The sequence below is a fragment of the Amycolatopsis sp. NPDC024027 genome, assembly GCF_040638975.1.
Classification (GTDB): Bacteria; Actinomycetota; Actinomycetes; order Mycobacteriales; family Pseudonocardiaceae; genus Amycolatopsis.
The window spans coordinates 1-56995 of record NZ_JBEZYY010000013.1 but is presented as its reverse complement, the minus strand read 5'-3'; the positions used below and the strand labels follow the sequence as shown (position 1 = coordinate 56995).

General features: G+C 69.9%; 53 protein-coding genes and 4 tRNA genes (1 of these 57 cut by a window edge). 39 read left to right on the top strand and 18 right to left on the bottom strand.

Annotated features, from left to right (window positions below; all coding sequences use genetic code 11):
* Positions 1-590: the 5' portion of a glucose-1-phosphate thymidylyltransferase RfbA gene (gene rfbA, locus AB0F52_RS28890; RefSeq protein ID WP_103337371.1), read on the bottom strand. The gene continues 292 nt to the left of window position 1, outside the view; only the first 590 of its 882 coding nucleotides appear in the window; its start codon is at positions 588-590; its stop codon lies off the left edge, out of view.
* A gap of 51 nt (positions 591-641) precedes the next feature.
* Positions 642-1778 carry a sialidase family protein gene (locus AB0F52_RS28885; RefSeq protein WP_360177672.1) on the bottom strand — a complete coding sequence of 379 codons (1137 nt, stop codon included), beginning with the start codon at positions 1776-1778 and terminating at the stop codon, positions 642-644.
* 139 nt (positions 1779-1917) lie between these two features.
* Between AB0F52_RS28885 and AB0F52_RS28880 the strand changes: the two genes are divergently transcribed.
* A complete protein-coding gene (locus AB0F52_RS28880; protein ID WP_360177669.1) occupies positions 1918-2586 on the top strand; it encodes a hypothetical protein in 669 nt (222 codons plus the stop codon).
* A 34-nt stretch (positions 2587-2620) separates the two neighbouring features.
* On the opposite strand, the gene AB0F52_RS28875 is transcribed toward AB0F52_RS28880, so the two are convergent.
* Entirely contained in the window at positions 2621-3112 is a 492-nt protein-coding gene (locus tag AB0F52_RS28875; RefSeq protein WP_103337374.1) for a YajQ family cyclic di-GMP-binding protein, read from the bottom strand.
* A 129-nt stretch (positions 3113-3241) separates the two neighbouring features.
* On the opposite strand from AB0F52_RS28875, the gene AB0F52_RS28870 reads away from it, so the two are divergent.
* Positions 3242-3323, top strand: a tRNA-Tyr gene (locus AB0F52_RS28870).
* Positions 3324-3379: 56 nt separating this feature from the next.
* Here the strand turns inward: AB0F52_RS28870 and AB0F52_RS28865 are convergent.
* From AB0F52_RS28865 to AB0F52_RS28850, 4 genes are all read right to left on the bottom strand, one after another.
* Positions 3380-3640, bottom strand: coding sequence for a hypothetical protein (locus AB0F52_RS28865; RefSeq protein WP_360177666.1), 261 nt, complete (start codon positions 3638-3640; stop codon positions 3380-3382).
* Positions 3641-3714: 74 nt separating this feature from the next.
* Positions 3715-6117 carry an endopeptidase La gene (gene lon / locus AB0F52_RS28860; protein WP_360177663.1) on the bottom strand — a complete coding sequence of 801 codons (2403 nt, stop codon included), beginning with the start codon at positions 6115-6117 and terminating at the stop codon, positions 3715-3717.
* Between the two features lie 100 nt (positions 6118-6217).
* Positions 6218-7069 (bottom strand): SAM-dependent methyltransferase, encoded by an 852-nt coding sequence (locus AB0F52_RS28855; RefSeq protein WP_360177660.1) that lies wholly within the window; start codon positions 7067-7069, stop codon positions 6218-6220.
* A 71-nt stretch (positions 7070-7140) separates the two neighbouring features.
* Complete coding sequence (locus tag AB0F52_RS28850) at positions 7141-8079, bottom strand: GNAT family N-acetyltransferase (RefSeq protein WP_360177657.1); 939 nt, start codon at positions 8077-8079, stop codon at positions 7141-7143.
* Between the two features lie 236 nt (positions 8080-8315).
* Between AB0F52_RS28850 and AB0F52_RS28845 the strand changes: the two genes are divergently transcribed.
* The 6 genes from AB0F52_RS28845 to AB0F52_RS28820 all read left to right on the top strand — a co-directional run bounded on the left by AB0F52_RS28845 (position 8316) and on the right by AB0F52_RS28820 (position 12378).
* Entirely contained in the window at positions 8316-10961 is a 2646-nt protein-coding gene (locus AB0F52_RS28845) for an EAL domain-containing protein (protein ID WP_360177654.1), read from the top strand.
* 80 nt (positions 10962-11041) lie between these two features.
* A tRNA-Thr gene (locus AB0F52_RS28840) sits at positions 11042-11114 on the top strand.
* Between the two features lie 50 nt (positions 11115-11164).
* Positions 11165-11237: transfer RNA gene (locus AB0F52_RS28835), tRNA-Met, on the top strand.
* Positions 11238-11287: 50 nt separating this feature from the next.
* Complete coding sequence (gene rpmG / locus AB0F52_RS28830; protein WP_005152047.1) at positions 11288-11452, top strand: 50S ribosomal protein L33; 165 nt, start codon at positions 11288-11290, stop codon at positions 11450-11452.
* 81 nt (positions 11453-11533) lie between these two features.
* Positions 11534-11983, top strand: coding sequence for a MaoC family dehydratase N-terminal domain-containing protein (locus tag AB0F52_RS28825; RefSeq protein ID WP_360177651.1), 450 nt, complete (start codon positions 11534-11536; stop codon positions 11981-11983).
* Positions 11980-12378: a MaoC family dehydratase gene (locus AB0F52_RS28820; RefSeq protein ID WP_360177648.1), complete on the top strand. Its 399-nt coding sequence runs from the start codon at positions 11980-11982 to the stop codon at positions 12376-12378. The genes AB0F52_RS28825 and AB0F52_RS28820 overlap by 4 nt, the downstream gene beginning before the upstream one ends.
* A 12-nt stretch (positions 12379-12390) precedes the next feature.
* On the opposite strand, the gene AB0F52_RS28815 is transcribed toward AB0F52_RS28820, so the two are convergent.
* Genes AB0F52_RS28815 through AB0F52_RS28800 form a run of 4 tightly spaced genes read right to left on the bottom strand, consistent with a single transcriptional unit; the run spans position 12391 to position 15621 of the window.
* The gene (locus AB0F52_RS28815) at positions 12391-13296 is read right to left on the bottom strand and encodes an SGNH/GDSL hydrolase family protein (protein WP_360177646.1); all 906 of its coding nucleotides are present in this window, start codon (positions 13294-13296) and stop codon (positions 12391-12393) included.
* Positions 13297-13331: 35 nt separating this feature from the next.
* Positions 13332-14288: a hypothetical protein gene (locus AB0F52_RS28810; RefSeq protein WP_360177643.1), complete on the bottom strand. Its 957-nt coding sequence runs from the start codon at positions 14286-14288 to the stop codon at positions 13332-13334.
* Positions 14285-14635, bottom strand: coding sequence for a GntR family transcriptional regulator (locus tag AB0F52_RS28805; RefSeq protein WP_285988034.1), 351 nt, complete (start codon positions 14633-14635; stop codon positions 14285-14287). Before AB0F52_RS28805 ends, AB0F52_RS28810 begins: the two co-directional genes overlap by 4 nt.
* A gap of 59 nt (positions 14636-14694) precedes the next feature.
* Positions 14695-15621, bottom strand: a complete 927-nt coding sequence (locus tag AB0F52_RS28800) for a TIGR03619 family F420-dependent LLM class oxidoreductase (RefSeq protein WP_360177639.1) — start codon at positions 15619-15621, stop codon at positions 14695-14697.
* Positions 15622-15827: 206 nt separating this feature from the next.
* Here AB0F52_RS28800 and AB0F52_RS28795 point away from each other — a divergent pair.
* The 6 genes from AB0F52_RS28795 (at position 15828) to AB0F52_RS28770 (ending at position 19444) form a co-directional block, all read left to right on the top strand.
* Positions 15828-15900 (top strand) — tRNA-Trp (locus AB0F52_RS28795).
* 26 nt (positions 15901-15926) lie between these two features.
* Positions 15927-16367, top strand: coding sequence for a preprotein translocase subunit SecE (secE, locus tag AB0F52_RS28790; protein WP_360177636.1), 441 nt, complete (start codon positions 15927-15929; stop codon positions 16365-16367).
* A gap of 73 nt (positions 16368-16440) precedes the next feature.
* Positions 16441-17289, top strand: a complete 849-nt coding sequence (nusG, locus tag AB0F52_RS28785) for a transcription termination/antitermination protein NusG (protein ID WP_103342380.1) — start codon at positions 16441-16443, stop codon at positions 17287-17289.
* A 74-nt stretch (positions 17290-17363) separates the two neighbouring features.
* Entirely contained in the window at positions 17364-17801 is a 438-nt protein-coding gene (gene rplK / locus AB0F52_RS28780) for a 50S ribosomal protein L11 (RefSeq protein WP_003079266.1), read from the top strand.
* A 79-nt stretch (positions 17802-17880) separates the two neighbouring features.
* Entirely contained in the window at positions 17881-18600 is a 720-nt protein-coding gene (rplA, locus tag AB0F52_RS28775; RefSeq protein WP_086842353.1) for a 50S ribosomal protein L1, read from the top strand.
* Between the two features lie 70 nt (positions 18601-18670).
* On the top strand, positions 18671-19444 hold the full coding sequence (locus AB0F52_RS28770) for an alpha/beta hydrolase (RefSeq protein WP_360177631.1): 774 nt from the start codon (positions 18671-18673) through the stop codon (positions 19442-19444).
* On the opposite strand, the gene AB0F52_RS28765 is transcribed toward AB0F52_RS28770, so the two are convergent.
* Complete coding sequence (locus tag AB0F52_RS28765) at positions 19441-20301, bottom strand: hypothetical protein (RefSeq protein WP_360177628.1); 861 nt, start codon at positions 20299-20301, stop codon at positions 19441-19443. The genes AB0F52_RS28770 and AB0F52_RS28765 overlap by 4 nt on opposite strands.
* Positions 20302-20612: 311 nt before the next feature.
* Between AB0F52_RS28765 and rplJ the strand changes: the two genes are divergently transcribed.
* The 16 genes from rplJ (at position 20613) to AB0F52_RS28685 (ending at position 43646) form a co-directional block, all read left to right on the top strand.
* The gene (gene rplJ / locus AB0F52_RS28760) at positions 20613-21167 is read left to right on the top strand and encodes a 50S ribosomal protein L10 (RefSeq protein WP_103342383.1); all 555 of its coding nucleotides are present in this window, start codon (positions 20613-20615) and stop codon (positions 21165-21167) included.
* 49 nt (positions 21168-21216) lie between these two features.
* Positions 21217-21600, top strand: a complete 384-nt coding sequence (gene rplL, locus AB0F52_RS28755) for a 50S ribosomal protein L7/L12 (protein WP_103342384.1) — start codon at positions 21217-21219, stop codon at positions 21598-21600.
* 405 nt (positions 21601-22005) lie between these two features.
* On the top strand, positions 22006-23181 hold the full coding sequence (locus AB0F52_RS28750; RefSeq protein WP_360177623.1) for an ABC transporter ATP-binding protein: 1176 nt from the start codon (positions 22006-22008) through the stop codon (positions 23179-23181).
* Between the two features lie 38 nt (positions 23182-23219).
* Positions 23220-23972, top strand: coding sequence for an ABC transporter permease (locus AB0F52_RS28745; RefSeq protein WP_013222532.1), 753 nt, complete (start codon positions 23220-23222; stop codon positions 23970-23972).
* 4 nt (positions 23973-23976) lie between these two features.
* Positions 23977-24813 (top strand): ABC transporter permease, encoded by an 837-nt coding sequence (locus AB0F52_RS28740; RefSeq protein WP_013222533.1) that lies wholly within the window; start codon positions 23977-23979, stop codon positions 24811-24813.
* Positions 24810-26135, top strand: coding sequence for an MCE family protein (locus tag AB0F52_RS28735; RefSeq protein ID WP_360177620.1), 1326 nt, complete (start codon positions 24810-24812; stop codon positions 26133-26135). Before AB0F52_RS28740 ends, AB0F52_RS28735 begins: the two co-directional genes overlap by 4 nt.
* Positions 26132-27160, top strand: coding sequence for an MCE family protein (locus tag AB0F52_RS28730; protein WP_103342387.1), 1029 nt, complete (start codon positions 26132-26134; stop codon positions 27158-27160). The genes AB0F52_RS28735 and AB0F52_RS28730 overlap by 4 nt, the downstream gene beginning before the upstream one ends.
* On the top strand, positions 27157-28143 hold the full coding sequence (locus tag AB0F52_RS28725) for an MCE family protein (RefSeq protein WP_360177617.1): 987 nt from the start codon (positions 27157-27159) through the stop codon (positions 28141-28143). Before AB0F52_RS28730 ends, AB0F52_RS28725 begins: the two co-directional genes overlap by 4 nt.
* Complete coding sequence (locus AB0F52_RS28720; protein WP_360177614.1) at positions 28140-29324, top strand: MCE family protein; 1185 nt, start codon at positions 28140-28142, stop codon at positions 29322-29324. Before AB0F52_RS28725 ends, AB0F52_RS28720 begins: the two co-directional genes overlap by 4 nt.
* Positions 29321-30493: an MCE family protein gene (locus AB0F52_RS28715; protein ID WP_360177611.1), complete on the top strand. Its 1173-nt coding sequence runs from the start codon at positions 29321-29323 to the stop codon at positions 30491-30493. Before AB0F52_RS28720 ends, AB0F52_RS28715 begins: the two co-directional genes overlap by 4 nt.
* Positions 30493-31758, top strand: a complete 1266-nt coding sequence (locus AB0F52_RS28710) for an MlaD family protein (protein ID WP_360177608.1) — start codon at positions 30493-30495, stop codon at positions 31756-31758. The genes AB0F52_RS28715 and AB0F52_RS28710 overlap by 1 nt, the downstream gene beginning before the upstream one ends.
* Positions 31759-31795: 37 nt before the next feature.
* Entirely contained in the window at positions 31796-32371 is a 576-nt protein-coding gene (locus AB0F52_RS28705; protein WP_360177605.1) for a hypothetical protein, read from the top strand.
* Positions 32372-32453: 82 nt separating this feature from the next.
* Positions 32454-33431, top strand: a complete 978-nt coding sequence (locus tag AB0F52_RS28700) for a hypothetical protein (RefSeq protein WP_360178245.1) — start codon at positions 32454-32456, stop codon at positions 33429-33431.
* An 816-nt stretch (positions 33432-34247) separates the two neighbouring features.
* Positions 34248-37751, top strand: coding sequence for a DNA-directed RNA polymerase subunit beta (locus AB0F52_RS28695; RefSeq protein ID WP_360177603.1), 3504 nt, complete (start codon positions 34248-34250; stop codon positions 37749-37751).
* Positions 37752-37839: 88 nt separating this feature from the next.
* Complete coding sequence (locus AB0F52_RS28690) at positions 37840-41751, top strand: DNA-directed RNA polymerase subunit beta' (protein WP_360177600.1); 3912 nt, start codon at positions 37840-37842, stop codon at positions 41749-41751.
* A 152-nt stretch (positions 41752-41903) separates the two neighbouring features.
* Positions 41904-43646, top strand: a complete 1743-nt coding sequence (locus tag AB0F52_RS28685) for a hypothetical protein (RefSeq protein WP_360177597.1) — start codon at positions 41904-41906, stop codon at positions 43644-43646.
* Positions 43647-43713: 67 nt separating this feature from the next.
* Here the strand turns inward: AB0F52_RS28685 and AB0F52_RS28680 are convergent, their stop codons facing one another.
* Both AB0F52_RS28680 and AB0F52_RS28675 read right to left on the bottom strand, forming a co-directional pair.
* Positions 43714-44499 (bottom strand): M15 family metallopeptidase, encoded by a 786-nt coding sequence (locus AB0F52_RS28680; RefSeq protein WP_360177594.1) that lies wholly within the window; start codon positions 44497-44499, stop codon positions 43714-43716.
* Positions 44500-44546: 47 nt separating this feature from the next.
* On the bottom strand, positions 44547-45047 hold the full coding sequence (locus tag AB0F52_RS28675; protein ID WP_013222590.1) for an Lrp/AsnC family transcriptional regulator: 501 nt from the start codon (positions 45045-45047) through the stop codon (positions 44547-44549).
* Positions 45048-45142: 95 nt separating this feature from the next.
* On the opposite strand from AB0F52_RS28675, the gene AB0F52_RS28670 reads away from it, so the two are divergent.
* From AB0F52_RS28670 to AB0F52_RS28635, 8 genes are all read left to right on the top strand, one after another.
* The gene (locus AB0F52_RS28670) at positions 45143-46372 is read left to right on the top strand and encodes an MFS transporter (RefSeq protein WP_360177591.1); all 1230 of its coding nucleotides are present in this window, start codon (positions 45143-45145) and stop codon (positions 46370-46372) included.
* Positions 46373-46433: 61 nt separating this feature from the next.
* The gene (locus tag AB0F52_RS28665; RefSeq protein WP_233226161.1) at positions 46434-47075 is read left to right on the top strand and encodes a zinc ribbon domain-containing protein; all 642 of its coding nucleotides are present in this window, start codon (positions 46434-46436) and stop codon (positions 47073-47075) included.
* A 209-nt stretch (positions 47076-47284) separates the two neighbouring features.
* On the top strand, positions 47285-48007 hold the full coding sequence (locus tag AB0F52_RS28660; protein WP_360177588.1) for a Crp/Fnr family transcriptional regulator: 723 nt from the start codon (positions 47285-47287) through the stop codon (positions 48005-48007).
* Positions 48008-48105: 98 nt separating this feature from the next.
* Complete coding sequence (locus AB0F52_RS28655; protein ID WP_360177585.1) at positions 48106-48849, top strand: hypothetical protein; 744 nt, start codon at positions 48106-48108, stop codon at positions 48847-48849.
* On the top strand, positions 48846-50867 hold the full coding sequence (locus tag AB0F52_RS28650) for a hypothetical protein (protein WP_360177582.1): 2022 nt from the start codon (positions 48846-48848) through the stop codon (positions 50865-50867). Before AB0F52_RS28655 ends, AB0F52_RS28650 begins: the two co-directional genes overlap by 4 nt.
* Positions 50864-52255 carry a hypothetical protein gene (locus AB0F52_RS28645; protein ID WP_360177579.1) on the top strand — a complete coding sequence of 464 codons (1392 nt, stop codon included), beginning with the start codon at positions 50864-50866 and terminating at the stop codon, positions 52253-52255. The genes AB0F52_RS28650 and AB0F52_RS28645 overlap by 4 nt, the downstream gene beginning before the upstream one ends.
* Positions 52245-53585 carry a DUF4407 domain-containing protein gene (locus tag AB0F52_RS28640; protein ID WP_360177576.1) on the top strand — a complete coding sequence of 447 codons (1341 nt, stop codon included), beginning with the start codon at positions 52245-52247 and terminating at the stop codon, positions 53583-53585. Before AB0F52_RS28645 ends, AB0F52_RS28640 begins: the two co-directional genes overlap by 11 nt.
* A gap of 66 nt (positions 53586-53651) precedes the next feature.
* Positions 53652-53876 carry a hypothetical protein gene (locus AB0F52_RS28635; RefSeq protein ID WP_360177573.1) on the top strand — a complete coding sequence of 75 codons (225 nt, stop codon included), beginning with the start codon at positions 53652-53654 and terminating at the stop codon, positions 53874-53876.
* On the opposite strand, the gene AB0F52_RS28630 is transcribed toward AB0F52_RS28635, so the two are convergent.
* From AB0F52_RS28630 to AB0F52_RS28615, 4 genes are read right to left on the bottom strand one after another with little or no spacing between them, the layout of a single operon-like run.
* Positions 53857-54462 carry a hypothetical protein gene (locus tag AB0F52_RS28630; RefSeq protein WP_360177570.1) on the bottom strand — a complete coding sequence of 202 codons (606 nt, stop codon included), beginning with the start codon at positions 54460-54462 and terminating at the stop codon, positions 53857-53859. The two genes, AB0F52_RS28635 and AB0F52_RS28630, sit on opposite strands and share 20 nt — an antisense overlap.
* A gap of 2 nt (positions 54463-54464) precedes the next feature.
* Positions 54465-55691: a hypothetical protein gene (locus tag AB0F52_RS28625; protein WP_360177567.1), complete on the bottom strand. Its 1227-nt coding sequence runs from the start codon at positions 55689-55691 to the stop codon at positions 54465-54467.
* A 25-nt stretch (positions 55692-55716) separates the two neighbouring features.
* Positions 55717-56058: a hypothetical protein gene (locus tag AB0F52_RS28620; RefSeq protein ID WP_360177564.1), complete on the bottom strand. Its 342-nt coding sequence runs from the start codon at positions 56056-56058 to the stop codon at positions 55717-55719.
* Entirely contained in the window at positions 56058-56594 is a 537-nt protein-coding gene (locus AB0F52_RS28615; protein ID WP_360177561.1) for a YbaB/EbfC family nucleoid-associated protein, read from the bottom strand. Before AB0F52_RS28615 ends, AB0F52_RS28620 begins: the two co-directional genes overlap by 1 nt.
* Positions 56595-56751: 157 nt before the next feature.
* Here AB0F52_RS28615 and AB0F52_RS28610 point away from each other — a divergent pair, with 157 nt between their 5' ends.
* Complete coding sequence (locus AB0F52_RS28610) at positions 56752-56907, top strand: hypothetical protein (RefSeq protein WP_103342407.1); 156 nt, start codon at positions 56752-56754, stop codon at positions 56905-56907.
* The last annotated feature ends 88 nt before the right edge of the window (positions 56908-56995 follow it).

Sequence of the window (56995 nt, the reverse complement as noted above, 5' to 3'; positions counted from 1 at the left end):
ATCTCGAGCTCACCGCGTCTCGACGGCTTCAGCGCGCGGGCGATGTCGACGACGTGGTTGTCGTAGAAGTACAGGCCGGTGATCGCCTTGTTGGAGCGCGGCTTCAGCGGCTTTTCTTCGATGGTGCGCAGTTTGCCTGTCTCGTCGACCTCACCGACGCCGTAGCGCTCCGGGTCCTTGACCGGGTAGCCGAACAGCACGCAGCCGTCGAGCTCGCGCACGGCCTGCTGCAGGCGGCTGGAGAAGCCCTGGCCGTAGAAGATGTTGTCGCCGAGGACCAGCGCCACGTCGTCGTCGCCGATGAAGTCCGCGCCGATCACGAAGGCCTCGGCCAGCCCGTTCGGGCTCGCCTGCTCGGCGTAGGAGAACGAGAGGCCGAACTGGTCGCCGTTGCCCAGCAGCCTGCGGAACATCGGCAGGTCGGTGGGGGTGGAGATGACGAGGATCTCGCGGATCCCGGCGAGCATCAGCACCGAGATCGGGTAGTAGACCATCGGTTTGTCGTAGACCGGCAGCAGCTGCTTGGACACCGCCTGGGTGATCGGGTGCAGACGTGTCCCGCTGCCTCCGGCCAGCACGATGCCCTTCATGGACGGCCTCCCTTTCCCGTGGCTGAGACTTCCCCACCCTACGGGCTGCCGCTAGAAGGCGGATCCTTTCCCGAAGTAGGCCTTGCAGCCGGCGTTGTTCTCGGTGGCGATTTCCAGCACGTTCCGGCCGTCGTCGACCGGCAGCAGCGTCGAGGAGTAGTTGGGGCAGAAGTTGTTGGAGATGCCGGTGATGTGCACGGGAGCGGGCAGTTCGTACCAAGGTCCGCTGCCGAAGTCGTCGTTCGCGAGCAGCACCTGGCCGTTCTGCGGCTGCGGCACGCCCTTCGCGTCGGTGTAGATCTGCCCGACCATGACGATCCGGACCCCGTTCGGACCGCCGGGGAACAGGGCGATCGTCTGCGCGTGCTGGAAGTAGTTGCCGACGGCGGTGTCGACGCGGGTGCCGGGGTCGGCGGGGTCGCCCCAGTTGGCGCCGTCGGCGGAGATCTTGAAGTGCGGGTCGCAGTAGCGGTCGCGGAAGTTGCAGATTTCGTAGGCGAAGTAGTAGCGGCCGTCGGGCAGCCGCCGGATGATCGGCATGCCCGGCCGGACGCGGTCGGGCGGGATCGCCATGGTGAGCTGCTTGGTGCCCCAGTGCACCCCGTCGGTCGAGGCGACCCGGTTGAGCACCTGCGCGTACTTCGGCGCCTGCGTCTCGTCGGCGAAGTGGAGCCAGAGCGTGCCGCCGGCGTCGACGGTGAACTCGGGCTCCCAGATGCCGTCGATGTTGTGCGACCGCGCGGCCTCGGACAGGAAGCTCCAGGAGCGGCCGCCGTCCTTGCTGGCCCAGACGCGGATCCCGATGCGGCGCTGCGGCCCGGCGTCCTGCCGGTAGGACGCGGCCCACAGCAGCGTGCCCGCGCGGAGCTTGCCGACGCGTTCCGGCAGTTCGTAGACGGTGCCGCAGCACATGCCGGCCCGGCCGTCGGGGTCGTGGATGGCGCCGATCTCGTGGAACGACTCGCCTTCGTCGGTGCTCTCCAGCACGGGCGTGAACTTGCCGGCGGCGTCTTCGCTGGTCAGCGTGGCGACGATGTGCCCGCGGCCGACGGCGGAGTGTTCGAGGCGGATCAGTCGCGCGTAGGCGCCGAAGCCGGGGAGGAGCAGTTTGCGCTCGGCCGCGCCGGCCGGCGTCAGCAGCGAGGCGACGGCGGCGAGCGTCAGCACGAAGACCAGCGAACGGCGCACTCGCCCCCCTTCACACGGTGATGGCGCGATTACAACACGCGCGAGCGGCGGCCACGGGACGCATTCACGCGTTCGGGTAACGCTCGTGCTCTGGGTGTCGAAAGATCACGGGAGGGCCGCGTGGCCCCGAGGGGGAAAGATGAAGCTCCGGCTGGGCGGCGTGCTGCTGCTCTTGGTGATGGCATCGGCGTGCGCGCCGGCGACCGGCTACGGCGAGATCGTGACGAAATCGGCGCCCGCTTTGCCTCCTCGTACGCCGGCTTCGTCAGCACCGCCGGTACCGCGCGAGGTGCCGACGGAGACGCACACGGGCACGGAGAGCGGCGAGTTCCAGACGTCGTGGCCGGCGGACCAGCTGGGCTTCTTGACGTTCGAGTGCCCGAAGTGCACGTCCAACGTGATCGTCGACACCGACGGCGGCGAGCACGGCCTGGTCAACGCGATCGGCGCGTACAAGGGCACGAAGTGGATGAACACGGAGCCGGACCGCCCGGTGAAGCGGGTGACGGTCCACGCGAACGCCCCCTGGACGGCAACGATCTCGGACTACCGAAGCATCCCGACGGCGGAGAGCGGCAAGGAAGCGGCGGGCAAGAGCGACGCGGTCCTGAGGCTTCCGGCGGGAGTGGCCCGCATCCGCTTCACGGCGAAGACCCGCGGGGCGATCGGCCTGTGGCTGATGTCCCCGAAGGACCGCGACCTCCTCCTCAACCAGATCGGCGACCTGCAGGTGGAGCGCGACGTCCACGGGCCGGCGTACCTGCAGGTGGAGGGCTACGAGGCAAGCTGGACGCTGACGCCGTCCTGAGCGGGCACCCGGAGTGCGGGTGCCCGCGGCGGCGTCACCGGTAGTTGGTGAACTGCAGCGCGATCTCGAAGTCCTTGCCCTTCAGCAGGGCGATGACATCCTGCAGCTGGTCCTTCTTCTTGCCCGACACCCGCAGCTGGTCGCCCTGGATCTGGGCCTGGACGCCCTTGGGGCCTTCGTCGCGGATGAACTTGGCGATCTGCTTCGCCTTGTCCGAGGCGATGCCCTGCAGGATCTTGCCGGAGATCTTGTAGATCTTGCCCGACAGGGCCGGCTCGCCGGCTTCGAAGGCCTTCAGGGAGATGCTGCGCTTGATCAGCTTCTCCTTGAACACCTCGACCGCGGCCAGCGCGCGCTCCTCGGTCTCGGACTCGATCGTGAGAGCCTCCTCGCCGGCCCAGTTGATCGTCGTGCCGGTGCCGCGGAAGTCGAACCGCGTGCCCAGCTCCTTGCTCGCCTGGTTGAGCGCGTTGTCCACCTCCTGGCGGTCGACCTTGCTCACGACGTCGAAAGAGGGATCCGCCACGTGTCCTCACACCTCGTACTCGCTTGTCAGGGACCACCCAGCCTAGCCCCCACGGGGGGAGGGGTATCCCGGTTGACCCCTGCTCGGACCCCTTGGGTAAGCTTTCCCCCGGCCGGTGAGACCGGCCTGGGCGGGTTACCCGAGTGGCCAAAGGGGACTGGCTGTAAACCAGTTGGCATTGCCTACGGGGGTTCGAATCCCTCACCCGCCACCCTCACGAAGAGGCCCCGTGACCGTCTCGGTCGCGGGGCCTCTTCGCATGGACGGCTAGCTCTCCGTCAGCCGTTCGGCGTCCTCGGTGGTGATCCACAGCAGGTAGCCGCGTTCGTGCCGGCCTCGCACGTCCCAGTAGGTCCCGGTCCTATTCCAGCCCTCGGGCGTGTGGCCTTCCGACACCGTGAAGCCGTTGGAATTCGTCCACGTCCGGATGATCTCCTTCGCGCGGTCCGGGGAGGAGTCGACTTCGTCGAGCCAAGCCCAGTAGCGGTACCCGGGATCCATCAGTACCTCGATTCGCCGAATCGGCACCGGGCACCAGCATAGGCGAACGGCCGGTTTCCCTTGGGGGAGAGGGAAACCGGCCGTCGTGGCGGCGCTCGGGGTTACGCCGCCTGGGAAACCGGCGTCGAAGCCGGGGTCAGGGCGAGGTCGAGGACCTCGCGGACGTTCGCCACCGCGTGGACGTCCAGCTGGGCCAGCACCTCGGCCGGGACGTCGTCCAGGTCCGGCTCGTTGCGCTGGGGGATGATCACCGTCTTCATCCCCGCCCGGTGGGCCGCCAGCAGCTTCTGCTTGACGCCGCCGATCGGGAGCACGCGGCCGGTGAGGGACACCTCGCCCGTCATCGCCACGTCCGCGCGGACCACCCGGCCCGAGAGCAGCGATGCCAGCGCCGTCGTCATGGTGACACCGGCGGAAGGGCCGTCCTTCGGGACCGCGCCCGCCGGGACGTGGACGTGGATGCCGCGGTTCTTCAGGTCACCCACCGGCAGCTCCAGCTCCGCGCCGTGCGACCTGAGGTAGGACAGCGCGATCTGCACCGACTCCTTCATCACGTCGCCGAGCTGGCCGGTCAGCTGCAGCCCGGACGCGCCGGACTCCTGGTCCGCCAGCGACGCCTCGATGTACAGGACGTCGCCGCCCGCGCCGGTCACCGCCAGGCCCGTCGCCACGCCCGGGGTCGCCGTGCGCTGCGTCGACGCCGGGAGCGACGACTCCGGGATGTGCCGCGGACGGCCCAGGTAGGTCTCCAGGGAAGGAGCGTCCACGGTCAGCGGCAGCGAGACCTCGTCCAGCGCGACCTTCGTCGCGATCTTCCGAAGCACCTTCGCGATCGTCCGGTTCGCGTCGCGCACGCCCGCCTCGCGGGTGTACTCGGCGGCGATCCGGCTGAACGCGGCGTCCGTGAGAACGACGTCCGAAGCACCCAGCCCCGCGCGCTCCAGCTCGCGGGGGAGCAGGTGGTCGCGGGCGATGGTGACCTTCTCGTGCTCGGTGTAGCCGTCCAGCGTGACGAGCTCCATGCGGTCCAGCAGCGGGCCGGGGATGGTCTCGAGCGCGTTGGCCGTCGCCAGGAACACGACGTCGGACAGGTCCAGCTCGACCTCGAGGTAGTGGTCGCGGAACGTGTGGTTCTGCTCCGGGTCCAGCACTTCGAGCAGTGCCGCGGTCGGGTCGCCGCGGTAGTCGGCGCCCACCTTGTCGATCTCGTCGAGCAGCACGACCGGGTTCATCGAGCCGGCTTCCTTGATGGCGCGGACGATCCGGCCGGGCAGCGCGCCGACGTAGGTGCGGCGGTGCCCGCGGATCTCCGCCTCGTCGCGGATGCCGCCCAGCGCGACGCGGACGAACTTGCGGCCCATGGCCTTCGCGACGGACTCACCCAGCGACGTCTTGCCGACCCCGGGAGGGCCCGCGAGGGCGAGCACGGCGCCGGACCGGCGGCCGCCGACCGGGGCGAGACCCGATTCCGCGCGGCGCTTGCGCACGGCCAGGTACTCGATGATGCGTTCCTTCACGTCGTCGAGGCCGGCGTGGTCGGCGTCCAGCACCGCCCGCGCGGCCGCGATGTCGTAGACGTCCTCGGTGCGCTCGTTCCAGGGCAGCTCCAGGACGGTGTCCAGCCAGGTGCGGATCCAGCCGCCTTCGGGGGACTGCTCGGACGCGCGGTCCAGCTTGTCCACTTCGGCCAGTGCCGCCTTCTTGACGGCGTCGGGCAGTTCGGCGGCCTCGACGCGGGCGCGGTAGTCGTCGTCCTGCGCGGTGCCGTCGAGCTCGCCGAGCTCCTTGCGGATCGCCTCGAGCTGGCGGCGCAGCAGGAACTCCTTCTGCTGCTTCTCCATGCCGTCGGCGACGTCCTTGCGGATCGTGTCGGTCACCTCGAGCTCGGCCAGGTACTCCTTGCTCCACTCGAGGGCCTTCTCCAGGCGCGCGGCGACTTCGAGCGCGCCGAGCAGCTCGAGCTTCTGCTCGGTGGACAGGTACGGCGCGTTGCCGGACAGGTCGGCGATCGCGGAGGCGTCCTCGACCTGCTGGACGGCGTCGATCAGCTGCCAGCCGCCGCGCTGCTGGAGGATCGAGATGACGACGGCCTTGTACTCGGCCGCGAGCTGCGCGGCCCGGTCGTCGGTGGTCTCGGGGGCGTCCTCGGCGTGCACCCAGCGGGCGGCGCCGGGGCCGTCGGCGATCCGGCCGACGACCGCGCGGGCCGTGCCGCGCAGCAGGACGGCGGCCTTGCCGCCGGGCACGCGGCCGATGCGCTCGACCGTGGCGACGGTGCCGAACTCGGCGTACTCGCCGTGGACGCGCGGGACGATCAGGACCTCCGCCTTGGTGGCGGCGGACGAGCGGATGCCGGGGAAGGACGCCTGGCTCGGCGTCTTGGCCTGGGCGGACTCCACCGCGGCCCGCGTCTCGGTGTCGGTGAGGTCGAGCGGGACCACCATGCCCGGCAGCACGACGTCGTCATCGAGCGGGAGCACGGGCAGGAGGCGGGTGTCGGACATGTGCACTCCTCGGGTAGTTGAGTCTGCTTAGCTCAACTCTCCGATGGGTGTGTTTGTTTCCGATGGTGCGTTCGCCCACAGCGATCGAGGAAACCGCAGGTCAGGCGGGTTTCTCCGCCACCGCGCACCACGCGAAGGGGCGGGCCTCCGCCTCGAGCGCGTTGATTTTCCGGTCCGGCCGCCAGTCCGGCAGGTGCACGATGCCCGGCTCCAGGAGCGGCCAGTCCCCGAAGAGCGGCTCGATCTCTTCGCGGTTGCGCAGCCAGACCGGGTTGCTCGTCTTCCGGTACTGCTCGACGAACCAGCGCAGCCCGTCCAGGTACGGGCCTTCGCCGTCGCCTTCGCTCATCTGCGAAATCGCCAGCCAGCTGCCGGGCGCGAGGGCGTCCCGGTACGCCGCCAGCAGCTCGTCGGGATCGTCGTCGGGTCCGACGAAGTGCAGGACCGCCGCCATGATCAGGCAGACGGGCTGGGAAAAGTCGATGAGGCGCTGCGTTTCCGAGGCGCGCAGCACGGACTTCGCGTCCCGCATGTCGGCCTGGACGATGCCGGCCCAGTCGGTCGCGATTCCCTCCTCGAGGATCAGCGTCGCGTGGGCGACGGCGACCGGCTCGTAGTCGACGTAGACGACCTTCGCGTCATGGTCCTCGGGCAGCTCCGCCTCCACGACCTCGTGCACGTTCCCGGCCGTCGGCACCCCCGACCCGAGGTCGATGAACTGCCGGATCCCGGCCCGCAGCGCCGCCCGCACCGCGCGGTTCATGAACTCGCGGTTCTGCTTCGACCCCGGGCGCACCAGTGGCCACTGCTGCTCCATGCGCCGGCCGAACTCGCGGTCCACGGCCCAGTTCTGGGTACCGCCCAGGTACCAGTCGTAGATCCGGGCCGCGGACGGCTTCTCGGTGTCGACACCTTCGGGCGCTCTCGGCGCGGAATCCCGCTGGTCGGTCACTTCAGGCTCCCCTCGCTGGCGGCGAGGGCCAGCCTATAAGGCCTGCAGAGCCCGGGTAATCCACCAGTAGTTCACCGAACAGCCGGTCGACGCTGCCAGTACGTCCACAGCGGGCGGTACCCCTGCGCGTACCAGAACGGCGTCGACAACGGGTTCGCCGCGGCGTGGTGCAGCAGGACGACGTCGGCGCCTTCCTCGTCGAGGACGTGGTGGGCGTGCGTCGCCAGCGCGGTGCCGACGCCGGACGACCGCGCGGCCTCCGCCACCGCCAGTGAGGACAGGTAACCCACGCGGGAAGCGGCGACGCGGCCGCTGATCCAGCCGGTGTCGCCCGGGTGCTGGACGCTGACCATGCCGAGCGGGCGGCCGTACAGCTCGGCGATCCACAACGGCGGCTCCGGCCGCTTCAGCTGCTCGGCGAGATCCTTGGCCAGGATCTCCTCGACGCCGGTGCGCCAGTTCACCGTGCCGTACTGGGCGTCGTAGGAGTGCAGCTCCATGCCGAGCTCCACCGCCGTCTCGAGGTCGCCGGGCTCGGCGCGGCGGATCTTGACCCCGGGCGTCGCCAGCGGGGTCGCCGGCACCAGCCGCTGCGCCGGGCGGACCGCGACCACCCGCAGCGGCGCGAAGCCGTGGTGCAGCATTTCGCGCGCGCCGGCGGCGTCCCGGCTCGCGCGCGGGACGATCGCCGCCGTCTCGGTGTCGCCCGGCTCGGCGACGGCGCGCAGATGTTCATCCCATCGGGTGAGGAGGGCGTCCAGCGCGGCCGCCGGCTGCGGGCCGGCCAGCTGGAGGTCGAGCCGGTGCTCGGTCAGCGCGCGCCACGGCGCGTTCGGGGCGTCGCGGTCGACCTGGACCCGGGAGGCCAGCGCGGACGCCGCGGAGTCGCCCGTCGCCACCTCCAGGACCACCGCGTTTTCCGTTGCCTCGAAGGGAGTCGATCCGGGGAGCAGGGAGTCCACCGCCGCGAGCCGTGCCGCGTGCTCGGTGGCAATCACATCGCTGTGCATGGGCCCATTGAAGCGCGACCCGGCCCCCGGTGGGCACGGAACCGGCCGAGTTCAGTCATCCGGCCCGTCACCCCTTGGTCCACGCAGGTCAGCGCGTTCGAGGCATTGTTAACCCTGGGGTGATCTCCTACTGTCTCGAAAGGGACGCGGATACGCCCTACGGGGTACGGTATGGCCCCTGTCCACACCCGAAGTCACGGATCAGCACCGGTGGACAAGCCGGGAGGGAAGGTCGGATGCCGGACACCAACGCCCACGGTGACGCCGTCGCGCAGGCGCAGCCCGGGCCGGGAGCCGCTTCCGGGACACCACCCGTCTCCGCCGAAGCCCGCACGGACGAACGCCGCTTCCGCGTCTACACCTTCGCCGTCCTGAGCCTCGGGCTCGTCGCCGCGTTCGCGGTCGGCTCGTGGCTGCCGTTCGAGTGGAACGACCGGCTGCTGTGGATCGGGCCCGTGCTCGCGGTCGCCTTCCTGCTCGCCGAACAGCTCGGCATCAACGTCGACGTCCGCAGCGGCATCTCGTGGACGATCTCCTTCACCGAGATCCCGCTCGTCATCGGGTTCTTCATCGCGCCGTTCGAGGTCGTGCTGGCCGCGCACCTGATCGCCGGCATCGGCACGCTGCTCGCCCGCAAGGTCGCCGGGCGCGTCCTCTACAACGCGGGCGCGTTCCTGCTCGAGATCACCGGCGCCTTCGCGGTCGCCGGGCTGGTGAAGTACCTCGTCGGCGCCGGGACCGGCGACAAGATCCCGTGGCTCGCGGCGCTGGCCGGCACCCTGACCGCGCCGCTGGTGAGCACGCTGCTCGCCCTGGCCGCGGTCCGCGTGCTGCGGCGCCGCATGCGGGTCAGCACCGCCGTCCGGCTCACCGGGCGGATCCTGGTCGTCGGCTTCGTCAACGCGTCCGTCGGCCTCTCCGGCTACCTCGTCATCTCCAGCACGCCCCAGGCGTGGCCGCTGGTGCTCGCCGTCTTCCTCGGCCTCACCGCGCTGTACTGGGCGTACTCCGACCTGCTGCGTGAGCAGCGGGACATGGAGGCACTCTCGGACGTCAGCCTGATGGTCGCCCGCTCGGGCCAGCAGGCCGCGGCGCGCCCGGCCAGCCGCGCCGACGAGCTCGTCGGCGGCGTCGACGTCCGCGAATGGGCGACGATCGCCGAGCGCATCAAGGACCAGCTCGCCGCCGGCCGCGTCGTGCTGCGGCTCCGGCTCGAGCCGAAGGACACCATGCGGGTGGTGGTCGCGGGCGACGACCTGCCGGCCGCCGACCCCGCCGCCGACGACCCGCTGCTGCGGCTGCCCGGCGCGCACGTCCGGCACTTCCGGATCACCGAGGCCAACCCCGACGTCCGCGCGGCGCTGCTCGACCGCGGCGCGCAGGAGGCGCTCGTCGTCCCGCTGCGCAGCGCGAACCGGCTGCTCGGCGTCGTCGAGGCGCACGACCGGCTGTCCCGCTGGCGCGGGTTCGGCAAGTACGACGTCCAGCTGCTCGGCACGATGGCCAGCCACCTCGCGACGTCGCTGGACAACCGGCGCCTGCTGGCGACGCTGCGCCACGACGCCTACCACGACCCGCTCACCGGGCACCTCAACCGGCCGGGCTTCCGGCAGGTGGCGAAGGAGCCGCTGCGGGACTTCGCCAACGCCGTGGTGCTGCGGATCGACCTCGACGTCTTCTCGACGGTCAGCGACGCGCTCGGCTACGCCTGGGCCGACCGGATGGTCGTCGCGGCCGGCCGCCGCATCCGCGACGCGCTCGGCCCCGACGTCCCGCTCGCCCGGCTCGAAGGCGCGTCCTTCGCGGCGCTGCTCGTCGGCCTCCCGCCGGAGGACGCCCACCGGGCGGCGGAACGGCTGCGCGAAGAGCTGTCGGCGCCGTACCCGGTCGACCGGCTGTCGGTCGAGGCGAACGCGATGATCGGCTACGCGACGACCTCCGCCGAAGAGCCCGGTGACGTCGTCGACATCGAAGGCCTGCTGCAGCGCGCCGACGTCGCCGTCCGCGCGACCAAGGGCGGCGAAGAGGTCCGCGGCTACGTGCCGAGCATGGGCCAGATCTTCCTGCGCCGCTTCCAGATGGTGACGCAGTTCCGGCAGTCCCTCGAGGACGGCCAGGTCAGCGTCCACTACCAGCCGAAGATCACCCTGCCGAACCGGCAGGTCCAGGGCGTCGAGGCGCTGGTCCGCTGGGTGCACCCCGAGTTCGGCCGGCTCGGTCCGGACGAGTTCGTCCCGGCCATCGAAGCGGCCGGCCTGATCGGCGTGCTGACGGGTTTCGTGCTCGGCGAGGCCCTCAAGCGCTGCCGCAAGTGGCTCGACGAGGGCCTGCGGATTTCGGTCGCGGTCAACCTGTCGGTGCGCAACCTCGCCGACGAGGACTTCCCGAACAAGGTGGCCCGCGAGCTGGAGCACTACGGCATCCCGCCGGAGCTGCTCACGTTCGAGCTGACCGAGTCCGGCGTGATGTCCGACCCGCAGAAGGCGCTGCCGATCCTGCGCGAGCTGCACTCGCTGGGCATCACCCTCGCCGTGGACGACTTCGGGACGGGCTACTCGTCGCTGGCGTACCTGCGGCAGCTGCCGGTCGACCAGGTCAAGATCGACAAGAGCTTCGTCCTCGGGATGGGCACCGACCTCGGCGACCTCGCGGTCGTGCGGTCGATCGTCGAGCTCGGGCACTCGCTCGGGCTGACGGTGGTGGCCGAGGGCGTCGAGGAGGACGTGGCCCGCGACCAGCTCGAGGCGATGGGGTGTGACGTCGCCCAGGGCTACCTGATCTCGCGGCCGCTGCCGGAGGACCGGCTGGAGGCGTGGCTGCAGGCCCGGACCGCGCGCTCACCCGGACGCCACTCCGAGACCGTGTTGACCCTTCTGACCTGAGGTTTTGTGCTAAGGGGACCCCGGTTGCACGGGCGGGTGAAGCCCCTTGCTAATCTTTTCAAGTCCTCGCGAGAGGCGAGGCCCCTTTAGCTCAGTCGGCAGAGCGTCTCCATGGTAAGGAGAAGGTCTACGGTTCGATTCCGTAAAGGGGCTCACGACCTCAGCCGCGTCACGCCTGCGTGTCGCGGCTTGGGTCATGTAAGGGCGGTGTAGCTCAGTTGGCAGAGCAAGCGGCTCATAATCGCTGTGTCGCCGGTTCAAGTCCGGCCACCGCTACGCGGTAACGACGGGGCTGGCCCCCGGGACCTGAGAGAGAAGGAAACGCTGTGGCTGCCACCGACGTGCGACCCAAGATCACGCTGGCGTGCGAAGAGTGCAAGCACCGCAACTACATCACCAAGAAGAACCGGCGCAACAACCCGGATCGCCTGGAGATGAAGAAGTTCTGCCCGAACTGCGGTACGCACCGGACGCACAAGGAAACCCGCTGACGCGTAGCGCGTTCACACCAGCTCGAAGAAGCCGCCCGGAGTTGCTCCGGGCGGCTTCTCGCTGTTGGTAGCCTCGTCGCCGTGCCCTTGGACCAGTCGTTCACCGGGCGGAGCTATCCGCCGCAGACCAGTTACGAAGTGAGCCGGGAGAAGATCCGGGAGTTCGCCGACGCGATCGGCGACGCGAACCCGATCTACCGCGACCCGGAGGCGGCCCGCGAAGCCGGTCACCCGGACGTGATCGCCCCGCCGACCTTCCTCACGATCATCAACCTCGCCTCGATCAACGCGATCGTCGCCGACCCCGAGCTCGGCCTCGACTACTCGCGGATGGTGCACGGCGACCAGGGCTTCACCTACACGCGCCCGGTGTTCGCCGGTGACGTGCTCGAGGTGACCACCCACATCGACGCCATCATGACCCGTGCGGGCAACGACTTCATCAACCTGCGCGCCGACATCACCGACGCCGCCGGCCAGAAGGTCTGTTCCACCCGCGCGCAGCTGGTGGTCCGAGGGGAGAACGCGTGAACCCCGGCGACGAACTGCCCGCCCTCGAGGTCCGCATCACCCGCGAGCAGCTGGTCCGGTACGCCGGGGCGGCGCTGGACTTCAACCCGATCCACTGGAACGAGGCGTTCGCGAAGGGCGTCGGCCTGCCGGACGTGATCGCGCACGGGATGCTGACCATGGCGGTGGCGGGCCGGGTGGTCACGGACTGGCTCGGCGACCCCGCCCGGCTGATCGACTTCAGCGCCCGGTTCACCCGCCCGGTGGTGGTGCCGAACACGCCCGAGGGCGCGCTGGTGGAGATCACCGGCAAGGTCGCGGACGTCAAGGACGACGGCATCGCGCGGATCGACCTCGTGGTGAAGTTCGACGGCAAGACGGTGCTGGGGAAGCCGCAGGCCCTGGTCCGCCGCTGAGCCGCACGGCCGCTACGGCAGCTTGAGCACCGCCAGCACCGCGTCGGCCATGCCCTGCTCCCCCCGCGCGTTCGGGTGGAGGGGGATGGCCGGCGAGGCGGGCAGCAGGCCTTCCACCCAGCGCTTGTCCGACGCCGAGCACACGTCGTGGCCCTTGCCGGGGGTGGCCGTGTCCGCGTAGCCCGCCCGGTGCGCGTCCGCCTGGTCCTCCAGCATCTTGTCCAGCTTGCCCAGCGCGCCGCGGAAGTACTCGATGTCGCCCGCGCCGAACGGCAGCGACGGCCAGCAGCCGTTGCCGTCCGGGAGCACCGTCGGGTAGCCGACCACCACCACCTTCGCCTTCGGGGCCTTCTGGTGGATCCGGTCGAGGAGCCCGCCGACCTTCGGGGCCGTGGCGTCGATGCGCTCGGCCAGCTGGTCGTGGCCGCCGGCCGTCAGGCGGTCCCGGCAGGGTGCGGCGTCCTGGTGCGTCGTCGCGCAGCTCGACGCGTACCCGATGAAGCCGATGTCGTTGCCGCCGATGCCCAGCGTCACCAGCGTCGTCTCCGCCGTGACCGCGTCCAGCTGCGGCGGGTTCGTCCCGTTCCCCGTCTTCTGCGCCTGGCTGAGGTGATCCGTCGTCGCGCCGCTGCAGCTGACGTCGGCGAACTGGGCCGGCTTCAGCTTCGCCGAGACGAGGTGCGGGTAGTTGTCGTCCGAGCGGTCGCAGCCGGCCGGGGTCCCCGCCTGGCGCCCGGTCCGCGGCGAGGACGTGTACGAATCCCCGAGGGCGACGTAGCGGCCGGAGCCACCCCCGGTGTCGACGCCCTCCGGGGGCGCCGACGACGAGCCGTGGTGCCACTTGTAGTACCCGAAGGCCAGGAGCCCGACCACGAGCACGACCACCAGGCAGCCGCCGCCACCGCTCTTTTTCGCCACTTCTTCGTTTCTACCGAACCCGCCGCGCCGCCGACCTAGTCAATCCGGGTGATCCGCTGCGCGAGCAGGTCGTTGACCAGACCGGCGCCCGTCTCCGGGTCGTCCACGCTGACCAGCACGGTCCGGCCGTTCTCGAGCGCGAGGACCAGCGCCGGGCCACCGCGGACCTTGTACGCCGTGGTGCCGGTGACCGGGTTGAACCGGAGACCGAGCCCGCCGTCGCCGAACGTCGTGAGCTCGCGCGTGGTCGCTTCGCGGATGGCGGCCAGTGCCAGGTGCCGCCACGGGACGCCCAGGAGGCCGAAGCGGATCGTGACGCCCTTGGCGTCCACGGTCGCCGACAGCCGGTAGGTCAGCGCCGTCACCACCAAGCCGACCAGGGCGATCCACACGCCGGTCTGCCACGGGAGCCCGGCGGGCAGGAGGGCGATCGCCACCGGGATCAGCGCCAGCGCCCAGAGCATCGCCGGGTTCACCGCGCGACCCGACCAGAACGCGCGCTCCCCGGGCCGGAGACCGATGGTCGGCCGCTGCCCCGAGGTCTCCCGGGCCGGTGCCGGCAGGCCGCCGACGAGGGCCGCCACCACCCCGATGACGACCGCGCCCAGCATGAAGGGCACGACGACGACGCCGCTGCGGGCCGCGTGCCAGTCCGGGACGTCGAGGTTCGCCACGAGCACCGAGAGCAGGACCGCGGCCGGCAGGGCCGCGAACCCGGCGCCCACCCCGACGGTCGGACGCGGCAGCGGCCGTCCGCGGCGCAGCGCGTTGACCGCCGTCGTGGCCAGGAGCAGGACGGCGACGGCGCCGACCCCCAGGGTCAGGCCGGTGAACGCCGCGAGTGCGTTGTGACCGTCCGGCGCGCTGCGCCAGTGCGTCGCGACGGGGTCGGGCAGCCGGTGCGCCCACCCGTTCTCGAGCGCGCCCGCGACCGCGAGCGCGGCGCCAGGCAGCACGGCGGTGGCGAACAGGACCCGGATCAGCTTGGTCATGAGTACTTCTCCTTCAACACCCCGGTGAGTTCGTCCAGGCCGACGCCCGTGCGTTTCGCCTCGCGGACCAGGTCCTCGGCCAGTTCGGCCAGCCGCGCCCGGGAGGACGCGCCGCCGATGACGACGGCGCCCCGGCGGCGCCGCAGGTCGATGAGGCCTTCGTCGCGAAGCAGCGCGTACGCCCGCAGCACGGTGTGGACGTTGATCTCGAGGGCCGCAGCCAGTTCCCGGGCCGGTGGCAGCTGCTGCCCGGGCGCCGGGCGGCCGTCGGCGAGGGACCGGCGCAGCGAGGCGGCCACCTGTTCGAAGAGCGGGACAGTGGAGCTCGGATCGATTTGAACGAGCATAGTTCTAACTATAATAGAACAATGAGGCGCTGCGCGAGACCTGCGTCACGCGGATGGGGTCAGTTCGCGTTCGTGATCAGGTCGCCGGCGAGGTCCAGGGCGTGGTCGACGTCCTTCGCGACGTAGTGCAGGTCGACGAGCACCTCGGTGATGCCCAGCTCGCGGGCCACGTCGAGGCAGGGGAGGACGTCGGCGGCCGTCTCGACGGCGGTGCCCGCCCTCGGGTTGATCCGCAGCACGCGGCGCAGGGCGTCCGGGTCGCGTCCGGCCTTCCGGGCCGCGTCGAGCGCGACCGACCAGAGTCCGGTCAGGTACTGCTCCGGCATCCAGCCGGCGAGCCAGCCGTCCGCGCGGCGCCCCACCCGGGCCAGCGCCGGCGGTGAGAAGCCGCCGAGCAGCACCGGCGGGCGCGGGTTCTGTGCCGGGCGCAGGCCGACCGTCGACGGCGCGATCCGCCACTGCGGGCCTTCGTGCTCCGCGGGGTCGCCGGTCCAGAGCGCCTCGAGCGCGTCGAGCAGGTCTTCGAGCCGCCGGCCCCGGCCTGCCCACGGCACTCCGGTGGCGAAGTACTCCTCGCGCAGCCAGCCGAGCCCGAAGCCGACGTCGAGCCGTCCCGAGCTGGCCAGGTCGAGCGAGGTCAGGGCCCGGGCGAGGAGCACCGGGGAATAGACCGGGCCGGTCAGCGCGCTCATCCCCAGGCGGGCCGTGCGCGTCACCGCGGCCGCGGCCGCCAGCGTCGTGAACGGGTCGGCGAAGGTCTCGAACTCCCGGGGGTACGGGTGCTCCGGCGTCCCGCCGCCCGGGTAGAGGTCCGACGGCTCGAGCGGCGTCAGGATCCGGTCGCCCACCCAGAGCGAGGTGAACCCGAGGTCCTCCGCGGCCGTCGCGAAGCGCGTCACGGCGGCGGGGTCGGCGAGGGCGCCGTACTGGGGGAGTGCGAGGCCGAGCCGCATCGGAGCCCCCGCCGGACGGGGGGTGGTCGTCATGGCGGACATCCTGGCATGATCAGGTGGCCGGCGGGGAGTTTCCCGCAGGCCGGCCGGGGTGCGGTGGTCGATCGGGGGGCGCGGTTGCGGCCTCTCGCGAGGCTTGCCGTAGACTTCGGGACTTGGAACGCACTACGGTCATCCCCGCCTGGATGGTGGGGACGATGGAATGCGTCCTCCGGGGCTCCGAGCGATCGGGACTCCACAGGGGTGTAGCTCAATTGGCAGAGCAGCGGTCTCCAAAACCGCAGGTTGCAGGTTCAAGTCCTGTCACCCCTGCGTAACGGAACTGGTGGAGCGGAGGAGTGGTCGTGAGCGACAGCGACGCCAGCGGCGGCGAGCAGGATCAGGACGGCACCGGGCGGAAGCCCGAGAGCCCGTCCCGTCCCGTCACAGCCGCTGCCCGGCGTGAGCGCCGTGCGACCGCTCGCCCGGCGGGGAAGTCCGCGGCACGTGCGGACGACAAGACCCGTCCGGCCGGGAAGTCGGGGGAGAAGACCGCCCCGGACGCGAAGGGTGCTCCGACTCCGAAGCGGGACCAGAAGCCGAAGAAGGCCTCCGTGTTCGCGCGGCTGGTGCGCTTCATCCGCGAGGTCTGGGCGGAGCTGCGCAAGGTCATCTGGCCCAACCGCAAGCAGATGGTCACCTACACCGTGGTCGTGCTCGCGTTCGTGGTGTTCATGGTGGGCCTGGTGAGCGTGCTCGACCTGGCATTCAAGTGGGGCATCGGCAAGATCTTCGGCTGACGCGCTCCGGCGCGCGCCGAATGGGGCCCAGGTCCCGGCCTTGGCCCGCAATGATCAACTGAGAGGACGGAACGTGACCTCCGACAACGGCACAGCAGCCGGTCACGACCTGACCGAGCTTTCCGACGAGCAGGTGCACGCGGCACTCGGTGACGAGGAGTCCGCACACCTCGAGCCCGTCGACGTGTCGGACTCCGAGGTCGACGACGCCGAATCCGGTGCCGACGACGCCGCTTCCGCCGACGAAGGCGCTGACGAGGCCTCGGCCGACGAGGCCGAAGCCGAGCCCGCCGCGGATGACGAGGACCCGGTCGCCAAGCTGCGCTCCGAGCTGCTCGCCGCGCCCGGCGAGTGGTACGTCGTGCACTCCTACGCCGGGTACGAGAACAAGGTGAAGACCAACCTCGAGACCCGGACCCAGACCCTGGACGTCGAGGACTACATCTTCCAGATCGAGGTCCCGACCGAAGAGGTCACCGAGATCAAGAACGGCCAGCGCAAGCAGGTGCAGCGCAAGGTGCTGCCCGGCTACATCCTGGTCCGGATGGACCTGAACGACGCCTCGTGGAGCGCGGTGCGCAACACGCCCGGTGTCACCGGGTTCGTCGGCGCCACCTCGCGGCCGTCGCCGCTGACCGTGGACGAGGTGCTGAAGTTCCTCGCCCCGAAGGTCGAGAGCGAAGCCCCCGCGAAGGCGGGCAAGGGCGAGTCCACCGCGACCGCGGCCCCGCTCGGTGGCCCGGCCGTCGAGGTCGACTTCGAGATCGGCGAGTCGGTCACGGTCATGGACGGCCCGTTCGCGACGCTGCCGGCGACGATCTCCGAGGTCAACATCGACGGGCAGAAGCTGAAGGTCCTGGTGTCGATCTTCGGCCGGGAGACCCCGGTCGAGCTGTCGTTCAACCAGGTCTCCAAGATCTGACGGCCGCCCGTTCGGCCGCAGTCCCCGTGTCCACGGCAGGTACGCGGGGAACGTAGTACAGGACAGGAAAAGAAATGCCACCCAAGAAGAAGAAGCTTGCGGCGATCATCAAGCTGCAGATCAAGGCGGGTGCGGCCAACCCCGCGCCGCCGGTCGGCCCCGCGCTGGGTCAGCACGGCGTCAACATCATGGAGTTCTGCAAGGCCTACAACGCCGCGACCGAGTCGCAGCGCGGGGACGTCGTCCCGGTCGAGATCTCCGTGTACGAGGACCGGTCGTTCGACTTCAAGCTGAAGACGCCGCCGGCCGCGCGCCTGCTGCTCAAGGCCGCTGGTGTCGAGAAGGGCTCCGGCGAGCCGCACAAGACCAAGGTCGCCAAGGTCACTTGGGACCAGGTCCGCGAGATCGCCAAGACCAAGGAGACCGACCTCAACGCGCACGACATCGACCAGGCCGCGAAGATCATCGCCGGCACTGCTCGGTCGATGGGCATCACGGTCGTCGACGCCTGACGTTTGCAGCAATACCCGTGGGAGAGCCAAGTGCTGGCTCTGACACCACACTGATCCACGATTACTTAAGGACAGAAGCATGACCAAGCACAGCAAGGCTTACCGCCAGGCTGCGGAGCTCATCGACAAGGCGCGGCTGTACGCGCCGCTCGAGGCTGCGAAGCTGGCGAAGGAGACCTCCAAGACCAAGATGGACGCGACCGTCGAGGTCGCGATGCGTCTCGGGGTGGACCCCCGCAAGGCCGACCAGATGGTCCGCGGCACCGTGAACCTGCCGCACGGCACCGGTAAGACCGCCCGTGTCATCGTCTTCGCCGTCGGCGACAAGGCCGCCGAGGCCGAAGCCGCCGGTGCGGACGCGGTCGGCACCGACGAACTGATCGAGCGCATCCAGGGTGGCTGGCTCGACTTCGACGCCGCGATCGCGACGCCGGACCAGATGGCCAAGGTGGGCCGCATCGCCCGCATCCTCGGCCCGCGTGGCCTGATGCCGAACCCGAAGACCGGCACGGTGACCCCCGCGGTCGAGAAGGCCGTGAAGGACATCAAGGGCGGTAAGATCAACTTCCGCGTCGACAAGCAGGCCAACCTGCACCTGGTGATCGGCAAGGCTTCCTTCGACACCGAGAAGCTGGTCGAGAACTACGCCGCCGCGCTGGACGAGATCCTCCGCGCCAAGCCGTCGTCGGCGAAGGGCCGCTACCTGAAGAAGGTCACCTTCACCACCACGATGGGCCCGGGCATCCCGGTCGACCCGCTGCGGACCCGCAACCTCCTTTCCGAGGAAGCTGCGGTCTGAGTCTGAGATCACCAGAAAGGGCGTCCCCGCTAGCTGCGGGGGCGCCCTTTCTTCGTGTCTTATTGACAGCATGCCGACTTTCGCGTCGTTCGACGGGCTCCGGTTGCACTACACGGTGTGGGAGGGCGACGGCGCCCACCGCCCGGTGCTGCTGCAGCACGGTTTCGCCGCGGACACGAACGCGAACTGGATCTCCACGGGGGTCGTCGCGGCCCTGCGCTCGGCCGGCTTCACGGTGATTTCCCTGGACGCCCGCGGCCACGGCCGCTCCGAAAAGCCGCACGACGAGTCCCGCTACACCGAGGACGCGATGGCGCGGGACGTCTCGGCGCTGCTCGACGAGCTGGTCCTCGACGAGGTCTCGATGGTCGGCTACTCGATGGGCGCGATCATCGCGCTGACGGTGACGGCGTCCGACAAGCGCATCCGCTGCCTGGCCACGGGCGGCGTGGGCTCGGGCATCGTCGACTTCGGCGGCGTGGACCTGCGCGTGCTGAAGCCGGCGGACATCGCTTCGGCCCTGCTGGCGGAGGACCCGTCCTCGGTACCGCCGTCGGGGGTGCCGTTCCGCCTGCTGGCCGACGCGGTGGGCGGCGATCGCCGAGCGCTGGCGGCGGTGGCTTCGGCTTCCCGTCAGGGGCGCCTGGACCTCTCGGCGATCGGGGTGCCGACCTTGGTCCTGGCGGGCGAGCAGGACCAGCTGGCCGCCGAGCCGGAGCGCCTGGCGGCGGCGATCGCGGGAGCAAGGCTGGTCCGCATCCCGGGCGACCACATGACGGCGGTGATGTCACCGGCGTTCGCGGAGGCCCTGGTGTCTTTCCTGTCGGCTCCGCACCCGCGCTAGCGGCTGGTCGGCGTCGGCAGCGGGCAGGGCGTGGGTTCGTTGGTGTGCTCGACGATCAGCCATTGCCCCTTCGGCACCTTCGCCACGGTGAACGCGCCGAGCGCGGGACCGCCTTCGATGCCGAACTGGCACGAGCTGATCGTGAACCGATCGCCGGGGATCGGCTCCGAGACGTACGACGGCATCGATTCCGCGTACTTGTTCTTGTTGGTGACCTTGCGGTTCAGCTCGTGCACCGCGACCTGGCAGTCCGCGTAGCCCAGGTCCTGGGCGAACTTCTGCTGGATCGGCTCGTCCATCCGCCCGCACGCCTGCGGGACGAGGTTCTGCGCGATGGCGTCGTAGACCTCGCGGACGGCTTCGTACGGGCTCGTCGAAAGGATGTGGTTGGTCTGGTACTTCCCGCCGCCCTCCTGGGCGAGCTGCGCGGAGGTCTTGCCCGAGTCGTTGGGGAAGAAGTGGTTGTACAGCCACGTGCCCGCGACGCCGAGGATCACGATCGCCAAGACCCATGCGATCACCTTCTTGCCCAGCCAGCTCAGCCATCGCGGCGCTCGGCGGCGCTCGGTCGGGACGAGCTGGTAGCCGGGGGGAATGACCGGAGGCTGCCCGCCCGGCTGGGTGGCAGGCTGGGAAGAAGGCGCCTGGACCATCCCGGCATCCGGGGTGGGTGCCGGCTGGTTGCCCTGCTGGGCCTGCGTGAACCGCAGGTAGTCCTGGAACTGCTGGAACTGGCGGAACTGTTCGAGCTGCGCCGGGTCCACCGGCGGCTGGGGAGGAGCGCCCGCGGTGGGCGCGTTGGAGCCCGCCGGTTCGATCTCCGAGCCCGGCTTTCCGTCATCGCGCTGCTCCGCCACGTCACCATGATGCCCCCCGAGGGACCACAGGGAACCCCCAGGCGTCCTAAACGCAGGTCAGCGCGGGGGGTGCGAACACCCCTCCGAACCCATCACGTACACTTGACCACGGTTCTACCGAAGACCGCTGGTTTTCCCCGCCCAACACGGGGAACGAAGGTCCCGCACTCGCCGGGCGGCCCGCGCAGGAGGAACGAGGCGGGCACCCCAAAGTGCCCAACAACGCCCCGCGCCTGTCTGCGCGAGGGCGTTTCGTCGTTTCGGGGCTCCTCGAACGCCAGTGGAAACACTAGCCAAGAGAGGAGGCGACCATGGCGAAGCCCGACAAGGTGGCGGCCGTCGCCGAGATCGCGGAGAGCTTCCGCACCAGCTCGGCCACCGTCGTTACCCAGTACACCGGCCTCTCCGTGTCCCAGCTGTCCCAGCTGCGCCGCGCTCTCGGCACCAGTGCCAAGTACCGGGTCGCGAAGAACACCCTCGTCAAGCGTGCCGCCGAGGACGCTGGCGTCCAGGGGCTCGAGGACCTGTTCGTCGGCGCGACCGCCATCGCCTTCGTCGAGGGTGAAGCGGTCGACGCCGCCAAGGCGCTTCGCGACTTCGCGAAGGACAACAACGCGCTTGTGATCAAGGGCGGCTACATGGACGGCCGAGCGCTGTCCGTGGACGAGATCAACCGGATCGCCGATCTCGACAGCCGTGAGGTCCTGCTCGCCAAGGCGGCGGGCGCGTTCAAGGCGAAGCTGTCCCAGGCCGCCGCGCTGTTCCAGGCGCCGGCGTCCCAGGTCGCCCGCCTGGCTGCCGCGCTGGAGGAGAAGCAGCGCAACGCCGCCGGTACCGAAGCAGCCGAAGCACCCGCCGAGAGCTGATTTACCCCCACCCCGAACGTCTAGTTCGTTTTTCTGAGAGGAAGCCATCATGGCGAAGCTGAGCACCACCGAGCTGATCGACGCCTTCAAGGAGCTGACCCTCCTCGAGCTGTCCGAGTTCGTGAAGGAATTCGAAGAGGTCTTCGACGTGACCGCCGCCGCGCCGGTCGCCGTCGCCGCCGGCCCGGCCGCCGCCGCTGCCGCCCCGGTCGAGGAGCAGGACGAGTTCGACGTCGTCCTCGAGGGCGCCGGTGACAAGAAGATCCAGGTCATCAAGGTCGTCCGCGAGGTCGTCTCGGGCCTGGGCCTGAAGGAGGCCAAGGAGCTGGTCGAGGCCGCTCCCAAGGCCCTCCTGGAGAAGGTCGACAAGGAGGCCGCCGAGGCCGCCAAGGAGAAGCTCGAGGCTGCGGGCGCCAAGATCTCCATCAAGTGATTCCGGGCGCGCAAGCGCCTATGCACCACCTCGAGAAAGGGGCGGGCATCCACTTCGGATGCCCGCCCCTTTCCGCGTCTACGACTTCCTGAGCTGGGAGCCCGCCGCAACCCCTAGGAGCGGTGTCCGGATCGCCCCGGGGTCCCTAAATCGTGGATCGGGGGTCGCTCGGACCTGCGCCATTGCCCCGTTTGGGCTACCGTGCTGCCAGTTGGCGATCACGGCGGGGTGACGATGAACCCGGGGCTGGCCAGAAAAGAAAACTGGTGAGTAACCTGTTCGCACTCAGCTCGTTGCACCTGGTTGACGCGGGTTCGTGGGCGCCACCGGCCCACACTCGCCGCCGGCGTGGGTGGCAGGGTGTGGCAGCGGGCGCAATGACGCGGAACAGCTCCTGGAGGTGCGATGGGTGCCGAGGTGGTCATCGAAGGTCTGACGAAGTCCTTCGGTAAGCAGGCCATCTGGCGGGACGTCACGTTGACGCTCCCCCCGGGCGAAGTGTCGGCCATGCTCGGCCCGTCGGGGACCGGCAAGTCGGTCTTCCTGAAGTCGATGATCGGGCTGCTCAAGCCCGACCGCGGCCGCTGCATGATCAACGGGGTGGACATCGTCACCTGCTCCGAGCACAAGCTGTACGAGATCCGGAAGCTCTTCGGTGTCCTCTTCCAGGACGGCGCGCTGTTCGGCTCGATGAACCTCTACGACAACGTCGCCTTCCCGCTGCGCGAGCACACGAAGAAGTCCGAGACGGAAATCCGCCGGATCGTGCTCGAAAAGCTCGACATGACCGGTCTGAACGGCGCCGACAAGAAGCTGCCGGGCGAGATCTCCGGCGGGATGCGCAAGCGCGCCGGCCTGGCCCGCGCCCTGGTGCTCGACCCGGAGATCATCCTGGTCGACGAGCCGGACTCGGGCCTCGACCCGGTTCGCACCACCTACATCTCGCAGCTGTTCCTCGACGTCAACGCGCAGATCGACGCGACGTTCCTGATCGTCACGCACAACATCAACCTGGCCCGCACGGTGCCGGACAACCTGGGCATGCTCTTCCGCAAGGAACTGGTCATGTTCGGCCCGCGCGAGGTGCTGCTGACCAGCGAAGAGCCGGTCGTCAAGCAGTTCCTCAACGGCAAGATGCAGGGCCCGATCGGTATGTCCGAGGAAAAGGACAGCGCCCAGATAGCCGCCGAGCAGGCGATGTTCGAAGCCGGCCACCACGCGGGCGGGGTCGAGGACGTCTCCGGCGTGCCGCCGCAGATGCAGCCGACGCCGGGCGTGCCCACCCGGATGGGTGCCGTCCGCCGCAAGGACCGGGTCATGGAGATCATGCACCGGCTGCCGCCGGCCGCGCAGGAAAGCATCATCGAGTCGCTGAGCCCGGAGGAGCAGCGCCACTACGGCGTGCGGCCGCACCGCGGGCAGCCGCAGCAGGTCGGCGCCCGTCCGCAGGGTGACGGCGGTGTCCCGAACCAGCACCACGGGCAGCTGCCCGCCGAACAGGTGGCGCGGATCCCCGGCGGCCAGCCGCCGAGAACCGGCACGCACCGAATGCCACCGAACAACGGGCCAGGTGGCCGGTGAGCTCTCCCGCAACACAGGCGAAGATTCCCGGGATCGGCATGCTCCGCGAGACCGGGAACCTGTTCGCTCTCGGCCTGGACATCGTCCGCGGCCTGTTCCAGCGCCCGTTCCAGCTGCGGGAGTTCATCCAGCAGTCGTGGTTCATCGCGAGCGTGACGATCCTGCCGACGGCCCTGGTGGCCATCCCGTTCGGCGCCGTCATCTCGCTGCAGTTCGGGTCGCTCGCCCGCCAGCTGGGCGCGCAGTCCTACACCGGCGCGGGCTCCGTGCTCGCCACCGTGCAGCAGGCCAGTCCGCTGGTCACCGCGCTGCTGGTGGCGGGCGCAGGAGGAAGCGCCGTCTGTGCTGATATCGGCGCGCGGACCATCCGCGAAGAGATCGCCGCCATGGAGGTGCTCGGCGTCTCCGCGGTCCAGCGGCTGATCGTGCCGCGCACCCTGGCCATGATGCTGGTCGCGCTCCTGCTCAACGGCATGGTCAGCGTCATCGGCGTGCTCGGCGGCTACTTCTTCAACGTCGTGCTGCAGGGCGGGACGCCGGGCGCCTACCTGGCCAGCTTCTCCGCCCTCGCGCAGCTGCCCGACCTCTGGGTCGGTGAGCTCAAGGCGCTGATCTTCGGGTTCATCGCCGCCGTCGTCGCGTCTTACCGGGGCTTGAACCCCTCCGGCGGCCCGAAGGGCGTCGGGGACGCGGTGAACCAGTCGGTGGTCATCACGTTCCTGCTGCTGTTCGTCGTGAACTTCGTGATCACCCTGATCTACCTGCAGATCGTGCCCGGAAAGCTGGACTAGCGCCATGACGTTCCTCCAGGGCGCTAAACGCGTCGTAAATCGACCCCTCCAGACGCTGGACACCCTCGGCGACCAGATGTCGTTCTACGGCCGCGCGCTGCTGTGGACGCCGCGGACGCTGCGCCGCTACACCAAAGAGGTGCTCCGGCTGCTGGCCGAGGTCAGCTTCGGCTCCGGCTCGCTGGCGGTCATCGGCGGCACGGTCGGCGTGATGGTCGGCCTGACGCTGTTCACCGGTGTCCTCGTCGGCCTCCAGGGCTACTCGGCGCTGAACTCGATCGGCACGTCGGCCTTCACCGGCTTCCTGACCGCGTTCTTCAACACCCGCGAGATCGCTCCGCTGGTCGCCGGGCTCGCCCTGAGCGCCACCGTCGGCGCCGGGTTCACCGCCCAGCTCGGCGCGATGCGGATCTCCGAGGAGATCGACGCCCTCGAGGTCATGGGCGTGCCGAGCCTGCCGTACCTGGTCACGACGCGGATCATCGCCGGGTTCGTCGCGGTCATCCCGCTCTACATCATCGGCCTGCTGAGCTCGTACCTCGCGTCGAGACTGGTCGTCATCTACATCTACCACCAGTCGGCCGGCACCTACGACCACTACTTCGACCTGTTCCTGCCACCGCAGGACGTGCTCTATTCCTTCATCAAGGTGCTGCTGTTCAGCGTCCTGATCATCCTGTCGCACTGCTACTTCGGGTACCGGGCGACCGGCGGCCCGGCCGGTGTCGGCGTCGCGGTCGGCAAGGCCGTGCGGCTGTCCATCGTCACGGTGTCGATCATGAACTTCTTCATCGGGTTCGCCATCTGGGGAACCGACGTCACGGTAAGGATCGCGGGATGAGGACGCTCCGACGCAGGCTGCTCGGCCTGCTGCTCATCGCCGTGATGGTCGGCGGGGTGGCGCTGTCCATCGCGCTCTACGACAAGGCGTTCACGCCGGTCGTCACGGTCAAGCTGCAGGCCGACAAGATCGGCAACCAGCTGATCAAGCAGTCCGACGTCAAGGTGCGCGGGCTGATCGTCGGCTCGGTGCAGGACATCGTCGCCACCGACCACGGCGCCGAGCTGACCCTGGCGCTCCAGCCGGAGTCCGCGAAGCTCATCCCGGAGAACGTCTCGGCGCGGTTCCTGCCCAAGACGCTCTTCGGCGAGCGGTTCGTCTCGCTGGAGATCCCGAAGGACCCGTCGGCGAAGACCCTGGCCAGCGGGGACGTCATCCCGCAGGACCGCACGTCGAGCGCGGTCGAGCTGGAGCAGGCGTTCTCCCACCTGATGCCGGTGCTGCAGGCGGTGCAGCCGCAGAAGCTGTCGGCGACGCTCACGGCGATTTCGACGGCGCTGTCCGGCCGCGGCGACCAGCTCGGCGACACCCTCTCGCAGCTGGGCACCTACATCGGCGAGCTGAACCCGCACGAGCCGGAACTGCAGCACAACCTCAAAGCGCTCGCGGAGTTCTCCGACCACCTGAAGGACGCGGCACCCGATCTGGTGCAGAGCCTGGACAACCTGAGCACGACGACCCGGACCGTGGTCGACGAGCGGCAGAACCTGTCGAACCTCTACGGCAGCCTGACCCAGGCCTCGGTGGACCTGCAGACGTTCCTGCAGAACAACAAGGACAACATCATCTCCCTCGTCGACACCGCCCGGCCGACGGCCGAACTGCTGGCGAAGTACGCGCCGGAGTACCCCTGCGTGATCTCCCAGATGGCCAAGAACGTGCCGCTGATCGACCAGGCGCTGGGCAAGGGCACCAACCAGCCCGGCCTGCACGCGACCATCGAGATCATCGTGCCGCGCGCGCCGTACCAGGCCGGCAAGGAAGAGCCGCGGTTCGACGACAAGCGCGGCCCGCGCTGCTACGACATCAAGGACATCCCGAAGCCGTTCCCGTCCGAGCCGCCGGACGGCGCGTTCAAGGACGGCACGCTGCACCAGGCCGCGCCGAAGAGCGCCGGCGAGGGCCTCAACCCGGCCAAGTTCAAGGCCGACGCGGCCGGCAACGGCGGCAGCGGTGGTGACCTGGCGTATTCGACGGCGGAGCAGGGCTTCCTGGCCGATCTCCTCGGCCCGCAGCTGGGCATGACCGCCGCGGACGTCCCGGGCTGGAGCTCGCTGCTCGTCGGCCCGCTGTACCGGGGTGCGGAGGTGACGGTCAAGTGAGGGGCCTGCTCGCGCCGCTGATCAAGCTCGGCATCTTCGTGGTGGTCACCGTGCTGTTCACGACGATCCTCGGGATCAGCATCGCCAACATCAACACCACCAGCACCAACGCCTACAAGGCCCGCTTCACCGACGCGACGCTGCTGCTGCCCAACGACGACGTCCGCATCGCCGGCGTCCGGGTCGGGCAGGTCAAGGACGTGCACATCGTCGACAAGCGGCAGGCCGAGGTCGAGTTCGAGGTCGACGCCGGCCGGACGCTGCCGGCCGGGGTGACCGCGCAGATCAAGTTCCGCAACCTGGTCGGCCAGCGGTACGTCTCGCTCGGCGAGGGCGACGACAGCGCCGGCAAGACCCTGCAGCCCGGCGGCACCATCCCGCTGGAGCGGACCACGCCGGCGCTGGACCTGACCGAGCTGTTCAACGGCTTCAAGCCGCTGTTCACCGCGCTCAACCCCGAGGACGTCAACAAGCTGTCCTACGAGGTCATCCAGGTCCTGCAGGGCGAGGGCGGCACCGTGGAGAGCCTGCTGTCGCACACGGCGTCGCTGGCCACCACGATCGCCGACAAGGACCAGGTGATCGGCGAGGTGATCGACAACCTCAACTCGGTGCTCGACACGGTCAACGCGCACACCCCGCAGCTCAACGACCTGATCGTGAAGCTGCAGCAGCTGGTGTCCGGGCTGGCCGCCGACCGCAAGCCGATCGGCGACGCGATCGAGAGCCTCGGCAACCTGGCCCAGACGACGTCCGGGCTGCTCGGCGAGGTCCGCGAGCCGCTGAAGAACGACATCAGCGCGCTCGGGAACCTGACGAGCGCGCTGAACAAGAACGAGCCGGAGCTGGAGCACTTCATCCAGTTCCTGCCGACCAAGGTGAGCACGCTGACCCGCACCGCGGACTACGGCTCCTGGTTCAACTTCTACGCCTGTGAGTTCTCCGGGAGCGTGAGCTTGCCGCCACTGATCAACGACGTCGCCCTGCCCCTGATTCCGGCGAACCGGGCGAGGTGCCAGGGATGAAGTCCTTCCAGAAGCGCAACCCCGTGCCGATCGCGCTGGTCGGGATCGTCGTGCTGGCGCTCGCCTTCACCGCCGCGCTCAACTCCGACGACCTGCCGGTGATCGGCGGCGGCACCACCTACAGCGCCGAGTTCAGCGAGGCGTCCGGGCTGCAGAAGGACAACGACGTCCGGATCGCCGGCGTCAAGGTCGGCAAGGTCAGCGACATCGCGCTCGACGGCGCGTCGGTGAAGGTGTCGTTCAAAGTCAAGGACGCCTGGCTGGGCGACCGGACCAGTGCCGCGATCAAGATCAAGACGTTGCTCGGGCAGAAGTACCTGTCGCTGGACCCGCAGGGCGAAAGCGCACTGAACCCGGGCAGCGGCATTCCGCGGGACCGCACGATGGCGCCCTACGACGTGCTCGACGCCTTCCGCGGGCTGTCCCAGACCGTCGACAACATCGACACCAAGCAGCTGGCGCAGAGCTTCGACACGATCTCGCGGACCTTCGCCAACACGCCGGAGGACGTGAAGGGCGCGCTGTCGGGGCTGTCGAAGCTGTCGGACACGATCGCGTCGCGTGACCAGCAGCTGTCGAACCTGCTGGCCAACACCCGCGAGGTGTCGCAGACGCTGGTCGACCGCGACGCCGAGGTGCAGAAGCTGCTGACCGACGGCAACGACCTGCTCGCCGAGCTGGCCAAGCGGGAGGACGCGATCACCGCGCTGCTGGACGGCTCCCGCCAGCTGGCCACGCAGCTGCAGGGCCTGATCGACGACAACGACAAGCAGCTCGACCCGGTGCTGACCCAGCTCGACCAGCTGACGTCGATGCTGCAGCGCAACCAGGACTCGCTGGCCGAGGGGCTCAAGAAGTTCGCGCCCTTCATCCGCGTCTTCACCAACACCATCGGCAACGGCCGCTGGTTCGACAACTACATCTGCGGCCTGCTGCTGCCGTCGTTCGGTCCGATCAACGAAGAGGGGTGCTACACGAAATGAGTGACACCCGCTTCGGGATGGCCCTGACCCGGGGCTTCACCATCGCGATCGTGCTCGCGCTCGTCGTCGCCGGCGGGATCTGGTGGACCCTCAAGGACGCCGGCCGCAACCACCTGACCGCGTACTTCGCCGGCGCCGTCGGCCTGTACGAGGGCAACAGCGTGCGGATGCTCGGCGTCGACATGGGCACGGTCACCAAGATCCAGCCCATGGGCAACCAGGTGAAGGTCGACTTCGAGTACGACCGCTCGGTGGCCGTCCCGGCCGACGCGAAGGCGCTCATCGTGGCGCCGTCGCTGGTGTCGGACCGCTACGTCCAGCTGGCCCCGGCCTACACCGGCGGCCCGCGCATCTCCGACGGCGCGGTCATCGGCCTCGACCGCACCGAGGTGCCCCTGGAGGTCGACCAGCTCGCGTCGAGCCTGGCCCGGGTCAGCGAGACCCTCGGCCCGAACGGCGCCAACAAGTCCGGCTCGCTGTCGAACCTGCTGAACACCGCGGCGGCCAACGTCGACGGCAACGGCCAGGCCCTGCACGACACGATCACCAAGCTCGGCCAGGCGGCCGGCACGCTGTCGGGCAACAAGGACGACCTGTTCTCCACCGTGGAGAACCTGGGCAAGTTCTCGCAGACGCTGGCCGACTCCGACAAGCAGGTCCGCACCTTCGAGGGACGGCTCGCCGACGTCAGCGGCTACCTGGCGTCCGAAAAGGACAACCTGGCCGCGACCGTGCAGCAGCTGGGCACGACGCTCACCGCGGTGCAGGCGTTCATCGACCAGAACCACGACCGGTTGAAGTCCAATGTGGACAAGCTGGCCGGCATCACCAAGGTGCTCGTCGACCAGCGCAGCTCGCTCGCCGAGATCCTGGACGTCGCCCCGGTCGGCCTGAGCAACCTGGTCAACACCTACAACGGCGCGGCGGGCACGCTCGACGCCCGGCCGAACCTCAACGAACTGACCCAGCCGCCGCTGGTGATGATCTGCCGGCTGCTCAAGCAGGTCGGCACCAACAGCATCCCGGACGTGCTCGGCAACGCCTGCGAGAGCATCGCCGGCGTGGTCGACAAGGTGATCCCGCTGCCGTCCGTGGCGCAGACCGTGCAGGCCCTGCAGTCCGGTCAGCTGCCGCCGCTGCCGCTGCCCATCGCCGGGCAGCTTTACGGAGGTGGCCAGTGAAAAAGCTACTGACCGTCGGAGTGCTGGTCACGGCGTCCGCGCTGACGCTGTCCGGCTGTGCTTTCAAGGGCATCTACGACCTGCCGCTGCCCGGTGGCGCCGACCTCGGCGACCACCCGTACACGGTGAACGTCGAGTTCCGCGACGTGCTCGACCTGACCCCGCAGGCCGGGGTGAAGGTCGACGAGGTGCCGGTCGGCCGGGTCGAGAACGTCGGGCTCACCAAGGACGGCTGGCACGCGCTGGTCACGCTGCGGGTCAACGGCGGCATCAAGCTGCCGGCCAACGCGATCGCCAACGTCAAGCAGTCCAGCCTGCTCGGTGAGAAGTATGTCGAGCTGGCCTCGCCCGGCGCCGACCAGGCCCACGGCAAGCTCGCCGACAACGCGACCATCCCGCTGGCCCGCACGAACCGCAGCGTCGAGGTCGAAGAGCTGCTCGGGGCGCTGTCCCTGCTGCTCAACGGCGGGGGCGTCGACCAGCTGAACACCATCACCAAGGAGCTCAACAACGCCACGTCCGGCCGCGAACCGGACATCAAGGCGTTGCTGGACAACGCGAACCAGCTGGTGACGAACCTCGACCGGCAGTCGAAGAACATCACCCGGGCCATCGACGGGCTGAACCGGCTCTCCTCGACCCTCAACGACCAGAAGGACAAGCTGGTCGGCGCGGTCGACAACCTCGGGCCCGGGCTCGGCGTGCTGGAGCAGCAGCGCGGCCAGCTGGTCACCATGCTGCAGGCGCTGGACAACCTCTCCGGCGTCGCCACCGACACGGTGAACAAGTCGCAGAAGGACCTCGTCGCCGACCTGAAGGCGCTGACGCCGACGCTGCAGAAGCTCGGCGAGGCGGGCAACGACCTGCCGAAGGCGCTGGAGATCCTGCTGACGTTCCCGTTCAGCGACCAGGCCGTCAACGGCGTCAAGGGCGACTACTTCAACCTGTTCGCGAAGGTGGACCTGAACCTGAAGACCGTGGTGGAGAACCTGGGCAACAGCCGGCAGAACGCCCTGTCGGGGCAGCTGCCGCTGGCCGGCCTGACCGGCGGGGTCCAGGGCACACCGGCCAACCAGCCGCCGCCGCTGCCGATCCCCGGCACCGGGCAACAGCAGTCGAAGCCGGGCCTGGGCAACCTCTTCGGGCTCCTGCCGGGAGGTGCGGGCTGATGCTGATCCGCCGGACGAAGATCCAGCTGATCGCCTTCGTGGTGATCTCGGTCGTCGCGATCGTCTACGCGCTGATCCGGTTCGCCGGGCTCGGCAGCGTGTTCGGCAACGACGGCTACACGGTGAAGCTGCAGCTCAACGAGTCGGGCGGCATCTTCACCAACGCCGAGGTGACCTACCGCGGCTACAACATCGGCCGGGTCGGCGAAATGCGGCTCACCCAGACCGGGCTCGAGGCCGACCTGAACATCGACCCGTCGGCGCCGAAGGTGCCCGCGGACCTCGACGCCGTCGTCGCCAACCGGTCGGCGGTCGGCGAGCAGTACGTCGACCTCAAGCCGAAGGCCGACAAGGGCCCGTACCTGGCGTCGGGTTCGGTCATCCCGGCGTCGAAGACGACCACCCCGGTGAGCACCGACCGGCTGATCGGCGACCTCGACTCGCTCGCCGCGTCGGTCCCGGTCGACTCGCTGCGCACGGTCGTCGACGAGTCCTACGACGCCTTCCGCGGCACCGGCGGCGACCTGCAGAAGCTGCTGGACACCGCCCGCAGCTTCACCACCACCGCGCAGCAGTACCTGCCGCAGACGATCCAGCTGCTGGACGCCGGCGGCCAGGTGCTGGACACGCAGAACGCCGAGGCGGCGAACTTCGCCTCGTTCAGCAAGAGCCTCAACGAGCTCACCGGCACGCTGAAGAACTCCGACGGCGACCTGCGCAAGCTCATCGGCGTCACGCCGCAGGTGGCGTCCCAGATCAGCCAGGTGCTGGCCGAGTCCGGCCCGGGCCTGGGCGCGCTGACGGCGAACCTGCTCACCACGGCCAACCTGACCGTGACCCGCCTCGACGGGATCGAGCAGGGCCTGGTCACCTACCCGGCGCTGGCCGGGGCGGCGAGCAGCGTGGCGCCCGGCGACGGCACCGCGCACCTCGGCCTGGTGCTCAACCTGTTCAACCCGCCGGCCTGCACCAAGGGGTACCTCCCGTATTCGCAGTTCCGCACCGGGAACGACCTTTCCGCGAAGCCGGCGAAGGAAGACGCGTACTGTGCCGAACCGAAGGGCAGCCCGATCAACGTCCGCGGGGCGCAGAACGCGCCCTACGGCGGGGTGCCGGTCGCGCCGTCGGACAGCGACGTCTCGGCCAACGCGAACCGGCCGGCCGAAGAGCTGGCCGAGGAGCGGAACACCCGGGGTGTGCCGGGCATCGTCGGCAGCCCCGGCGTCAGCCTCACCAGCCTGGGCTCGCTGCTCGGCCTGACCTGACGCCGATTTTGACGACCGTTACCTACCCTGGAGTGTCATGAGCACGGACGAGCCGGCCGCCACGGCAGTGGCGGAGGAGCCCTCCCCGACGCCGTCGAAGGATCCCTCGCGGACCCTGGTGCTCGGCGCCGCGGCACTGGCACTGGCCGCCCTCATCGCGGCGGCGATCTTCGGCGTCCTGTGGTGGGTGGCGGCGAACGACGACAACGCCGGCCTGGCGGCGTCGCGCGATGCCGTGGTGAAGGCGGGCACCAACGCGCTGAAGGCCTACACCGAAGTCGACTACAACGACCTCGACGGCTTCTTCGCCCGGCAGAAGGCCGTGTCGGACGACAAGATGGCGCAGCAGATCGACCAGTCGGCGCCGACGTTCCGCAAGGCGCTCTCGGACGCCAAGACGAAGGTCACCACGGACGTCCAGGACGTCGCCGTCGAGGAGCTGGACGACCACGAAGGCAAGGCCAGCTTCCTCGCCGCGATCGCCACCACCGTCACCCAGGGGGACAAGAGCAGCGCGAAGCCGTTGCGCCTCGAAGTCTCGATGACCCGGGTGGGCGATGATTGGAAGCTGTCCGGCATCGACAGCGTCCCGCTCGTCGCGGCCGGCCAGTAGCTTTACCCAGAAGGAGCCCGTAGTGCCCCCCTCCCGCCGCCAGCCGCCGCGCAGCACCCCGTCGCCGTCGCGGCGTCCCCGCGTGGCCGGGCTGCGCAAGCCCCCGACGGACGAGACCGCCGCCGAGCGGACCGGTCAGCTGCCCGCCGTGCCGCCCGCGAAGCCGCGTCCGCGGCCGGCGCCGCGGCCGGCACCCCGGCCGGCCGCCGAGCCGGCCGAGCCGGTGGAGTCCACCAGCGGGCGGCTCGACGACCTGGCGCCCGCCGAGGACACGCAGGTGTTCGCGCCGGTCGGCACCGGTGCCGAAGAAGAGCCGCAGGTCGACGCGCTCACGGGTGAGCCCCCGGCCGACGAGGAGGAAGCCCCGGCGCGGCCGGCGCCGCGGCGGAAGAAGCGGGACACCGGGATCGCGAAGCCGACCGAGGAATCCGAGGTCCCCGTCTCGGATGCGGATCCGGAGCCGGAGAAGCCCGCGGGTTCGAAGGTGCCGAGGCCGTACCTCGTGGCGGGTGCGCTGGTGCTGGTCGCGCTGGTCCTGGGCGGGCTGGCGTTCTGGTTCAAGTCCGAAGAGGTGAAGGTCTCCTCGGCGACGAGCAACACGGCCCTGCTGGACGTCGCGAAGACCGCGCAGGTCAAGGACGCGGTGTCGAAGGCGGCCGAGGCGCTGTTCTCCTACGACTTCAACAACATCAAGAAGACCGAGGACGCGGCGAACGACCTGCTCGCCAACGACGACGTCAAGAACAAGTACAACTCGCTGATGGGCGAGGTGAAGCGGCTGGCGCCGGCCCAGAAGATGATCGTGACGTGCAAGGTGACGCGCGCGGCGGTGATCATGCTCAACGGCGACCTGGCGAAGGTGATGGTCTTCGTCGACCAGACCTCGACCCGCACGGACACGAAGAAGACGACGGCGGGCACGGCCCAGCTCCACCTGAACGCCCAGCTCCAGGGCGCCAAGTGGAAGATCACCGACATGGACACCTACAACGCCCCGAAGGTCCCGGCGGCGTCGCAGGCACCCTCGTCGGCGCCGGCGTCCCCCTCGCCGTCCAAGTAGGTCCACCGGGCGGTCTCCGCCTTTCTCGCACGGCGGGAATCGCGGGTCGCCGGCGGGCGCGGCATCGCGGTGTTCCGGTGGGAGCGCCGCCCGGACCCGGGTGGCCGAGCGGGCACGAAGGGTGGTCACGTCGCTGTGCCGCGCAGCGCGGGCCCCGGAGGGCTCGTCGCGCTGTCGCGTGCTCACATCGCCGTGAGGGGCGCGTGGGCGGGTGGGTGGCGCCGCGCGGGCCTCACGCACTCACGCCGCCGCGGACGGCCGTAAGCGCTCTCTCGCGCCTCCGAACCGGACTTTCGAAGTCCCCGATCCGTCCCCGATCCGCGAAATCTCCGCTCCCGACACGCCCGGATCCACTCCGCCCGAGTGGCCTGCGCCATACCCCTCGATCCGGGCGAAACCCCAGGTAGAGCCCCTCAAGGTGGCGTTACCGGCGGGTAGCTGGAATGATATTCGGCCGCTCACGCTCCGCTGACCCTCTTCCACGCTGCGCCAACCGGCGGGACCCCCGTGTGGCATCTTGACTGGAAGCTCCGGTGGGGTCACGCTTACTCCCAACGGCGAAACCGGGGCCCTTGCGGGAGGGACCTCCGGGTCGCCCGGAGGCATACCTGAAGACGTTGCGAAGCAGGCTGGGCCCCATCGGGAGCGCCCCCTGGACAGACCGCGACGTTCGGGCTAGACTGTCTCTTTGCGCTGCCCTCTTTCAGGCTGCCCGGAGCCGGTAGTTAGGATAGTGGGCACACGGCACCCTTGACAGTCGCTCATAGCTGTTGCTATGGCGGCCGTCACCGCTCATTGTCCCCGGAAGGACGCATCTTGGCAGTCTCTCCCGCGAACCAGGCCACTGCTGCGACCACCTCGGCTGAATCTCGCTCGGAGGCCACGGGAATCCCCGGCGCGCCCAAGCGGGTTTCCTTCGCAAAGATTCGCGAACCCCTGAACACCCCCAACCTGCTCGACGTCCAGATCCAGTCGTTCCAGTGGTTCACCGGGGACGAAGCGTGGTTCCAGCGCCGTGTCGAGGCAGGTGAAGAGAACCCGGTCGGCGGCCTCGAAGAGGTCCTCAACGAGATCTCCCCGATCGAAGACTTCTCCGGTTCGATGTCCCTGTCCTTCTCCGCTCCGCGCTTCGACGAGGTCAAGGCCTCGATCGAGGAGTGCAAGGACAAGGACATGACGTACGCGGCCCCGCTGTTCGTCACGGCGGAGTTCGTCAACAACAACACGGGCGAGATCAAGAGCCAGACGGTCTTCCTGGGCGACTTCCCGGTGATGACCGACAAGGGCACCTTCGTCATCAACGGCACCGAGCGTGTCGTGGTGTCCCAGCTGGTCCGCTCGCCGGGCGTCTACTACTCCAAGGACATCGACAAGACGAGCGACAAGGACGTCTTCAGCGTCCGGGTCATCCCGAGCCGCGGTGCCTGGCTGGAGTTCGACGTCGACAAGCGCGACACCGTCGGCGTCCGCATCGACCGCAAGCGCCGCCAGCCGGTCACCGTGCTGCTGAAGGCGCTCGGCTGGACCACCGAGGCGATCCGCGAGCGCTTCTCCTTCTCGGAGACGCTGCTCGCCACCCTCGAGAAGGACCACACCGCCGGCACCGACGAGGCGCTGCTCGACATCTACCGCAAGCTCCGCCCGGGCGAACCGCCCACGAAGGAGAGCGCGCAGACCCTGCTGGAGAACCTGTTCTTCAAGGCGAAGCGCTACGACCTGGCCAAGGTCGGCCGGTACAAGGTCAACAAGAAGCTGGGCCTCTCGACCCCGATCGAGAACGGGACGCTGACCGAAGAGGACATCGTCACGATCATCGAGTACCTGGTCCGGCTGCACGCCGGCGAGGACAAGATGACCGCGGCGAACAACACCGAGATCCCGGTCGAGACCGACGACATCGACCACTTCGGCAACCGCCGGATCCGGACCGTCGGCGAGCTGATCCAGAACCAGATCCGGGTCGGCCTGTCGCGCACCGAGCGCGTCGTCCGCGAGCGCATGACCACGCAGGACGTCGAGGCGATCACCCCGCAGACCCTGATCAACATCCGCCCGATCGGCGCGGCGATCAAGGAGTTCTTCGGCACCTCGCAGCTGTCGCAGTTCATGCAGCAGACGAACCCGATCGACGGCCTGACCCACAAGCGCCGCCTCAACGCGCTGGGCCCGGGTGGTCTGTCGCGTGAGCGCGCCGGCATGGAGGTCCGCGACGTCCACCCGTCGCACTACGGCCGGATGTGCCCGATCGAGACGCCGGAAGGCCCGAACATCGGCCTGATCGGCTCGCTCTGCTCGTACGCGCGGGTCAACCCGTTCGGCTTCATCGAGACGCCGTACCGCAAGGTCGTCGAGGGCCGGGTCACCGACCAGATCGACTACCTGACCGCGGACGAAGAAGACCGGTTCGTCAAGGCCCAGGCCAACGCGCCGATCTCCGACGACGGCACCTTCATCGAAGACCGCGTCCTGGTCCGCCGGAAGGGCGGCGAGGTCGAGCTGATCGACCCGCTCGACGTCGACTACATGGACGTGTCGCCGCGGCAGATGGTCTCGATCGCGACGGCGATGATCCCGTTCCTCGAGCACGACGACGCGAACCGCGCGCTGATGGGCGCGAACATGCAGCGTCAGGCCGTGCCGCTGCTGCGCAGCCAGGCGCCGTACGTCGGTACCGGCGTGGAGCTGCGGGCCGCGATCGACTCCGGCGACATGCTGGTCGCCGAGCAGTCGGGCGTGGTGGAGGAGCTGTCGGCGGACCTGATCACGGTCATGCACGACGACGGCACGCGGAAGAGCTACAGCCTCTACAAGTTCCGCCGCTCGAACCACGGCACCTGCTTCAACCACCGCCCGATCGTCAACGAGGGCGACCGGATCGAAGCCGGCCAGGTCATCGCCGACGGCCCGTCCACCGAAAACGGTGAGGTGGCGCTCGGCAAGAACCTGCTGGTCGCGGTCATGCCGTGGGAGGGCCACAACTACGAGGACGCGATCATCCTCTCCGAGCGCCTGGTGCAGGACGACGTGCTGACGTCGATCCACATCGAGGAGCACGAGATCGACGCCCGCGACACGAAGCTGGGCGCCGAGGAGATCACCCGGGACATCCCGAACGTCTCCGAGGAGGTGCTGGCCGACCTCGACGAGCGCGGCATCATCCGGATCGGTGCCGAGGTCCGCGACGGCGACATCCTGGTCGGCAAGGTCACGCCGAAGGGCGAGACCGAGCTGACCCCGGAGGAGCGCCTGCTCCGCGCGATCTTCGGCGAGAAGGCCCGCGAGGTCCGCGACACCTCCCTGAAAGTGCCGCACGGCGAGACCGGCAAGGTCATCGGCATCCGCGTGTTCTCGCGCGAGGACGACGACGAGCTGCCCCCGGGCGTCAACGAGCTGGTCCGCGTCTACGTGGCCCAGAAGCGCAAGATCCAGCCGGGCGACAAGCTCGCCGGCCGGCACGGGAACAAGGGTGTCATCGGCAAGATCCTGCCGGTCGAGGACATGCCGTTCATGGAGGACGGCACCCCGGTCGACATCATCCTGAACACCCACGGTGTCCCGCGACGGATGAACATCGGCCAGATCCTCGAGCTGCACCTGGGCTGGCTGGCTTCGCAGGGCTGGACGATCGAGGGCAACCCGGACTGGGCGAAGAACCTGTCGCCCGAGCTCCGTGACGTCGAGCCCGGCACGAACACCGCCACCCCGGTGTTCGACGGCGCCAAGGAAGACGAGCTCACCGGCCTGCTCAGCAGCACGAAGCCGAACCGCGACGGCGAGCGGATGGTGAAGGAGAACGGGAAGGCCAACCTGTTCGACGGCCGTTCCGGCGAGCCGTACCCGTACCCGGTCGCGGTCGGCTACATGTACATCCTGAAGCTGCACCACCTGGTCGACGACAAGATCCACGCCCGCTCCACCGGTCCGTACTCGATGATCACGCAGCAGCCGCTGGGTGGTAAGGCGCAGTTCGGTGGCCAGCGCTTCGGTGAGATGGAGTGCTGGGCGATGCAGGCGTACGGCGCCGCCTACACGCTGCAGGAGCTGCTGACGATCAAGTCGGACGACGTGGTCGGCCGCGTCAAGGTGTACGAGGCCATCGTCAAGGGGGAGAACATCCCCGAGCCGGGCATCCCGGAGTCGTTCAAGGTGCTCCTCAAGGAGCTCCAGTCGCTGTGCCTCAACGTCGAGGTGCTCTCCAGCGACGGCTCCTCGATCGAGATGCGCGACTCCGACGACGAGGACCTCGAGCGCGCCGCGGCCAACCTCGGCATCAACCTGTCCCGCAACGAGTCGCCCTCGGTGGACGACGTCGTGCACTGATCGCGAGCTGAGCCGGGGCCTGCCTCCCGTGGGCCCCGGCTCGCCCGCCAACCCCCTCTAGCCGAAACAACCCCAAGGGGATCTAGACGTGCTGGACGTCAACTTTTTCGATGAGCTCCGGATTGGCCTCGCCACCGCCGACGACATCCGTCAGTGGTCCTACGGCGAGGTCAAGAAGCCGGAGACCATCAACTACCGGACGCTCAAGCCCGAGAAGGACGGCCTCTTCTGCGAGAAGATCTTCGGCCCGACCCGGGACTGGGAGTGCTACTGCGGCAAGTACAAGCGCGTTCGCTTCAAGGGCATCATCTGTGAGCGCTGCGGCGTCGAGGTGACCCGCGCGAAGGTGCGCCGCGAGCGGATGGGCCACATCGAGCTGGCCGCCCCGGTCACCCACATCTGGTACTTCAAGGGTGTTCCGTCCCGCCTGGGCTACCTGCTGGACCTGGCGCCGAAGGACCTCGAGAAGATCATCTACTTCGCGGCTTACGTCATCACCGGCGTGAACACGGAGCTGCGCCACAACGACCTGCCGACCCTCGAGAACGAGATCGGCGTCGAGCGCAAGAACCTCGAGACCAAGCGTGACGCCGACATCGAGGCCCGCGCGCAGAAGCTCGAAGCCGACCTGGCCGCGCTGGAGGCGGAGGGCGCCAAGTCCGACGTCCGCCGCAAGGTCAAGGAGGGCGGCGAGCGCGAGATGCGCCAGCTGCGCGACCGCGCCGGCCGCGAGCTGGACCGCCTCGAGGAGGTCTGGACGACCTTCACGAAGCTCGACACCCGCCAGCTGATCGCCGACGAGCTGCTCTACCGCGAGCTCGTCGACCGCTACGGCGAGTACTTCACCGGCGGCATGGGCGCGGAGGCCATCCAGAAGCTGGCCGCCGAGTTCGACGTCGCGGCCGAAGCCGACAACCTGCGCGACACCATCCGCAACGGCAAGGGGCAGAAGAAGCTCCGCGCGCTGAAGCGGCTCAAGGTCGTCGCGGCCTTCCAGGCCACCGGCAACGACCCGCGCGGCATGGTGCTCGACGCCGTCCCGGTGATCCCGCCGGACCTGCGTCCGATGGTGCAGCTGGACGGTGGCCGCTTCGCGACCTCCGACCTGAACGACCTGTACCGCCGGGTGATCAACCGGAACAACCGCCTCAAGCGGCTGATCGACCTCGGCGCGCCCGAGATCATCGTCAACAACGAGAAGCGGATGCTGCAGGAGGCCGTCGACGCGCTGTTCGACAACGGCCGCCGCGGGCGTCCGGTCACCGGCCCGGGCAACCGGCCGCTGAAGTCGCTGTCCGACCTCCTCAAGGGCAAGCAGGGCCGGTTCCGCCAGAACCTGCTCGGCAAGCGCGTCGACTACTCGGGCCGTTCGGTCATCATCGTCGGCCCGCAGCTGAAGCTGCACCAGTGCGGCCTGCCGAAGGACATGGCGCTCGAGCTGTTCAAGCCGTTCGTCATGAAGCGGCTGGTCGACCTGAACCACGCGCAGAACATCAAGTCCGCCAAGCGGATGGTGGAGCGCTCGCGGCCGCAGGTGTGGGACGTGCTGGAAGAGGTCATCACCGGTCACCCGGTGATGCTGAACCGCGCGCCGACGCTGCACCGCCTCGGCATCCAGGCCTTCGAGCCGCAGCTGGTCGAAGGCAAGGCCATCCAGCTGCACCCGCTGGTCTGCGAGGCGTTCAACGCGGACTTCGACGGTGACCAGATGGCGGTGCACCTGCCGCTGTCGGCCGAGGCGCAGGCCGAGGCCCGGATCCTGATGCTGTCGGCGAACAACATCCTGTCGCCGGCGTCGGGCCGTCCGCTCGCCATGCCGCGGCTGGACATGGTCACGGGCCTGTTCCACCTGACCCGCCTCACCGAGACGGCCGAGGGCGCGGGCAACGCGTACTCGTCGCCGGCCGAGGCGATCATGGCCTACGACCGCAAGGCGCTGAGCCTGCACGCTCCGGTGAAGATCCGCATCACCGACCGTCAGCCGGCGAAGGCCGACGAGGCGCGGCTCGCGGAGAAGGGCTGGGAGCCGGGCAAGGCCTGGCTGGCCGAGACCACCCTGGGCCGCGTGCTGTTCAACGAGCTGCTGCCGGCGGACTACCCGTTCATCAACGAGCCGATGCCGAAGAAGCGGCAGGCCGCGATCGTGAACGACCTCGCCGAGCGGTACTCGATGACCCAGGTCGCGCAGACCCTGGACCGCCTGAAGGACGCCGGGTTCTACTGGGCGACCCGCTCGGGCGTCACCGTCGCCATCTCGGACGTGCTCACCCCGGTGGGCAAGGCCGCCATCCTCGACGAGTACGAGGGCAAGGCCTCCCAGGTGGAGAAGCGCTACCAGCGCGGTCAGCTGTCGCACGCCGAGCGCAACAACGAGCTCGTCAAGGTGTGGACGCAGGCCACCGAAGAGGTCCACAAGATCATGGAGACGGCGCTGCCGGACGACAACCCGATCGCGGTGATCGTGAAGTCGGGCGCGGCGGGCAACATGACGCAGGTCCGGTCGCTGGCCGGCATGCGTGGCCTGGTGTCGAACCCGAAGGGTGAGTACATCCCGCGCCCGATCAAGGCCAACTTCCGTGAAGGCCTGTCGGTGGCGGAGTACTTCATCGCGACGCACGGTGCTCGTAAGGGCCTGGCGGACACGGCGCTCCGGACCGCCGACTCGGGTTACCTGACCCGGCGTCTGGTGGACGTCTCGCAGGACGTCATCGTCCGCGAGACCGACTGCGGCACCACCCGCGGCATCATGATGCCGATCGGCGAGGACATCGGCGACGGCAAGGTCCTGCGCGACCAGCACGTCGAGACCTCCGTGTACGCGCGGAACCTCGCGACGGACGCGGTGGACGCCAAGGGCAACGTCGTGCTGAACGCCGCTGACGACATCGGCGACCCGGCCATCGACAAGCTGATCTCCAGCGGCATCTCGAAGGTCAAGGTCCGCTCGGTGCTGACCTGCGAGTCGGTCGTCGGCATCTGCGCGACCTGCTACGGCCGCTCGATGGCGACCGGTCTGCTGGTCGACGTCGGCGAGGCCGTGGGTATCGTCGCGGCCCAGTCGATCGGTGAGCCGGGTACGCAGCTGACGATGCGTACGTTCCACCAGGGTGGTGTGGCCGGTGACGACATCACGACCGGTCTGCCGCGTGTCCAGGAGCTGTTCGAGGCCCGCGTCCCGAAGGGCAAGGCGCCCATCGCCGACGTCGACGGCCGCGTGCGGATCGAGGAGAGCGAGCGGTTCTGGAAGATCACCCTCATCCCGGACGACGGGGGCGAGGAGATCGTCTTCGACAAGCTGTCCAAGCGGCAGCGGCTCGCGAACACCCCGAACGGCCCGCTGGGCGACGGTGACCACGTGCACGTCGGTCAGCAGCTGCTCGAGGGCACCCCGGACCCGCACGAGGTGCTGCGGGTCATGGGGCCGCGCGAGGCGCAGATCCACCTGGTGGACGAGGTCCAGAAGGTGTACCGGGCGCAGGGTGTGTCGATCCACGACAAGCACATCGAGGTCATCGTCCGGCAGATGCTGCGCCGGGTGACGGTCATCGATTCGGGTGGCACGGACTTCCTGCCGGGCGAGCTGCCCGAGCGGACGAAGTTCGAGGCGACGAACCGGGCCTCGGTCGCCGAAGGCGGCGAGCCGGCTTCGGGCCGTCCGGTGCTGATGGGCATCACGAAGGCGTCGCTGACCACGGACTCGTGGCTGTCGGCGGCGTCGTTCCAGGAGACCACGCGAGTCCTGACCGACGCGGCGATCAACGGCCGCTCGGACAAGCTCGTCGGCCTCAAGGAGAACGTGATCATCGGTAAGCTGATCCCGGCCGGTACGGGCATCAACAAGTACCGCAACATCCAGGTGCAGCCGACCGAGGAGGCCCGGGTCGCGGCGTACGCGATCCCGTCCTACGACGACGGTTACTACACCCCGGACGTGTTCGGTACGGGTACCGGTGCCGCGGTTCCGCTGGACGACTACGACTTCGGCCGCGACTTCCGCTGAAGCTGAGTCACGAGAAAGGCCCCTGCCGGGTTTCCGGCGGGGGCCTTTCCCGTTTCGTCACCCAACCCCGTCCGAAATACCGCTAGAGTGACCCGGTTCACGCGGTTCGGGGGCTTTGCGCGTTTCCAACGGGTAATCAGGGGTGACTGTTCGTGAACATATCCAGAAGCGCGAGATCTCTCGCGCGCGGTTTCGCCGCGCTGACGGCCGCGGCCGTGCTGACCAGCGTGTTCGCCGGCCCGGCCGGGGCGGAAGAGCCGACACCGACGTCGACGCCGGCCGCGCCGTCCACATCGGAAGCACCGGCCGGCTCCAGCGCGCCGGCGCCGCCGGTTTCGAGCGCGCCCGAGAGCAGGCCGGCGGCGCAGCCGCAAGCCGAGCCCGCGCAACGCGCGCAGGTCACAGTCTCGATCGTTGGCCTCAAGGACGAGTACGCGTCCAACGAGGACGTCCGCTTCACGTTCCGGCTGAAGAACACCGGCGGCGTCACCGCGACCGGGGTCTGGGTTTCCCAGCACATCGACCAGCCGACCGACCTGCAGGTCGCGTACGAGCCGGGCTGGGGTGACCTGACCTACGGGCGGGGGATCAAGCTCGAGCCGGGGCAGACGTTCGAGCTGGCGATGACCGGCCACATCCGGGACATCGGCAAGGACACCGTGCACGTCCGGGGGGCCGTGTTCGACGATTCCCACTTCGGCATCGGCCAGTTCGACGAGCCGGCGAAGGTCACGGCGGCCTCCGGCGAGGCGTCGGGCGTCGTGTACGGCGACAAGAACGGCAACGGCGTCCGCGACCGCGGCGAAGAGCTGGCGGGGATCAAACTCACCCTCCGGTACATCCACGGCGACGTCAGCTACACCGCGACGAGCGACAACAAAGGCAACCTCACCTTCAAGGTCCCGGCCGCGGACTACTTCCTCGGCGGCGACGTGGTCGACGGCTGGCTGTTCCCGTGGCACACCGTCCGGATCGGCCAGGGCACGATCCTGAACCTCCGCGGGGTACCGCCGCTGAACGGCGCGCTCACGGCGTCGATGAAGTTCACCCAGGACAGCTACCAGGTCGGCGAGCTCGCGCACGTCACGGTGACCCTGTCCAACTCCGGGCCGATCCCGCTGGCCGGCATCTTGGCCGGCTGCAACCGCATCGGCGATCCCTACATCCTGAGCGGCCGTTCCCCCGGCTGGGGCGACCTCGCGGGAGACGGCGTGACGATCGCTCCGGGAGAGACCCGCGTGATCGACGTGTCCGAGGCCGTCCCGCAGGCCGCGTTCAACCGCGGGATCGTCGTGGCCTCCTGCGACTTCGGCTACTCCGAGGTCGACACCGACAACCACGCACAGGCCCACGCGCAGGCGGCTGTCCCGGGTGCCAAGGCCGTCGTCGAAGGCAATATCGGCGTCTTCGGCAACCAGGGTGAGGTGACGCAGGGCCTCGCCGGGGTCAAGGTCGTGCTGGTGTCCGATCAGCACTGCCCGGTCGCCGGCGAGCGGACCACCGACGCGAAGGGCCACTTCGAGTTCCTCGATGTCGCACCCGGGCCCCAGTACCACCTGTACCTGCTGCCCCCGGCGGGCTGGAAGATCAAGGACGAGAACCCGATGTGGATCGACGTCTGGGGGCCGCCGGAGAACCACCACGTGTGGCGGATCGACGCGGAGCAAGGCGACGCGCCGCTCCCGGCCGTGCCCACCAACCCGGCGGACTGCACCGCGGCCACTCCGACGTCGACGACCGCCGCGGCCGGCGGGACCGGCGGCGGCCAGAGCGGCGCCTCCGGGCTGGCCAGCACCGGCGTCGACGCGATCGGCCTCGGCGCGCTCGCGCTGCTCGCCCTCGCGCTCGGCGGCGGCCTGGTGGCCGGCGCCCGCCGTCGCCGTCGCACGATCTGACGCAGGAAAGCGAAGCGCCCCCGGTCCACAGTGGACCGGGGGCGCTTTCGTCCGGGCGGACCGCGGTTCAGTGCAGGCTTCCCCGGGACACCGGAAAGTCGAAGTAGGTGTCCGGGAACGGCTCGCCGTTCAGCGTGAAGTGCCACCACTCCTCGGGCAGGTTGCGGAAGCCCGCCGCGGCCATCGTCGAGCGCAGCAGGTCACGGTGCTGCCGGGCGACGCCGGTGATCGCCGGGTTGTCGGTGTGGGCGAGCGGGTCGAAGCAGTCGTAGCCGGTGCCCATGTCGACGGTGTTGTCGGGGAACCGCTGGTCCCGCGGCGCGAAGCACGCCTCGAGCGGCTCACCCGGGACGTACGGGCGCTGGAACCGCGGCGGGATCCGCACGAGGGTGAGGTCCATCGTGCTGCCGCGGCTGTGCCCGGACTTCTCGGCGATGTACCCGTCGGCGAAGAGCCGCTCCTTGGCGACGTTCGGGTAGAACTCGGCCTTCATCTTCTCGTCGGCGAGGTCCTTGGCCCACCGCACGAAGTGGTCGACGGCGCGCTGCGGCCGGTAGCAGTCGTAGACCTTGAGCGTGTAACCGCGCTTGAGCAGCTGAGCCTGCGCCTGCCGCAGGCCTTCGGCGGCCTGCCGGGTGAGGATGCACAGCGGTTGGCGGTACCCGTCGATGCGGCGGCCGACGAAGTTGTGCCGCGTGTCGTATCGGATGTCCTGCAGGATCGACGGTGCGACGTCGGAGAGCGCGACGAAGGCCCCGGAAGTGCCGGCCTGCGCGGGGGAGGGGACGGCGAGAGCGGCCGCCGCGGCGAGGGTGACGGCGAGAGCGCGCACCCGGCGAGTGAAGATCGGCATCCCTCTCGTCTATCAGCTCGGCCCCGGGCGCGCAGCCGCCGTCGGGGTCAGGACCAGCCTTCCGAGGTCGTCGCGCGCAGGAAGTCGTCCGACGGCGGCTGCACCGGCCGTCCCTCGAACTGCGTCGAAAGCACCACCGACGACCGCAGTTCACCGTGCTTGCCCAGCCGTTCCAGCAGGCCCTCGAAGTGCTCGAGCGACGCCGCCCGGATCTTCAGCATCGTGCAGTGGTCGCCGCTCAGCCGGTGGATCTCGACGACCTCCGGGTAGTCCTCGGACTTCGACGTCTTCAGCAGGCAGCTGCTCAGCGCGCACCGCATCTCGACGAACGCCTGCAGCGGCTGGCCCGCGCGCCGCGCGTCGACCTGGGCGCGGTAGCCGGTGATCACCCCGGTCTCCTCCAGCCGCCGCACCCGCTCGGCCACCGCCGGCGCCGACAGGTTGATCCGCCGCCCGAGCTCCTTGAACGACAGCCGCCCGTCGGCCTGCAGCAGGTCCAGCAGCCGCCAGTCGACGTCGTCCAGCGCCTTTTCCGAACGGAAGGTCATGGGCCTCATCTTCCTTCCGATGCGGGCCCGGGGCGAGCGAAATCCCGTGCATCGGCCCTTCGGACCGCGGCCGGATTTCCCTAACGTTGCTGCTCATGGGGACTTCGACGGTGACCGGGCGGACCCGGTCGATGGGGGCACTGTTCACCGGTGTCGCGTTGCTCAACACGGCCACGGTCGGCCTCGGCACGGCGGCCACGCTGATCGTCGCCGCCGGCAGCGGCGCGGTCTGGAGCGGGCTGCCGAGCGTGGCCAACGTGCTCGGCACCGCGGCGGGCGCGCTCGGCGCCGGGAGGCTGCTGCCGGTCCACGGCAGCCGCCGGGTACTGGCCGGTGGCTACGGCCTCGCCGCGGCCGGCGCGCTGGTGGCGTTCGCGGGCACGCTGGCGACGTCGGTCGTGCCGCTGCTGCTGGGCATCCTGCTGGTCGGGCTGGGCAACGGCGGGGCACAGCTCTCGCGGTACCTGGCCGCGGACCTGTACCCGGAGGACCGCCGGGGGCGCGCGCTCTCGACCGTCGTCTGGGGCGGGACCGTCGGCGCGCTCGCCGGGCCGGCCCTGATGGCTCCGGCGGCCGGTGCCGCCGCAGGCTTCGGCTGGCCGTCGCTGTCCGGCCCGGCCGCGGTGGCGGTCCTGGCCACGGCGGGCGCGGCGCTGGCGGCGGCGTTCCTCCCGCGGCACGTGCCCCCGCAGCGAGAACCGGGCCTCCGGCCCGGGCCGGAGGCTTCGCCACCCGGACCCCCGAAAAGCCTCGCCGTCGCCGATCGCGGCCCGGTGCGGCCGGCCGGGTTCGCGCGGCCGCTGGTCGCGATGGTCGTCGCGCAGCTCACGATGGGCGCGGTGATGACGATGACGCCGTTGCAGCTGCAGGCGCACGGGCACGGCCTCGGCGTCGTCGGCTGGGTGCTGAGCGCGCACCTGTTCGGGATGTTCGCGCTGGCGCCGCTGTCCGGCCGGATCGCCGACCGCTGGGGTCCGCACGTCGCCGTCAACGCGGGCCTCGGCGTCCTCGCGCTGGCGGCGGCGACCGCGCTCGCGGCGCCGACGGCGCACACCTCCGGCCTGCCGATCGCGCTGTTCCTCCTGGGCTACGGCTGGAACCTGGTGTTCGTCGGCGGCAGCGCACAGCTCAGCCGGGACCTCGCGCCGGAGACGCGCAGCCGGGTGCAGGGCACCGTCGACGCGGTCGTCTGGTCGGCGTCCGCACTGGCCGGGCTGGGGTCGGGGGCGTTGTTCGCCGGCGGCGGGTACGGGCTGGTCGCGGTGGTCGGCGGCGTGCTGGCCCTGCTCCCGCTGGCGTTCTCCGCCACCCGTGACGGCCGGTAGCCGGGCCGTTGTCGGCAAATCTCTCGTCACCGCGGCCGCCGCCGGGCGGCGAAGATGGGCCGTGGCTGACTCTGTGCCCTTCACGGACAACTTCTCGGACCTCTCGAACACGCAGGGGTACCAGTTCGAATTCCGTTGCGAGCGTTGCGGCAACGGCTTCCGTTCCGCCTTCCAGCGCGACAACGTCGAGACCGGCCGAAGCGTGCTTCGCGCGGTGGGCTCGTTCTTCGGCGGCACGCTGCGCGACCTGAGCAATTCGGCCGACCAGTGGCGCTACGACCGCGCGACGAACTCGCCGGCCAAGGACAAGGCCCTGGCGGCGGCGGTCGAGGAGATCACGCCGAGCTTCCGCCAGTGCCGCGGCTGCGGCGACTGGATGTGCCAAGACCAGTGCTGGAACGAGGAGATCGGCCAGTGCCTGCGCTGCTCGCCGAGCGTCGCGGAGGAGATCTCGCGCGCCCAGGCCGCGGCCCAGCGCGACCAGATCTGGGACAAGGCCCGCGACAAGGACTGGACGGCGGGCCTGGACCTCGACACCCGGGCCAAGGTCAGCTGCCCGGGCTGCGGCCTGAAAGCGGACGGCGGCAAGTTCTGTTCGTCCTGCGGGACGTCACTGGCCTTGAAGGTCGCCTGCGGCGGCTGCGGCAGTGAGAGCAACAAGCCGGGAGCGCTGTTCTGCTCCGATTGCGGCGCCAAACTCTGAGCCCGGCCCCTCCGGAAACCGGCGTTCCACCTCCCGTTCCCACGAATTCCGTCACGTTCCGCCGGTACGGCCCGCGATGCGGGCCGTTTCCTTTCCCGAGCATCGACAACCGCCTTCGTCGCGGGTATTTGTCTAGGGTGCGCGAGGGGGGCTCGCGGGCACGGAACCGGAACGGTGGTCGTTCCGGGACTCGTCGAGGAGGGTGCGGCGTGGCGGTCGGCGGTGCGGGCGGAAACGGCACGGAATGGCCTGGCGGCACGGTCATGTCGCGGCTACCGGGTGCGCTGGGCGGTGAGCTGCTGAGACTGGGGAACCCGAAACCGTGCCCCGCCGGGACCGTCCTGCTGCACCAGGGCGAACCCAGCACGCACGTTTTCCTGCTCGGGCACGGAAAACAGCCCAGGCTGGCGTGCGTCAAGGTCACCGCGGCGGATCGGAACGGCACCGAAAGCCTGCTGGGCATCAGGATCAGCGGCGATCTCGTCGGTGAGATGGGGGTGCTGCGGGAAGGTCCTCGCTCGGCCACGGTGACGGCGTGCCGGGCGATGACGGTGCACCGGATCCCGCTGGAGCACTTCCGGCTCTTCCTGCGGCGCCGGGAAGAAGCCTGGCGGGTGGTCTGCCACATGATCGCCGACCGCCTCGACTGGGCGAACCGCCGCCGGCTCGACTTCGCCGGGTACGACACGGCGGTCCGCCTCGCCCGGGTCCTGCTCGAACTGGCCGAGTACCACGGTGCGCCGGGTGAGGCCGGGATCAGGCTCGACATCGAGCTTTCGCAACCGGAATTCGGGAAGCTGATCGGTGCGGGCCGGGACGCGATCCAATTGGCTGTCCGTCAATTGAAGGAGAAGAACTACATCGCGTACCGATACCGGACGGTAACCATTCTTGACCTGAACGGACTAGCGACGTTCGCTGATCCTGGCTAACGAACCGGTGCAGATCACGGAATTTTCCGGAGTCTTGGTCACGCAGTGCAGGCAGACTCTGCGCTCATCTCCTAACGGCTCCGAAAAGGACAAAGACCTTGGCTCGCGGCAGCGATTTTTCCCGCCATCTGCTCATTTCCCTGGACGTGCAAGGCTATGGCGGCCGGGACGACCGCCAGCACGCTTCGATCCAGTCCGGCCTGCTCGCCGTGGCGGACACCGCCGCCGTCCGGTGCGGCCTGGACCGGACGACCTGGCACCGGCAGGGCGCCGGCGACGGCGAACTGGCGATCCTCCCGCCCGGCACCCCCGAACCGGCGGTCGTGGACGACTACGTCCGCGAGCTGGTCGCGGCGCTCGGCCACCACAACCACGACCTCACGGCCGACGCCCGGATGCGCATCCGGATCGCGATCCACCACGGGGTCGCGATGCCCGGCGCGAACGGCTGGACGGGACAGGGCGTCGTGGGCGTGAGCCGCCTCGTCGACAGCGCGCCCCTCCGCGGCGCCCTCCGCGCGTTCCCGGACGCCGACCTGGCCGTGCTCGTTTCGCGGCAGATCTACACCGACGTCGTGGCCCAGCGCCACACCTCGCTGAAACCGGGGGAGTTCCGGGAAGTCGTGGTGCGGCAGAAGGAATTCACCGACGTGGCCTGGCTCCGGGTCCCGGGACACGACGTGCACGGCGCCCGGCTCTCGGCCGATCCGCCGCCGGCCGAACCGGCGGGCACCCGGGTGACCGCCGCGGCCGGGCAGCACTACCGCGCCGAGGCGATCACCGTGGTCAACGGGAGCGTCGACGCGGCGAACGCGGTCTTCGGGATCAAGCACGGCTCATGAGCGAGGAAGAACCGGCGGAAAAGCCGGCCGAGACGCCGGAGCCCGCGCCCGGCGACGACTACACCGAACAGCTCGCGGGTGCGGTGAACCAGTTCAACGGCCCGATCTACGCCGACGGCGCCCAGTTCGGCATCGGCCCGCAGCGGCCGGCGCGCGTCAAGGCCGCGGCCGGCAAGCTCGACGACACCGATGTCCTGGCCGAGCTGAGCCACTACGTCACACCGGCCTGCTACGACACCGCGCTCGGCGCGCTGCGCAAGGACCACGTCGTCGGCCTGCACGGCGACCGGGGAACCGGGAAGCGGGCCGGGGCCATCGCGCTGCTGCGCGAGGTCACCGACGGGCCGCTGTACCTGCTGTCCCCGATGAACCGGCTCAAGAGCCTGGCCGAACGCGACTACGCGGCGGGAAGCGGTTACATCATCGCCGACCGCATCGCGGAGCGAAGAGCCGCCGACGTCGACTTCACGTGGCGGACGGTCCGCGACCGCGTCCGCGACCAAGGGGCCCACCTCGTCGTCACCACGACCACGCCGACCGGGGGCGGTGAAGTCGACGCCGTCGCCCAGGTGCGGTGGGAGCAGCCCGATCCGCGGCAGGTGCTGCGCGTCCGGCTCGCCGGTCTCGACGACGTCGACGAGGTCGTCGAACGGGTCCTGCGTGCTTGGCCCGACGGCGGGCAGCTGACCGACCTCGTCGCCGTCGCGGCCGACCTCGGTGAGGGGCTGACGGTCGAGCAGGCGCTGCCCAAACTGGACGCGTCCCTGCACGACCGGGTCCGGACGTGGTTCGACGAAGAGCGCGACCAGCGGGACTTCCTGGCCGCCACCGCACTGGCCTTCCTCGACGGGGCGCGGCAACGGACCTTCGAGTCGGCGCTGGGAAAGCTGGAGGCGAAGCTCGCCGAGTCGATCGTGGGCGACGAGCCGGACCCCGCCGAGCGACCGCAGCCGGAGTTGCTGCGGCAACACCGGCTCAAGCTCTACGCGCCCGACAGCCTGATCAAGGTCGAGCGGGCCGGCTCGGACGGGGTCGCCCGGCACTGCCCCCGGTTCCGGGAGCCGCGGTACCGGCGGTTCGTGCTCGCCGAGCTGTGGGCCCGCGAAGAAGCGCCCTTCTGGGACGGCGTCTCCGCGTGGCTCGACGAGGTGATGCCGGAAGAGGGCCTGCGGGTCGCCGCCGGGCTCGCCGAACTCGCGCGGTACGCCTTCGACGAGGTCGACGACATCCTGGCGCCGTGGGCCGACGGGAAGCGCGGCTGGCCGGGCCAGACCACCGCGACCCACGTGCTGTGGCTGCTGAGCTACGACGAAGCCCTCGCCCCGGAAGCGCTGCAGCTGGCGGCGCAGTGGGCCGGGCGCGGCACCCCGGCCGAACGGTGGACGGGCGCGGTCGCGCTGAGCGGCGAGCTCGGTGCCCGCTACCCGCACGAGGCGGCCAACCGCCTCTGGCAGCTGATCCTGCAGAGCCACACGGTCACGGGAGACGCGCACGTCGCGCTCGCCGCCCTGTTCGTCACGTTGACCCGGCGCACCGAGGACGCCGGGGTCGTCTTGACGCTGCTCGACGGGAAAGTGCGGCGGCTGGACAACCCGGGCACCAAGCCGGAGTACATCCGGGCGGCCACGCGGGCGACCCTCAGCGTGCTCGCCGCGCGCGACCGGATCTCCGGCCGGCACGCCGCCATCACCCACCTCTGCCGAGTGGGGGACCGGACCGCGCCCGTCCAAGGCCGGCTGTGGGCCACCGTCCTGCGCAACCGGCCGACCCGCAAGCGGGCGCTGACCGTGCTGCGCTCCGCCCTCGACGACCTCAAGCACCTCTGCGACGACCCCGTCGCGGTCGCGACTTCGCTCGGGCTGGCCATTTCGGTGGCCCTGCCCGCCGGCGAAGCCGACCTCCTCCGCGCGGACTTCGCCGCGTTGGAGGCGCGTACCAGCAAAGACAGTTCCCCTCTGGTCGAGCACCTGCTCGCCGCGATCTCCCACCTGCACCGAGAGGCTGCCGCACTGCCATGACCGAGCCCTACCCGATCGTCGAACAGCGCCCGCTGGATCCCGCGCAGACCAAGGGGAAGTTCTTCTGGCGCAAGGAATACCGCGAACACGGCGAACTGCCGAGGCCGAACGCGCACCAGGTCTTCGTCTACCGCGTCGACGGCGAATACGTCCTCGACAGCGCCCAGCGGCGCCTGGACGAGGAACAGGTCGTCCGGGCCACCCACGTCAGCCTGGTGGACCTGACCCGCGAAGCCGAGGTGATCGTCGAGCTGGCCATCCCGTCCGCCGAAGCCGACGACTTCACCATGCGCGTCACGTTCGTCTGCACCGTGACGAACGCCGTCAGCGTCGTCCGGGAGGGGCGGGGCGACGCGCAAACGCTGCTGCGGGCCTACCTCAAGAGCCACCACCGGATCTTCGAGCTGGGCCTGGAGTACCGGCTCCTGCAGATCAACGAAGTCCGCCGGGACGTCAACGCCCAGGTGAAGGCCTTCACCACGCTCAAGCCGCCGGTGATCTCCGGCATCGCCGTGGAACTGCGCAGCGTCGAGGTGCTGACCCCGGACGAGTACCGGCAGCTGATGGGCAACCGCCGCAGCATCGAATACCAGCACGAGCTGGACACGACGCAGCAGCGCCTGGACCATTCGCTGACCGCGGAACGCCAGCACCACGACCAGTACCTCGAGCGCGACCGGAGCGGGCACGACCACCGGCTGAGCACCGAACGGCAGGCGCACGAGCAGCGCCTGGAGTGGGAACGCGTGCACCACTCCGGGGTCGTCGGGATCGAGCAGCAGCGGTACGAGCTCGACCGCATGGCCGACCGGAAGGCGTTCGACCGGCACCAGCGCGGGCAGGACCGCGAGGAGATGACCGCGCTGGCCGAGATCATCCGGAACAACCCGGACAGCGCGCTGGCGAACGCGTACGTGGCCGGCTCGCTGGACGCGTCCGAGATGGCCGAGCGGCTGCTCGTCGAGAACCGCTACCGCGGCGAGGTCGAGCGAACCGAGCGGCAGGCCGCGTTCGATCGCCGGCACGAAGAGCGGCTCTACGAAATCGAGCACCGGAACGAGCAGCGCCGGTGGAGCCGCGAGCAGTCCCGCGAGGAACGCAAGTGGCGGCGCGAAGACCACGGCCTGGCCCGCGCGGAGACCCGGCGCAAGGAGGAGATCACCCTCGAGGTCATCCGGGAGCTCGGCAAGCACGGCTACCTCGACATGACGAACCTGGACCCGAACCTGCTGATCACCAAGCTGACCGGAGCCGCGCCGCGGGAGCAGCTCGAGGGCGGCGGCAAGACGGAGCTGGCCGCCGGGGACAAGGGTTCGCCCGCGCCGCGGGCCGAGGCGGAAGACACCGAAGACGACGACACCGGGGTGAGGGAAGAGGATGTCAGTTGAGACCGAGGCGCCCACCCGGGGCGCCCTTCCTCCCGACGTCCCACTGGGGACCTACCGGCCGGTGGACCCCCACCGCGGGCTCGGCCGGCGGCTGCGGGCACTGGCCGGGATCCGCGAAGAGATCCTCGACTGGGTGCCGGAAGAGCGGCCGCGCTACACGCGGCTCGGCGCCATCATCTTCAACACCGGCCTGCTGGCCGGGTTGTCGCTGCTGGTGGCGCTCAGCGATCTGTCGGCCGTGCCGTGGATCTTCCTGCTGCCCGCCGGTGCGCTGTGGGCCTACGTCATCATCAGCTTCGACGGCTGGCTGATCTCCAGCACGCACGGCATGCTCGGCGCGGGCAAGACCCGGGTGTTCGTGCCGCGGCTGGTGATCTCGCTGCTGATGGGGGCCGTGATCGCGGAACCGTTGCTGCTGTGGATCTTCCAGCCCGCCATCCACAAGGAAGTCCTCGACGGCAGGCAAAACGAGCTGTCCGCCTACGAGAGCCAGTACCGCACCTGCAACCCCGAAGGTGCGCCGGCGCTCGACACCCCCGGGTGCGCGAACTTCCGGCTGACCATCAAGAACTCGCCGGACGCGGCGCAGCAGGAGCTGGACAAGGCGAGCAAGAACCGGGACGCGGCGAAGTCGGAGTACGACGCCCTCGACGCGCAGTGGGACCAGCTGGAGAAGCTGGCCCGGGCGGAGTGCAGCGGCGCGCGGGGTGAGGGGCTCACCGGCGTGGCGGGTGACGGTCCCGAATGCGACCGGAACCGGCAGGTGGCCGACCGCTTCCGCACCGACAACCGGCTCGAGAAGCGGCAGGCCGACCTGACCGCGGCCAACACGAACATCGACGCGTTGACCGCGAAGCTGGGCAGCGCCCGGCAGACCGCCGGCCAGCAGGTCAGCGACGCCATCACCGCGAAGGTCACGTCGATGCGCGAGCACCAGGGCGTGATCGGCATCCTCGACGAGGACGAAGCGCTCGGGCGGCTCTCCGGCCGCAGCGTGCTCGTGTTCGCGGCCCAGTGGCTCGTGCGGCTGCTGCTGATCGCGATCGACTGCATGCCGGTGCTGACGAAGCTGATGAGCGGCTCGACGGCCTACGACGTGCTCGTCGCCCGGCAGATCGAGGTCGCCCGCCGGCTGCACGAGAAGCACGTCACGCTGCGGGAGCGGCAGGACACCGCGGACAACGACGTCTGGCTGCAGCGGACGGAGTACAACCTCCGGACCCGGATCGACAGCATCGAGGAGGCCGATCGCTCCGCCCGGGCGCGGCGGGAGTCGGACCTGGACGCCGAGATCGACCGGCTGGCCGCGAAGCTGCGCAACCAGCAGTAGGGGAGGTGCCCGGCCGCGCGGCCCGCTGATCCGGCGGATCCGCGCGGCCCGGGGCACCATGGAGGCATGACGCCCGTCACCAAACGCCTCACGGTGATCGCCCTCGTCCTGATCATCGCGGGCGCGGTCCTGCTGTCGGTCGGCGCGATCGGCTTCCGGGCGACGTCGGATCAGCCCGACGCCAACATCGGGGCCGGGTTCGCCCTGCTGGCCGGGCCCTACGTCGTCGGCCTCGGGCTCGTCTTCGCCTTGTCGGCGGGCTTGACCCACCTCACGACCCGCCGCCGCTGAGGTTCCACAGCGTCGCGGGCAGGTGGTCGGCCAGTTCGGCGAGGTAGGCGGCCTCGGCGGTGAGGTTCTGCCGCGTCGCGCAGCCCGGCCCCCAGGTCCGCGCCGAGCCGTTTTCGACGACGACCTCCCGCTGCCCGAACCGCGGGTTCGCCGCCAGCCAGCGGGCCAGTTCGGCGTCGAGCGCCGAGTCCGGCGGGAGCGTCGGCATGGACACCGGCCGGCCGGGGACGATCCGCAGCTCCGGGCCCGGCGGCACGCGCACCTGGGTGACGTGGAGGTCGCGGAAGTGGATGTGGTCGTCGAAGTGCCGGTAGGACTCCCGCGTGTCGATCCCGAGCACCGGCCGGTCGCCGAGGCGGAACTCGACCCACGGGTCTGCCGGCGCACCCGCCAGCGGTCGCCCGGTCGGGTGAACCACGCCGAAGCTCGGCGAACCGCTGCCGTACGTGCCACCCCGCTCGGCCGCGAAGGCCTTGAACCAGTGACCCTCGCGGCTCGCGGCGGCCGCCCGCTGCGAGCGCCACCAGACTGCGGCGGCCACCGCGGCCACGACCACCAGGACGCCGATCGTGAAGAGCGTCTCCATCGTCAGAAGTCCAGGTCCTCGCGGGTTTCCTCGCCGGACTGGTCCCGGCCCGTCCCGTCGTACCCGCTCGCCTTCTTCGCGTTCTTGACGTGGCTGGTGAGCTTGCCGAGGTGGTCGTTCACCGTCTTGGCCGGGTTGTCGCCGGGGTTGGCCGGGTGGTAGCCGAGCACGCCCTTGATCGCCGCTTCGCCACCCTTCTTCAGCGCTTCGGCGGCACCCGCCTTCAGCATCGTCTTCCGGTAGTCGACCTTGCCGGCGGCGTCGAGCACCGGGTTCTCGAAGGCCTTCGCCCAGCGCTGGCCGATCAGGCCCTTGTCGCCGGCGGCCTTCTGGAGGAGGTCCTTGCCCTCGTTCTCCTCGGCGATCTTCGTGAGCGACTTGCCCAGCGTCGTCGAAGCGAACTTCTCCTGCAGCTTCCGGAGCCAGTCGAGCACCTTCTGCAGGAGCTCGCGCAGCTTGTTCACCTTTCGGGTGGTCTTCGCGGTCGTCTGGGCCGCCTTGACCTCGGTCACCGGAGCGGCGGCGGACAGCGAGGCCCCGCAGGTCGGCACCGCGGCGGCCAGGGCGGGCACCCACAGCAGGATCAGCCAGGTCACGAACTCGGTGAGGATGGCCTTGACCAGGTCCTCGACGAAGCTCATCAGCATGCTGTTGAGCTGCAGCATCCGGGCCAGGTCACCGGACTTCCCGGCGACGCCCTCGATGCCGTGGGCGAACTCGCCCAGCGCCGTCTTCGCCGCGTTGCCCGCGTCACCCTCCCAGTCCTTGAGGGATTCGTCGGCGACCTCGGCGAAGTTCTTGGCCAGCTTGTCCAGCCCGGTGGCGATCGCCCCGAAGTTCTCCGCCGCGATCCCCAGCGCCGGGCCGTCGCCGCTGACGAAGTGGATCGCGTCCTGGATCGGCTGGACGGCGTTGACCAGGAAGTTCAGCCCCTGCCCGACCAGCCAGCCGAGCGGGTCGGTCGCGATGTCGGTGATGGCGCTCGAGCTCGACTGGATGAAGCTCGCGGTGTCGGTGGCGATCGTGCCGAGCGCGAGGGTGATGTCCGCGCCGTCGGGCTGCGGCGCGAAGACGGCCTTCGTCACCGAGACCGCGTCCGTGCCGACGGTGACCGCGCTCCCGGCGAACGGCGTCGCCTTGATCGCGTTGCCGACGTTGACCCCGAGCACGGTCTTCGGGTCGTCGGGCTTGACGGTGATGCCGCTCGCGACGTCTTCGACCTCGGCCATGGTGTTCCCCCTTCAGTGCTTCGGCTCAGTGCTTTCCCGGGCCGTCGAGCAGGGTCTCGACCTGGCCGAAGAAGGTCTTGTGGTCGTCCTCGACGCCTTGGTAGACGTTCGCCGCGTCGGTCAGCTTGGCCTGCGCGGAGGCGAGGCCGTCCGAGATGGACGCCAGCAGCGCCTGCAGCTCGCGGAGGGTGTCGTCGTAGCCGCTCTTGGTGAAGAGGCCGACCACGCCCCACGACTTGTCGCCGACGTCGGCCTGAGCCACCTTTTCGGTGATCTTCGTGCCCTGTTCGCGGTACTTGCCGAGCTCGCCGACGTACTTGTGCAGCGCGTCGACCTCGACCCGGTAACCGCCGGCGCCGTCGGGCATCAGTCCTCCTCGTCGAACAGGTTCCGCAGGAAGCGGTCGCCCGCCGCGGGGCCGGCCGCGGGTGGTGCCGGCGGCGGGTCTGCCGGCCGGAGCACGCGCTGCTCGGAGAAGTCCTCGGGCCGCGGCGGTGCTTCGGTGAGTTTCGACCGCAGTTCTTCGACGGTGGTTCCGAACGCCACGGCCTGCGTCTCGAGGACCTGGTCGACCAGGCCGAGGTCGTCACCCATGTTCTCTTCGACGATGACCGCCTGCCGCCGCGCCGCCTCGCCGACGGCTTCCCGCAGCGTCGCCAGCAGCGTGGCCGACAGCGCCTGCGGCCCCTTGGCCAGCGCGGCTTCGGTGAACTTGACGTCCAGGACGGCACCGCCGGGCCCGGTCACGACGGTGACGCCCCCGTCCGCCGACGCGGCGCTCGCCCGCAGTTCGGTCAGCTGCTGCCGCATCGCGCCCAGCCCGGCGAACCGGTCGTCGGCGTGGCGGATGCCCGCCTGGAACCGTTCGAACTCGGCCACCAGGTGCTCGAACTCGCCCGACATGCGGCCGCCTCTCCGTTTCGTGGTGCACCCATCGTGACCCTCCGGCCGCACTGTGACGTACGGAACGGCCGATCCGATCCCACTGCATCACCCGACCGGGTAATGGGTAGGTTTCGGCCCGAGAGGGAAGCAGGGGACAACGCGCGAGGAGTGTGTGATGACCAGCACCGAAGGGGCCGGAGGCCCGGCCGAAGAACCCAAGTCGAGGGGCAGTCACGCGGCCCCGGAGGGCGCCGGCGTGCACCCCCTGATCGACCTGTCCCGGGATCCGAACCCGGGCAAGCCGGACCACGCCAAGCCGGACGAGGACTGAGGGAGCGGGCGGAGCAGGCGGCGCCGCCGAAGCTGCGCCGCCCGCCGCCCGCCGCCCGCCGCCCGCCGCCCGCCACCGGGCGTGGCGG

Bases quoted from the DNA above. Each gene is read 5' to 3' on its own strand.
- AB0F52_RS28725 (WP_360177617.1), top strand. From the start codon at position 27,157: ATGAAGTCCTTCCAGAAGCGCAACCCCGTGCCGATCGCGCTGGTCGGG.
- AB0F52_RS28625 (WP_360177567.1), bottom strand. From the start codon at position 55,691: ATGGCCGAGGTCGAAGACGTCGCGAGCGGCATCACCGTCAAGCCCGAC.
- AB0F52_RS28705 (WP_360177605.1), top strand. From the start codon at position 31,796: ATGAGCACGGACGAGCCGGCCGCCACGGCAGTGGCGGAGGAGCCCTCC.
- AB0F52_RS28845 (WP_360177654.1), top strand. From the start codon at position 8,316: ATGCCGGACACCAACGCCCACGGTGACGCCGTCGCGCAGGCGCAGCCC.
- AB0F52_RS28610 (WP_103342407.1), top strand. From the start codon at position 56,752: ATGACCAGCACCGAAGGGGCCGGAGGCCCGGCCGAAGAACCCAAGTCG.
- AB0F52_RS28880 (WP_360177669.1), top strand. From the start codon at position 1,918: ATGAAGCTCCGGCTGGGCGGCGTGCTGCTGCTCTTGGTGATGGCATCG.
- rplA (WP_086842353.1), top strand. From the start codon at position 17,881: ATGACCAAGCACAGCAAGGCTTACCGCCAGGCTGCGGAGCTCATCGAC.
- AB0F52_RS28670 (WP_360177591.1), top strand. From the start codon at position 45,143: ATGGGGACTTCGACGGTGACCGGGCGGACCCGGTCGATGGGGGCACTG.
- AB0F52_RS28650 (WP_360177582.1), top strand. From the start codon at position 48,846: ATGAGCGAGGAAGAACCGGCGGAAAAGCCGGCCGAGACGCCGGAGCCC.
- AB0F52_RS28720 (WP_360177614.1), top strand. From the start codon at position 28,140: ATGAGTGACACCCGCTTCGGGATGGCCCTGACCCGGGGCTTCACCATC.
- AB0F52_RS28750 (WP_360177623.1), top strand. From the start codon at position 22,006: ATGGGTGCCGAGGTGGTCATCGAAGGTCTGACGAAGTCCTTCGGTAAG.
- AB0F52_RS28805 (WP_285988034.1), bottom strand. From the start codon at position 14,635: ATGCTCGTTCAAATCGATCCGAGCTCCACTGTCCCGCTCTTCGAACAG.
- AB0F52_RS28680 (WP_360177594.1), bottom strand. From the start codon at position 44,499: ATGCCGATCTTCACTCGCCGGGTGCGCGCTCTCGCCGTCACCCTCGCC.
- rplK (WP_003079266.1), top strand. From the start codon at position 17,364: ATGCCACCCAAGAAGAAGAAGCTTGCGGCGATCATCAAGCTGCAGATC.
- AB0F52_RS28770 (WP_360177631.1), top strand. From the start codon at position 18,671: ATGCCGACTTTCGCGTCGTTCGACGGGCTCCGGTTGCACTACACGGTG.
- AB0F52_RS28740 (WP_013222533.1), top strand. From the start codon at position 23,977: ATGACGTTCCTCCAGGGCGCTAAACGCGTCGTAAATCGACCCCTCCAG.
- AB0F52_RS28645 (WP_360177579.1), top strand. From the start codon at position 50,864: ATGACCGAGCCCTACCCGATCGTCGAACAGCGCCCGCTGGATCCCGCG.
- lon (WP_360177663.1), bottom strand. From the start codon at position 6,117: ATGTCCGACACCCGCCTCCTGCCCGTGCTCCCGCTCGATGACGACGTC.
- AB0F52_RS28630 (WP_360177570.1), bottom strand. From the start codon at position 54,462: ATGGAGACGCTCTTCACGATCGGCGTCCTGGTGGTCGTGGCCGCGGTG.
- AB0F52_RS28710 (WP_360177608.1), top strand. From the start codon at position 30,493: ATGCTGATCCGCCGGACGAAGATCCAGCTGATCGCCTTCGTGGTGATC.
- AB0F52_RS28615 (WP_360177561.1), bottom strand. From the start codon at position 56,594: ATGTCGGGCGAGTTCGAGCACCTGGTGGCCGAGTTCGAACGGTTCCAG.
- AB0F52_RS28735 (WP_360177620.1), top strand. From the start codon at position 24,810: ATGAGGACGCTCCGACGCAGGCTGCTCGGCCTGCTGCTCATCGCCGTG.
- rplL (WP_103342384.1), top strand. From the start codon at position 21,217: ATGGCGAAGCTGAGCACCACCGAGCTGATCGACGCCTTCAAGGAGCTG.
- AB0F52_RS28810 (WP_360177643.1), bottom strand. From the start codon at position 14,288: ATGACCAAGCTGATCCGGGTCCTGTTCGCCACCGCCGTGCTGCCTGGC.
- AB0F52_RS28640 (WP_360177576.1), top strand. From the start codon at position 52,245: ATGTCAGTTGAGACCGAGGCGCCCACCCGGGGCGCCCTTCCTCCCGAC.
- rplJ (WP_103342383.1), top strand. From the start codon at position 20,613: ATGGCGAAGCCCGACAAGGTGGCGGCCGTCGCCGAGATCGCGGAGAGC.
- AB0F52_RS28620 (WP_360177564.1), bottom strand. From the start codon at position 56,058: ATGCCCGACGGCGCCGGCGGTTACCGGGTCGAGGTCGACGCGCTGCAC.
- AB0F52_RS28850 (WP_360177657.1), bottom strand. From the start codon at position 8,079: ATGCACAGCGATGTGATTGCCACCGAGCACGCGGCACGGCTCGCGGCG.
- AB0F52_RS28635 (WP_360177573.1), top strand. From the start codon at position 53,652: ATGACGCCCGTCACCAAACGCCTCACGGTGATCGCCCTCGTCCTGATC.
- AB0F52_RS28675 (WP_013222590.1), bottom strand. From the start codon at position 45,047: ATGACCTTCCGTTCGGAAAAGGCGCTGGACGACGTCGACTGGCGGCTG.
- AB0F52_RS28745 (WP_013222532.1), top strand. From the start codon at position 23,220: ATGCTCCGCGAGACCGGGAACCTGTTCGCTCTCGGCCTGGACATCGTC.
- AB0F52_RS28800 (WP_360177639.1), bottom strand. From the start codon at position 15,621: ATGACGACCACCCCCCGTCCGGCGGGGGCTCCGATGCGGCTCGGCCTC.